Origin of the sequence: Bacteroides sp. HF-162, from assembly GCF_015679285.1 — a bacterium.
Taxonomy (GTDB): Bacteria; Bacteroidota; Bacteroidia; order Bacteroidales; family Bacteroidaceae; genus Bacteroides; species Bacteroides uniformis.
Genome location: NZ_CP064937.1, coordinates 4208284 through 4265954 on the forward strand (window position 1 = coordinate 4208284; position 57671 = coordinate 4265954).

The window sequence follows — 57671 nt, forward strand, 5'->3', positions numbered from 1 at the left end:
AGATCTACACAAGAAGTCAATGACCCCATGCATAATGCAAATGCGAAGATATATTTTTTAATTTTCATGTTGATATTCATTTAAAATTTAAGATTTGCTCCAATAGTAACTGTTTTATTTAAAGGATAGTTATATCCATAATTTCCTGACGGGAATTCAGGATCACAATATTTCAATCCGGTAATGGTAAACAAGTTATAACCGCTTAAATAAACACGCAGCCCTTGTACACCAATTTTAGTCAACCATGATTTAGGAAGACTATATCCCACTTCAATTGTTTTCAAACGCAGATAAGCAGCATTTTGCATATTGAATTCTGAATTCCGGTTCGGCAGTGAACCAGTGTAAGCATAATGACCGCTAATCCATTTAGTTGCCGGATCGTAAGGATCTGCATGACTATCAGCAGGACGCCAACGATCCATAAATTGATCCAAAGCATTTGTATTAGCCCACAATGGATTGTAAAGCAACTCATCATAAGAGATATGACGTTTGGCAGCTCCTTGCAACAACAGACTTACATCAAAACCTTTCCAACTTGCATTAAACGTCAAACCAAAATTTATCAAAGGACGGTCTCCCGTGTTCGTCAAAGGATGTTCGTCCAATTCATTAATCCAACCATCACCGTTCCAATCCTCATAGTTATAATCACCGAGTACAGAACCACGTCCTATATAAATAGAATTGTAATAAATTTGATCCCATGAAGTAAAACGTTCGCCGGCCCCATATCCCCACCAAAGATCTGTAAAACGATCGTTTGAATTTTGTTTCCAATTCAAATAAGAATTACCTTTCCGCGCACCTTCCACATGTTTATTTTCTGAACGGGCATACGCAAAATTTCCTTTTATCTCATAACTGAACTCATTGATGGTATTGCGGTGGCTTATTTCTATTTCATATCCACGGGTCATATCTCCATTCAGATTCTCTTGTGGCAATGCGGCTCCCACTACTCCCGGAAGACTCGCTGCCCGAGTGGTCAGTAATCCATCACGATCACGTCGGAAATAATCAACAGTCAATCCCAATAGGCCATCCCATGCTTCCAAATCAAAACCTATATCAAAAGTTTTAGCTTCAATCCATGAGATGCTTTGATTAGCCAATCCCTTTGTTGCAGAAGCATTGACAAATGAGCCATCAAAAATGGCACCACCCGGCATCGCATATGCTGCCCCACCTACCGGATACGTATAACCATTAAGGAACTGATACGCTAAAGCACCATCGTCACCCATCTTACCCCAAGAAGCACGTATTTTAAGGTTATTAATGAAATTCAAAGAAGATTCTTTCCAAAACTTTTCTTCAGAGACACGCCATCCCCCTGACACTGAAGGAAACATAGCCCAACGTGAATTTGCAGGGAATTTTGAAGAACCTTCATAACGGAAAGCAAATTCAATAAGATATTTGGACTTATAATCGTAAGCTACACGCCCTACCAATGCTTGATTGGCATTATCAAACAAGGCAGAAGCAGCAGTACTCTGTCCAAATTGCTGGTTATCAGCATTTCCGGCAAAAACTTGATCTATAGGAATAGAAAGTTCCTTTTTACCATTAAAGTTATCCCCCTTATAAGTCGATTCCTCAAATAGCAGCATCGCATCAATATTATGCCCATTAAACTCACGAGAGTAATTAGCTTGTACTTGCCATAAAGTATTATCTTTTGAATAGAATGTACGACCTACTTTAGGAGGATCATTACGTGTCCATACCTGATTATCTCGATATGATTTCCAAGTATTTTCAAACTCCTTATTATCATTCATTATATAATCGTAACTATATAACCCCTTTAGTTTCAATCCTTCTACCCAAGGTACATCATAACTCAATGAAAAACTTGACTGAAACCATTTGCTCTTATAAGTTTTATATCCTACAACATCCTTATCCATCATCGCCACCGGATTCATCAAAGTAGAGTTTGAAGGCTGGGTAAAACCGCCATTCTCCTGATAAATGGGATCCATCGGCTGCATCAACCAAAGACCACGAATAATATCATAAGCACCATAATGCGGTGTATTACGCTCATCCATCAAACCTGAAAGATTAACATCCAATTTCAGATTCTTAGTAATATTGGCAGAAAGATTACTACGCATTGTCCATTTATCGTAATTCATATCATCTGTCTGCAAGAAACTTTGTTGCGCTTGATAGCCAACACTCGCATAATAATTTACACGTTCCGTCCCACCTGAAATATTGATGGAATGTTGTGTCTGAGGCGCAGAACCACGTAATACTGCTGATTTCCAATCTGTAGTCTGTGCAGCGGCTATTTCTTCATCAGAATAAGAAGCTCCTCCACCATCTACATTATGACGTCCCTTTTCATTAGCCAATGTCATCCATTCTTGTGAAGTAACCAAATCTGGGAAATTGGAAGGCATTTGCCAAGTAAAGCTACCCGAATAATTAATTTCCGGTTTCCCTTGCGCACCTTTTTTGGTGGTAATAAGAATTACGCCATTGGCAGCACGTACACCATAGATAGAAGCAGAGGCATCCTTCAAAACAGAAATACTCTCAACATCTTCCGGATCAACGCGTGCCATATTATCGCGAGGAATACCATCAATTATCACCAGTGGATTCCCCAGTCCACGAATATCCATCGATGTATTGAAAGCTCCCGGCTCACTTGAATTTTGAACCACACGTAAACCGGCAATCTTACCAGTCAGCATATTCTGTAAACTTTCATTTTTTGTAGAAACAATGTCCTTCGTGTTTACGGCAGACACAGCACCGGTCAATGTCTGTTTCTTTTTCACTCCATAGCCTACCACTACCAGTTCATCAATCAAAACATTGTCACTTTGAAGGATGACATTATAAACCTTCTGTTCTGCCTTGATGGCAATCGTCTGTGACTTATATCCAATAAAACTTACTTTAATCGACGAATTTGGCGTCACCTCTAAAGAAAAGTTTCCATCAACGTCCGTCACACATCCATTTTTTGTCTTGGTATCAATGACAGTCGCGCCAATCACCAGCTCACCGGTGTTGTCCTTTACTGTACCCGATACCTTAAAAGAGTTCCCTTGTGCATACAACGTCACTGTCATGAACGACACCATTGCACACAACCAAACCTTTAAAAGATTCTGTACCACTAACTTTTTCATACTTATTAAATTTAAAATTGCAATTTGATGATTATTCTATTATTACTTTCAACATGATATATTCATAAGGCTTCATCCAAAACATCTCGTCATTAAAAGGTCTTAAGGCCTTCTGACGATAATCACATACACTTACTTCACGCGGCCTTATACTACCCCAAACAAATGATGAACAAACACTCTGCTTACCCATATTGTGCAGGCAGACAATATACCCCTTTCCATCGTCAGCAGGTTTGATACTGGATAATGCAATACGATGGCGTCCTTTCAACCGAAACAACTGCTCTATATTCTGAGAAGAACGACTGGCTACAGCCACCAATTCCATCTCACGTTCAGCTCCTCGCTGTTTCAATTTCAGGTCAAGCGGATTACAAGGCTGCAAAGAATAGCGAAACTTCGCTGTGCCTCCTTGTGATGCTTTATAATTAGTCCTCCATGTATTCGTCATTACCCATGAATAGACAATCGGCGATATCTTGGCAGACTGCCACCAGCCATATCCATGACGGGGATTCAGGCGATAATCAAGCCCTGAGGGCGAACCCAGTTCAACAAAAGGCGCATCAACGGTGGTCAGGCAGACTGCATGCTCCAAATCTCCCACAGCCAATCCGTTTTGCAATGAATAATAATGTTTGTTTACTCCCTCCAGTTGCTCACGCTCAGGATGAATTTCACTCATGGCAAGATCCATTGTAATTTCAGGTTGCTGAATATTGAATGGAAAAACAAAACGCACATTTTCAAAATCTAAAATATCCTGCTTATCCAACGTATTACAAATATCTACCCTATCTATCCCTTTGTAAACTGTCACATCACGCCATAAAGTATTACATCCTGGAGCTTTAGACTCTATACGCAGTGTAGCAGCAACCGCTCCATCATCCAACACTCTTATATTTAATATCTGTTCGATTCCCTGTGGGTCAGAAGCATATCTTCCAGTATATAAATAATCATTCAAACCGCTATTCGAAGCATATTCATAAGAGTCACCAACTCTTTTGAAAGAACTAATTGTACCTTTCACCTCATCAATTTCAACGCGTACAATTCCATTATTTAATATTTTATTCTCTGCAATCATGGAAACGAAACGTCTTGAACTCTTTTTCTTCGAGACGATTTGATATACCTCAGAAGAAAGTGCTGGTATATTTTCAGCAACAAAAGCCCAACGGCCATCATACAGACGCTGTGTCTCTACTTTTTCACCAGTCCTGGTTATCAATTCTTTTTCATTCAAATTGACCATTGAATCCAAAAACACTACATCCGTACGATTCCAAAGATTTGTATTCAGCACATGTACAAAATCCCCACCTTTGTCGACATGCAATGGGCTTAAAGCCTGTTTATATAATATTTGAGACTGATTACTTGCATTATCAGCATAAGCTTTTTTCCCTTCCCACAAATCTTTTGTAAATTTAGAATGCGGGTCAGTTCCACTAGCAGAAGCCCCCCAAGTGTGCTCAGAAAACAGTATCACATTTTTCCATGCTTCTTTAAAAGCTTTATCTGGGAAAGCGTCTGTTTTATGAAGCATACTCCAAATAGTTTCAGTCTGTGCCAAGCGTGCAGCAGTAGTACGATTCATTGCTGTCTCACAAGCAGTAGAAGCCGCTCCGTCTTCCCAAGTGGGAGTCATGTCACCAGCAAAGACGGGTAATTCAGCGCCATATTGTTCTTCGAATTTCATAAAGAACTCACGGGCAGTTGATATACGGAATTGAGGAAACTCATAACGTTCATTCCACTCACGGATTACATCAGACATTGATTGATCGGGAGGGCCGTTATCACCATGAACTGTATAACGTAAATAACAAGTTTGATATGGAAACTCCTCAGTTTCTAATTCTGTTAAATAGTCCCAGATTGGCTCAAGTCCACAAACTCCGATACGGTTAGCCAACCAGCCATGAAACCATGAGTAACCGCGCCCTGCCTGCCATACAAGTACTTTATCAGTACCTGATTGAGATTGCCAATAAAAAGGTCTATCACCCCATCTGACATGTAAAGCAGCAGCACGGTCATTTCCTATCCTCCCATAAAAAGGTACATAATTTGGTCCGGGTGAATAATATTTCACTCCATTCTTAGCCATTGCAGTGACCAATCCCCAAGCTTGCCCAGGCACATCACTCATCATTGCAGTATTCAGCTCTACTCCCACTTCATCACTAATCCAATGTGCATCATCAAAAATATGCATCAATTCTTCTTGTCGGCTAATCCCAGTCAAAATACTTCCCAAAGACATATCAACATTAATAATACCATCGCGAATGGCCTGCTTCAAACGTTCAGCCTTTTCAGTTGCTGCATATTTTTTCAAATATGCAGCAACTGCCCATGTAGCCTCCGTATTCCAACAGTAACGTGAACCTTCCGGATATTCTTTAGTACGCTCAGCTAAATCGAGTGCGCGTTCCAAATTACGCCATTGAAGTTTCATCACATCATCCTGGCGATGTGTATATCCGATATCCAAATGAGAATGCGGAAAAAAGCAAACAGTCCACTTTCTTGCTCCTGGCACTTCATATTTACGTTTCACACAACCTTGACGGCTATTCACCTTTATCTCCAAAGAAGAGGTCTCTTCCATATATCCAGCAGGGAAATATCCTTTGTACTCATCCACCCCAGTCTTTGAAGCCTCTATTTCAGCATTCCATATTTTATCACCTAATTGACACGTTAAGGTAGCCCCAGCATACAATGGAGTATTAAAACGTAATAAGAATTCTCGTTTAGGACCTTCAGCACTCTTTAGATAGCCTTGCCCAGCCACAAAAGAAATATCATCAAGCTTTCCCAATGATTGTACTGAAACCACTGTTTTTTTATAAAAACGAATTTCGCTCAAACCATAGTAATCCACATTCTGATGCATATCAGCAGCTTCCTGTATCACAACCGGATTCTTACGATCATAATGATTACCTTCTCCATCCAACGCAGCCGTAAAGCATATATAACGTGCTTTTATACCTTTAGTATCCAAAGAAAAATCCACGGATCCAGGATTACGTCCTACCGATTCAGGAATTAAATAATATTCCAAATAACCATTCTTTAGTAATTGCCATTTATTCCCATCCTCTGAGTACTCTATATATACCTTATTGAGTCCACGCCGAGTATGCTCATTCTGATTATAGTTCCATATCTGAATCAAATCTACTTCAGGACATTTTCTACTTTTACCAAAATCACACAACAACCAGACAACTCCTTCATGAGTAGACTTATTGTAACGAACTGGCTTTTTAGAAACTTCAGACAACCACATGCCATGTCCCAGGTTATTAGCCACATGATAGCACCCCTGCATTCCATCTCCATTAACTACGGAACAAATAGTTCCTTTATTCAATTCGCTGCTGGCAGATACTTTAATTAAGCTCTCATCCAACTGTTTATACACAACAATACGTTGTGCATATCCGGTAATGAACATCATTAATAACAAAATAACGGTAATGATTTTTTTCATTCCACAAAATATTAGTTTTTAATAAAACTGCTAAACATATAAAGTAGTCTCAACAAAAACAAACCTCATTATATGTATGAACATATAGATGCAGCAAATATATATAATAAATTCAAAAAGCAAAAGTAAAACAAAGTTTTTTTTATAAAAAAATGAGATGTAATAAATTAAAAGTCAAACTAAACTTAAATTAATTTATCACTAAATTATTTATAAAAGAATACGTATTAAAACTTAAACGACTAATAATTAACTAATTATTCTTAAAAACATCTTTAACTACAATATTAAAAAACAAACATTTCAAAGAATAACATCCCAGCAAAGCCCGTATTTATCAAAATGATTACACAACACACTTCAATGTTCATACATTAATTATAAGGTATAAAATTATATTTTCATTAAATCATCATACCAAAGAAACCATACAACACAAAAAAGCGTCTTCGTTTTCGAAGACGCTTAAAAAATAAAAATGATGATGTATTAATAGTATCAAAAAACGAATCACTTTACACAAGAAGTTACTTTTATACCAAAAGCGCAATACGTTAGATATAATACGCAGGCCAACGTCACCACAACACCACCGATAATACCTACAGTACCGATGGCAAAACCGACAACTGGAGTTACCACTCCCCCCCCCGGCAACAGCTGTAATCATTAGACCGGAAATCTGATTTGCCTTCTCCGGACACGCCTGCAAAGCCATTGAATAAATAATAGAGAAAACTGATGAAGCAAAAAAGCCTACTGCACCAATACAAACTATATTCACCACATCCTTTTCCACTCCTATTAAAACTAGCAGCGAAACAACACAAGCTACAATATTTATACGAAAGTACCTCATTTCTGCAATACGGGTCAATAAGAACGCCCCTAACAAAGCGCCAATCGTACGACTGAGGAAATAGACTTGAGGAGCAAATTTTACTTGCTCATCAGACCATCCAAAACGGATAGACATAAGTTTCGAACTAATAAAGTTTGTCGCCACATCCACGCCTACAATAAAGAAAATTCCTAAAAACAGTAATAGAATAGTCCGGTCTTTCAGCAAAGCAAACGTATTCCTCATGGAAAGATCACTGTTCGACACAACATTTCTTTCCCGTTCAATAGGGGTTGCAATCAGCCAAACTGTCGACAATAAAGTGATGAAGCCAAGAATGGGGAAGCAATAATACCATTTATCCATCCCCCAATAATGGACAGCCAGCAATACAATCTCCGGACCGACTAAAGAAGAAGCCGCTTTTATTACCTGCCCAACTGTCAAACTACTTGTCAGGAAAGCTTTGTTAGTTATAACATTATTAAGCAACGGATTTAAAGAAACTTGTAAAATAGCATTTCCTATACCCAACAAGGCATAAGCCACCATGCAAGTTACACCATCATACGCCAATAATGGCAGAATCATACCTACAATTGTAATCACCATACTAACAAGTACGGTATTCTTACGTCCCCATTTATTCATCCGATTACCTATCGGAATTCCTAAAAACAAGAACCAAACAAACACCATTGAAGGTACAAACCCGGTCATCATAGGTGACCAGTTAAAACTACGCTGAACATAGTCTGATGAAATACCGACAATATCACAGAAGCCCATCACAAAGAAACCGAAAAGTACCGGAAAGGCTGTCATTATAGAGTTTTGTTTTTTCATTTTCATGGATTTTTATATAAAATGTCTATTCTGTCACTCCCACGTCTTTACGCAGTTTTTCCAATTGAACAGTCAGTGCTTCCCGTACTTTTACATACTTCGGGTTATCATATACATTATTGACCTCCATCACATCTTTTTTCAAATCATACAATTCCCAAAAGTCAATAGCTTCATCATTCCCACTACCCTCTCCATGCCAATGAATCAATTTGTAGCGTTTAGTGCGAATGCCATCATGTTTGCGTACACTACCCACTGCCGGATAATCGTAAAAATGATAGTATAACTCATTTCGCCAATTTTCCGCCTTTCCATTTTTAAACAACGGTAATAAAGAGCGCCCAGACATCTCTTTCGGCACCTCCACTCCTGCAAGGCTCAGGAAAGTCGGTGCCAAATCAATATTCTGCACCAGCTCTTTGCATACCGAATGTTTCTTGACTAAAGAAGGGCACGAAATAATCAGAGGTGTACGGAAAGACTCCTCATACATAAAGCGCTTGTCATACAGTCCATGCTCTCCCAACAGAAAACCTTGATCAGAGGTATAAACTATCACTGTATTATCCAGAACTCCTTTTTCTTCCAAATAATCAAGCAAACGGCCCACTTGTTCATCTACCGAACGGATAGTCCGACAATACTCTTTTACATACCGTTGATATTTCCACCGAAGCAAATCCTTTCCAACCGGAGGATTTTTCAGGAATTCTTCATTTTTCTTGTCATAAATAGCTTCCCATGTAGCACGCTGTTCGCTATCCATCTCAGCCATTGCCATCAGCCAACTGTCTCTAATATATTGCAATGTAGGTTCGTTCTTCAATTCTCTCACCTTAAAATCGAACGCATATCCCATGTGCCGATCAATTGTCAGCTCCTGAGTTTTCATCTGCGGACCACGTGTCGTATAGTCATCAAATAGCGTTTCAGGTTCCGGAAAATCCACATCCTCAAATAAATGCATATTGGGAAAGTCAGGCATCCAATTACGATGAGGTGCCTTGTGATTTACAAGGACACAGAAAGGCTTCTCATCGGAGATGTTTTTCTCCAACCACTCTATGACATGATCGGTTATCAACGTGGTAGCATATCCTTTTTCTTTTATATATTCTCCGTTTGTATCAGGACGACGGAACTTGGGATTATAGTATTCACCCTGATCAAAAAGAATGTCATAATGGTCAAACCCCTTCGGCTCAACATTCAAATGCCACTTTCCAAAGACTGAAGTTACATATCCTTTTTTTTGTAGCAGCTCAGTAAACCATTGTTTCTGTGGATTCAAACAGCACCCCAACCTCGTCTGTCCGTGCTGATGACTATACAAGCCCGTTAAAAGGGTCGCCCGGCTTGGAGCTGAAATGGAATTCTCTACAAAAGATTGCGTAAAAAGCATGCCATTCCCAGCCAAACGATCAATGTTAGGTGTCGGAGCCAACTTTGAAATAGGATGTCCGTAAGCACTTATGGTCTGGAAAGCATGGTCATCCGTAAAAATACAAACAATATTCAACGGTTTATTGGACACTTTCTGGGCCCAAATAGGTTGTACTGCCGATATTATCGGCAGTACAACCATAGAAGTGGAAAACAGATTATTTTTCATAACATATTTCTCAGTGAGTCAATTCCTCATTAGGTGAAGCTCCCAAACCTAAAACCAATTTTCCTCCTTTTACGACCTCACTAAAGGGCAATTGTACAGTATCTTGCGGACGGTTGTTCAAAGATATATCCTGCAAATAACAATCACCTACCGCCTGCTTCTTAGCTTCGATTACAAATTTCTCTCCCGGATAATAATCTTTATTCAAACGGACAGTGACTTTGTCAAACAAAGGGGCACCTATCTGGAATTTCGGATCAATCTCCGTCAATCCCTTTACATCAAATAAGCCCAATGCAGACATTACGTACCAAGCCCCCAATTGTCCTTGATCCTCATCCTGTCCATAACCATAGCCATGTATACCTTCGAGGCCATAGAACTCATCCAAAATAGCACGTACCCACTTTTGAGACAGATATGGTTTACCCGAAAAGTTAAACAACCAAGAAATATGCAAATTAGGCTGATTACCATGATTATACACCGTCTTCAATCCGGCAAACGCATCCACTTCTTTCCCACCTCCAAAAATATTTTTCTGTGAAAGCAAAAAGATACTATCCAGACGATTATTAAACGTTTCTTGCCCTACCAAATCTACCAATTCGTCTATCTGGTGAGGGACATAAAATGTATATTGCACGGCATTTCCTTCTTGAAATCCCTTCCAAGGAGCCAATGGATTAAAATCTTCCAGAAAATTTCCTTTAGTATCCTTGGGACGAATCAAACGGGTCTCCGGATCATAAAGATTCTTCCAGCCATTCGACAAATTAGAGAGTAACTTATAGTCATCCTCTTTACCCAAATGTTTGGCAAATTGGGACACAGCAAAACTACTGAAACTGTATTCCATTGTATGTGAAGCACCAAACCCAGATCCTTCCTCACGAGTCACCATATCAAACCGTTTTTCATAAGGAGAATATCCACGTTCCACAAACTGACGTACATCCATCTTACCTGCACCTTCAAGTCTTCCACGCCATTCCACTTCATTCTTCAAAGCAGCTTCATATCCCTGCTTTACGTCAAAATCACGAATACCGCAATTATATGCAGCAGCAATAGCCAAGCTAGTAAAATTCGTCCCTACTCCAGACACATATTTACTGCATGCGATTCCATCACCCAACCAACCGGTATCCTGATAAACCAACAACTGACTTTTTATCCAATCAGAATAATATTCGGGATAAGCCAATGACCATAATTGCGTCAGATTCCAGAAACCACCCCAAATGGCATCCGTATTATAATGCTGATGTACCGGATTACCTTCTTCATCAAGAGCAATACGACCGACCGTTCCATTATTTTTAGGATAATATCCATTTGCATCACTAGCCAATCCACGTCCCAAAAGCGCATGGAACAATCCGGTGTAAAACTTCACTTTATCAGTTTCCTTCCCTCCTTCCACATAAATCCTGCTCAGAGATTCATTCCACACATCTGTTGCATTCTTCTTGGCTTGGTCAAAGGTAACATCCGCAGCCTCGGTTTCCCGGTTGAAACGAGCATTCTCTATGGAAGTATAGGATAGGCCCACTTTGACTTCCACAGCCTCTTGTTCTTCTGTAGAGAATGTCATGTAAAGACCCGCGCCTGGTCCTTTTTCCTGATGTTTACCCGGATTAACCACATCTTTTACAAAAGTACCTACCTGAACCGGCTTCTTATTAAGAACAGCCGAGAAATACATACGTACATCCGCCCCTTTCTGATAAATATTAACATATACGGGGGAAGTGATTACATAACCTTCCACCCGGCCATCTTCAAAATATTGTACTTCGGCATCTTTCACCTCACCACTTTCTCCTTGCTTGTTACCTATATCGAAGATAAGGTTTGCCTGTTCTGTTTTGGGATAGGTATAACGATGAAATCCCACTCGTTTCATAGCAGTCAATTCAGCCTTTACTCCATAGTCCTTCAACAAAACAGAATAGTACCCGGGAGCTGCCACTTCATCTTTCTTATCGAAACGTGAACGATAACCGCCATCCGGATTTTCCAACTCACCCGGTACTGTCTGCAATTCTCCGACAGTCGGTGCAAATACGACACCGCCTACCTGGAACTCGTGAAAATTGGCAAAGCCTTCGATGGAAGTATGACGAAAATCATACCCCACTGCTTGCCAACCACCGGGATTTCCCAAATGCGCATCGGTAGAAGGAGCCAGTTTTGCCATGCCAAACGGAATAGCAGCCGGTGTATAAAAGAACCAACGACAATGCGCAGTTCCAATGTTTGGGTCTACATAGTCCACCAAAGCTTTAGTGCTTGAAGTACTTGTTGAACACCCCATAATGATACTCATACATATCACCAAAAAACAAAGTCGTTTCATGATATTAATTTATTAAGACGGTAGACACTAACATTATTTATTTTCCGAGCATGGAGCAATCCCCCATGACTTATTCGGTTTATCACCCATTTCCAGTATCAATTCTCCACCTTTTAGCAATTCTGCAGCGGGGAAATAGAAACGTTCCAACTTCTCACCATTCAGAGTGGCACTCTGAACGTACTTATTTTTTCTGGATACATTTTTAGCCTCAATTGTAAATGTTTCACCACGATTATAGCGTTTGCCCAAATCAATAACCACTTTCTCATACAATGGACTGGCAATTTCATAAATAGGTTCGACACTGCAACCGCCATCAGTCTGAAACAGTCCCAAAGCCGCCATCACAAACCAAGCACTCATCTGGCCCTGATCTTCGTCACCCAAATAGGCATTGGCAACGCCACAACCATAATATCTATCAATAATGGAACGGGACCATTTTTGTGTCAGCCAAGGTTTATTGGCCCAATTGAACAAGAAAGCAAAATGCATGGACTGCTGGTTGCCCTGAACCACCGGATAATCCCAATATTGGTCATTGGGAGCATTGTATCTCCAAGGTTCACTTACTTCAAAACCCCAGTTCAGACGATCCACAAATGATTTTTCTCCCATTATGTCAATCAAGGCCGGTACATCCTGAGGCACAAAATAGCTAAGCTGCCAAGAATTACCTTCTACATAGTGGTGATTACGTCCGGTTTGAAATGCATCAAAATCAGGGATAAAGTTACCGACCGAATCACGCATGTGAGCATATCCATTTTCCGGATTAATAGCATTTTTCCACCAATATCCGCGATCATTGAATGTAGCATATTCCGAGAATTTACCTAATGCTTTCGCCATCTGTCCCACAGTCCAATCATCGTAAGAATACTCCAATGTATTAGAAAAACGTCCCAATTCAATAGGTACGTATTTATATTTCATATAAGACACCAAATCGCGATTACCGGCAAAACCACCTGCAACATGTGTAGCTGGAGTAGTCTGCATTTTTTTCATGGCTTCAAATGCCTTTTCCACATCATAATCACGAATACCCATCTGATAGGTAGATACCATCTGTGGAATTTCGTGTTCGGCCACCATTACCGGAATATATTCCATTCCGGCAGGACCTTTTGCCAACCACCCGTTTGCATCGTACAATGCCAACTGAGAGTTCACCCATTTGGAGCTCCATTCGGGTGTCACTAAATTCCAGAACTGATTCAAATTCCAGAAAGTGTTCCAAAAAGCATCACATCCTAAAGCTACATGTTCAGGATTTGTAAATTTACGTACCTTTTCGTCCGGAGACACCCATTCGCCATTCACATCACTCCACAAATTTCGGCAAAGTGCACGATACATATTAGTGTAAAAGCGCACCTTCTCCAGACGGTCATAGGTAGTTATATCCAGACGGTTGAAAATACCATTCCATACATCTTTCTGATTTTGCACTACCGCATCAAAATCCCAACCAAATCTATCAGAGATTTCCTTTTGCAGATTTTCAGAAGCATTTGAAATACTCACCAACGAAATACCGGCACGAGCCTGCACCACCGGATGCTTTTTCGTATCAAATTCGACATAAAGTCCTGCATCTTTCAAGTTCTTACCCAATATATGGCCTCCATCCAATATTTGCTTATTCTTCCAGCCACCTACTTTCTTAATCGGTGCATCAAACTCTATTACGAAGTTCACTACATATTCCTGATCAGCGTCATTACTCCACACATAAGGACGAGGAGAAATCTGATGAGAGCGTCCCTCAATTCTATAATCACTTACCTTCTTAATATCTACATCCAGCAGATTATAATCATATTCAGCTTGCACATGAAGGTCAATCATTACACGTCCATCTTTATCTTTCGGGAAGGTATATTTCTGGAAACTTGCTCTTTCTGTAGCTGTCACCTCCGCCCAGATTTCTGTATCGGTCAAGAAGACCTTATAATATCCTAACGGAGCTTCTTCTGTCCTCTTGTCAATACGCGAACGGTAACCTTCATCTGGACGGAACTGATCGCCAACCTGAGTAAACAACTTGCCGTTAGTAGGCATTAACCCTAATCCGCCCATTGTCCACTCATGGATATGACTGAAACAACCCAAAGTTTCAAAAGTTGGTTGATAACCGGCCTGCCAGCCCATATTTTGATTGTCCGGACTCAGCTTCACCATACTGAAAGGCATCCAAGGTCCCGGTGCAATCATCCATCGAGAATGTGCCGTACCTATTTTGGTATCTACATAGTCGGCAAATGTCTGTATCTTTTGCGGAGAACGTATAATAATACCCTTTTCCAGCAATTGTCCATCTACAAACACTTGATATTCACTCTTTCTACTTTTTTTCACAGCAGGCATAGGTACTTCAAATACATAACGTGCCGTGTCCAACTGCGCAGAAAAAACATCTATACCGTCTAATTTTACACTCAATTTCGGGTTACCGGATAGATGCTCTACATCAACCAATAAAGGCTGTATTTTTGCTCCATCCATTTCATATTCTGCCGGAGCCACATTGCGCAAGAAAGCATATTCATTATTCTTTTCCAGAACAAGTTCGTCAGCACCTTCCAAACGTATCTGATCGAAAACAATCCAGCCCCCTTCAAGAACAGAAACAGTGACCATATTTCCACCTTTTTTCAAATCATCGGCTGAAATTGGAAATTCAAGAATTTGTTCCTTGGCATCTTGAAGATTACCCTCCAGTACTCCTTTCGAATGCCCTTTAATTTCAAACTTCTTTTCGGCAGAATTCACCATAACTTTAACCACCGAACGGCTCGGATTGGCATCCACCAAGTCTACCACCAATTTCCATTTGCCATGTTTCGGCAATTTTTTAATGCCAAACAATATATTTGCATCATGAGTTCTCCAACCGGAAGTACTCCATGTACCTCCCCAAGTATCATCAGGCCCTGGCAACACATAAGGGAAATCATTTTTGTCAACAGAAGTCCCCACTAAAAAGTAACGATCTTCATAACCAAAATCATGAGCCAGGAACTTTTTATACTCAGAAGGGCCCAAAGCCAGTTCTGTTCCGGAATTATCCGCAACGCCAATTTGCCATACCACTTTTGCAGCAGTTGCACACATAGCGCAACAAGCAACGATAAAAAAAGATATTATTTTTTTCATATTCATAATGAGTCTTATTATTTTTTGTTATCCGTGAAAACAATCTTATCTACTTAAAAAGCAAACTAACCCTTATATCTTCTTGTCTATCTGTTGTAAAGCAAAAGCATATGCTCCCAGTGCAATAGCCTTGTTTGCTCCCAAAGTTGAAATCGCCACCCCTATACGTTTAGTACAATCATAGGATACTTTCTTGTCAGTAAAAGGTACCTCAACCCAAGAACTTGTATCTTCTAAAAACTTCTTATATTCGTCCGGCTCCATCAAATTACAAACTTCCATCTGCAGACAATCGAAATCCCGTCCGGAGAAAGTCGATATGGAACGACGCATTTCACGCATCATACCTGGCAGAATATATTTAGCTGCACCGGCAACTCCTCCTCCTATAACCACCATCCCATCTACAATATGAAGTGCACTGACAATGGCAGCACCCGCCATTTCACCTAATTCATCAAAACTCCGCACAGCCGCTTCACGATTCCCCGTGAGTATGCCCTCGGCAATGTCATATATATCCTTTGGAGTCAGATTATCAACCGCCTCACCGCTCAGTTCTCCGTACACACGGCGTACTGCACGGATACTGACACTTTCTTCGGCTATCAAGTCGGTATATTTTTTATTCCTCATAATCCAGACATCACCACCACAGCCGTTATCACCGGCCAGCAAACAATTATCAATCACCACTCCCGCTCCAAAACCGGTTCCCAACGTAATGCCTAACAAGTTTTTATAACGTTTAGGATTACCGGCAGCCTTAAGTTCCTCATTAATGGAAGGTAATATTCCGGCCAACGCTTCACCGTAAGCAAACAAGTTACCATCGTTATTTATATATACCGGAATACCAAATTCTTCTTCCAGAAAAGCTCCCAAAGCCACACCTCCACGAAAAACCGGAAAGTTCGGTAAATCGCCTATCACACCATTCTTATAGTCTGCTGGACCAGGAAATGCAAAACTGATAGCTACCGGCTCATTTTCCAATTGTCTTTTCACTGCAGAAAAGCCTTTTTTCAAAACAGTCAGACATCCATTCAAATTGTCCGAAACCGCTGGCAAACAAATAGTTTCCACAATATTCTGATTTCCCCGGATAGCTGAAAAAACGAAATTCGTGCCTCCTGCATCCAAGGTCATTACTGTACGTTGGTCATGTCTATACATATTATATCAGATTTAATTAATACCATTTTCCGGTTAAAACCTCACATAAGCCTTGATGGTTCCACACTCTTTTCCCACAGACTTGCCACAAGGAGTTATTGTATATTCACCCACACTTGCCGGAACTATGAAGGTTTCAGCATAATGTACCACAAATGGTTTAAAAGCGTTTGTCGGACTTTCAACAACCACTTCTTCACCTTCCACCAAATTCAGTACATTCACACTATTATTCGTATGATGTGTAACAGATTTGGAGAACCAGTGACGGCGTGTTTCAATGAATTCATTCGGGTGTAATCCAGTACGCTCCTCGCTCCATCCTTCTCCTTCGGCAATCTGAGTGAAATGATTTGCCAGATATTCTTTTACATATTCCGTATTACGTTTCCAGTCTATTACTTCTTTACCTCTTTCCACATTAATGGGGCGCGGTTTGCCATCCAACCCCAAACGTTGCCAATCCCAGAGTTTGAATGTAAACAAATTGGGTGTTGAGCTGATTTCCAATACAAGTGCCTCCGAACCTGAGCAATGCACCGTACCTCCCGGAATCAAATAATGATCATGTTTTTTAGCAGGCAGTTTATTTACATACTTTTCTGTATCGAAAACGATTTCACCTTTCTGAGCCTCACGCAAATCACGAATCATGTCATCTTTATTAATACCATTCTTCAAACCAAGATAGACCGAAGCTCCTTCTTTAGCATCCAGCAGATAATAGCTTTCGTCCTGAGTATAATACATACCAAAGTTTTCACGGATAAACTGTGTGGTAGGATGCACTTGTACACTCAAATTTCCACCACCTACCGTATCTAGAAAATCGAAACGAATCGGGAAATCCTTACCAAAACGCGCTTCTACCGGTTCACCTAAAAGCTCTCTAGATTTCAACAAAACCAAATCTACCGACGGCAATTCAAAACGTACACCGTTCACCTCAAAATAAAGACTATTCTCTTCGGGCACACAATCGAAACACCAACCATAATTTTCTTTTTCAGGATTTAATCCACACACTTCTTTCATCCATTGTCCGCCCCATGGTGCCGGGTCAAAGAAAGGCACTACGCGAAAAGGAGTCTTAATTGTTTCTTCTATTCCTTTAAAGAAAGTCTCCCTATCAATCATTCTCGGATCGTTTGCAATGTGCGTATCCAACCAGAAATCGGCTTTATCAAACAAGCCTTCCTTATACTTATCAAGAACTCTCCAATCATTAAAATACCCTCTCTTATATTGTAAAGACACAGCATCTTCACGATTATCCACTCCCAAAGCCTTTACTTCGTGAGCACGAAAACGCTGTTGTATCTCCCAACGGGCCATATCAACATACACCAGCGTTGCTTCTGCCTGAGCTATCATAGCAGCACCCGAACCGACCACAATCACTCTATCATTTGCCGCTACCTGCTTCCGGGCTACCTCCAGCTTACCTGCATCAAAGTAGTCTTTCAGAGATAGGTTCGTCACATAACCAAAAAGAACATCCTTTGTCATAAAACGTTTTGTCATTTCCTTAATCTCATTCTCCGGCTTCATTAAGTCACGTGTATTAATAAGTAAGGTAGGTGACAGCGATTTCAATTCATTTATAACTTCATCTTCACGCACTCCTGCATAGAGTTCAACAGCCAGTACCTTTCTACTCTTAAAGCACTCCATCAGTAAGGTATGAATATCATTCCATCCCCGAAGAATCGTTCCCGAAATCTTTGTAGAAGGGAACTTGTCGTAATTTACTTTTCTCATAATTATATATACTTGATTTTATTATATGTATGAACATACTGGTATTTTGTGCAAATATATACTCTTTAAAAATAAAATAAAAGAATCTTCTCATATTTTTTTGATAAAAAAAGAATTATCTTTGCAATATTAAAAAAATAACAGAAAAAGTATAACCATGAAATTAGACCCAAACTCAGAAAAACCTCTTCACATTCAAGCAGAAGAAGTGCTGAGAAAACTTATAGAATCAGAGGAATACAAAAATGGGAAACTTCTTCCCAATGAGGTTTTATTGTCTGAACAATTAAACATATCGAGAAATACACTTCGCCAAGCAATCAACAAACTGGTATTCGAGGGATTATTGGTCAGAAAAAAAGGGCATGGTACAAAGGCTGTAAAAAAAGGTATTATAGGAGGAGTAAAGAACTGGTTGAGCTTCTCACAAGAAATGAAAATGCTAGGTATCGAAATTAAAAACTTCGAATTGCATGTCAGTTTTAAGAAAGCATCCGAAGAAATATGTACCTTTTTCAATATAGACCCTGAAAAGGGAACAAAATGTATGGTATTGGAAAGAGTACGCGGTAATAAAGAATACCCTTTTGTCTCCTTCATCTCTTATTTCAATCCGAGTATACCACTGACCGGTGATGAGGACTTCACCCAACCTCTTTATGGAATACTTGAAAATAAATATGACATCATCGTAAAAACCAGTAAAGAGGAAGTATCCGCACGGTTGGCCGGAGAATATATCGCAGAAAAACTGGACATCAAATCCAGCGACCCTATATTAATAAGGAAAAGATTTGTTTATGATATCAATGGAACTCCCATTGAATACAATATAGGATACTATCGTGCAGACAGCTTTACCTACACCATAGAGGCAGAAAGATAAATATACAAGAAAGTTTAATCTATAACAGAAATGACTATGAATACAACAGAAATCCCCGTACTGCTGTTGACCGGTTATCTGGGTAGTGGCAAAACGACGTTGGTAAATCACATCCTTTCTAATAAACGTGGCATTAAGTTTGCCGTTATCGTCAATGACATAGGCGAGGTGAACATTGATGCAGACCTTATACAGAAAGGTGGCGTGGTGGGAAAGAAAGAGGAAAGTCTGGTAGCTCTACAGAATGGTTGTATCTGCTGTACGCTGAAGACAGACTTGATAGAGCAGATGTTCGAAATCATGAAGATGCAACGCTTCGACTACATAGTGATTGAGGCGAGTGGCATCTGTGAACCGGAGCCTATTGCCCAAACACTCTGCTCCATTCCTCATATGGGAGGAGCGTATACTAAATACGGTATTTGCCGCTTAGACTGCATTACCACCGTGGTGGACGCCTTACGTCTGCAAAGTGAATTTTCTTGCGGAGATGATTTGACACGCAAAGGCATTGATGAAGAAGATATAGAAAACCTCATCATTCAGCAGATTGAGTTCTGCAATATTATCCTGCTGAACAAAGCAGCAGAAGTACAGCCCGAAGAATTAAAACGTATCAAGCAGATTATCCGCACCTTGCAACCCGGTGCCGAAATTATAGAGTGCAACTATGCAGATGTAGACCTGGATAAGATTATCCATACCCACCTCTTTAACTTTGAGCGTGCCGCAACTTCTGCCGGATGGATTCGTGGCATAGAGCAACAAGTAAGCGAAGAGGAGGAAAAAGAGGCGCATTACCATCATGAAGAGGGTCATCATCACCATCACGAAGATGAACATCATCATGAAAGCGAACATCATCACGAGAAATGTCATCACCACCATCACGAAGGAGGTGAAGTAGAAGAATACGGTATTGGCACATTTGTCTACTACCGCCGTCCTGCATTCGACATTCATAAGTTCGACCACTATGTCGCTACCAAATGGCCCCGCAGCGTTATCCGCGCCAAGGGTGTCTGCTACTTCAGCCACAACCGCGACATGTCCTTCCTCTTTGAACAAGCAGGTATACAGAAGAAAATAACTGAAGCCGGACAATGGTATGCCACCGCTCCCGAAGAAGACATGATAGAACTGATGCGCCAAGAACCGGGATTGCTAAGAGACTGGGACGAACAATACGGCGACCGCATGCTGAAGATAGTATTCATCGGACAAAATATGGATAAAGAGCAAATCATCCGCGACTTGGACAAATGCCTTGAATAACTTCCTAAAAAAGTGCTCCCCGTCATTCCGATCTTAAGAACAACGGGGAGCATCGTCCCACGCGCGTAACTCTATTTTAAGAATCAGGAACCATATCAATTCTCCGTAAAACGGAACATTTTGAAATACACCTTCTGCTCTGTGTCGGATACATTCACCAACCTCATCTTCGCAACACTCAACTCCTTGAGAGATGCCTTCACCTGCGTTCTGTATCCCGGTTTCAAATCCACCGCCTGCCAGTTTGTGCCATCCGAAGTTACTTCCAGTTTAAACTTCGAATCAGTAACCTCCGCATCTCCCAAATCGATAAGCACCGAACTCAACTGGCGGGCATAATCCATCGAAATGGTCAGCACACCGCCTGCCTGCCAGTTGATGACTTCATTGGACGGAATAATTGTATTCACCTTTCCCTTCTGCTGAATAGGAAGCGAAGCCAACTGATTCACGTCGCTCTTCAACGTGTAGGGAGAATAAACAGCCTTTGTATCAAGCCCGGCATGGAACGCTGCATTATAGCCCGTTGTCGCCGCTTCGAACAAAGCATTGAAAGTAGGCATCAGATGCAGGCTGCCGCTCTTTATGCCCGCTTTATATTGGGCATCCGTCTCACCCATCAGCACCAGCAGGGCGCGGGCGTGTTCGTAGCTACTACCTATAAATGCATCCTTCTGCTGGCGCAGGCGTATCATGTTCAGCACCTCCGCACCATACTCTCCCACTTGTTTGAACTGAATGAGCCAAGGCCTTATTTCAGTTATCAACGGACGATTCTCATTTCCCGATGCAAGCAATCCATCAGCGGCAACGATTATCTTCCGGCATTCCTCAGCTACCTGCCGATAGGCATCTTCATCTATCTCGTTTTTCTCTTGATAAGCTTTCAACAAGGCAGAGAGAGCAGGCTGAATGGCAACGGACTCTTCACGGCGGAAACGATGTCCATTCTGTCCCGGGTCGGAATTATGAGCAGCGAAGATTTCCAAATATTCGGCATGAAGTGGCATAAGGTCTCTGACTGCATGTTTCCAAGAAGTTTCACTATCATAATTCTCCATATTCCAAGTATAATCAGCTACACTGTACAGAGAGATTTTGGAAGCCTCGGCATGTTCCATCGGATTGGAAACAAAAGCAGACATATCATCTTTTATATCAAGCCCGTTTCCATAAACCGGCCCTAGCAGCAAATGGTCTTGTACATAATCCGAAACGGGGAAATTCCACCAAATGTACGCCTTACGTTTCAGCAGCGGATTGACGAAGTCCAGCGTAGACTTATCTATAGTAGCAACTACCATATCACCGGTCCACATCACCTTGATACCCTCGTTCAACTTATCACCAAGCGTAGTGAGATAGCCTCCTTCTACATCGGTCCATGACTTGTTGTACTCTGTGGGACACAATATCAATGGTGCAACATCCCGCTTGACTTTTACAAAATGGTCGTCAATATAGTTCAACAGTTCAGCCTGCTTGTCCGCCTTTGTCCCTTCACCCGAAATATCATCAAAGAAAACGGCAAAACCACGCACACCCAACTGGTACATGCTTTCGAACTTCTGCAACAATAACGAGCGGTCTTCTTCATTCCAGCGAATATCCTGACCCGGATGAATGGCCCAATAGAAAATGACATTGTTCTCCTTCGCCCTATTTACCAATACCTTCAGTTGTTCTCCTTCTTGGGCAGGATAAGGCTTGCGCCAGTTGGGAGTCCGGTGATAAGGGTCGTCTTTCGGTCCATAGATATAGACATTCATTTTGTTCCGACCATAAAAATCAAGCTGGCGTATACGCGCCTCCTGACTCCAAGGAGCACCGTAAAACCCTTCCACCACACCCCGATAGGGAACATCGGGATAGTCCGTCACTTCAGCCAAAGGCAGCTTACCCAAAGCAAGCAACTGCGCAAGAGTCTGTACACCATAGTACGCTCCCCGCTCGTCAGCACCGGCTATGACGATGCAGTCTTTTTCTATTTTCAGGAAATAACCTTCGGATTTGCGTGGAATCCTATGTTGGTATTTCTTAATAATCTTATCTCCTTTCACTCCTATATATACACGGAAAGAAGCGCCAAGCACCTCTTCCGGCATCAATGAACGGAGTAAAGGCAACGCAGGTCCGTCCTGCACGGAATTGCCGGAAAGGATCTGGTATTGTTGGGGAATATCAACAGAATCTTTTTGCGTAATATATTCTTGGGGAGTAGGTTGCAAATGAAATTCTTGCGCACAAAGCGTCGCTGTCGTCAACATACCGAATGCTCCCAGTAATAGTAATTTTTTTCTCATAAGCGGATTATTAAATTAAGGAATATCTATGTATTAAGAAAACTCTTCCATGCATTCAAGGTTGATACGTTCAAAAATAAGAAATAAATATGAAAACACGTACAAATACAGACATTTATTTCAGTTTAAAGATTCATTTATTCTGCATCCGTTTGAGTTCATCGCACACTGCCGGATGCAGGAAGTAGCGTACATCTTTTCCCTCCTCCATGGCTCGACGGATAAAAGTGGAGCTGATTTCGAATACCGGAGAAGAAACAGTCCGTACATTCTGCGGTAAAGAGGCAGTCTCTACCGGATAGCCGGGACGAGGATAAACCAGAAGATGATTTTCGGCAATAATGCGTTCCGACTCGTACCAACGGTGGAACAGCTTCCAGTTGTCCGAACCAATGACAAGATGGAAAGTGTGTTGGGGATAAGTCCGTTTCAGCGCGTCCAACGTATGAACAGTATAAGAAGGCCGAGGCAGATGGAATTCAAAATCGGAAGCGCGAAACTTGGGATAACCCTCGGTGGCTAGCTGCACCAGCTTCAAACGTAACTTGTCATCCATCAGATCGTTTTCTTCCTTCAGCGGATTGTGGGGGGTGACCATAAACCACACTTCATCCAGGTCCCCGTATTCGCAAAGATAGTTGGCGAGGGCCAAATGTCCGATGTGTATCGGGTTGAATGAGCCGCTGAAGATTCCTATATCCACTATTCTATTAATTTAAACAAGAAAATCACAAAGGGTGTCCTTTCAACGCACGCCAGGCAGTCCATGAATTGACAGCCGTCACCACAGCAATAAGAAACATCGGAATGCTTGTCCGAGATTCCTGATAATGTATATACAAGATACCGACAACAAGGGCACAAAGAAATAAGATGCAGTTAATAATCAGCAATGCCCTATTGAGCTTCGGATTATTCTTCTTTTTCGGTGCCAACTGGTTATGCAGTCCTCCATTTTGCTTCATGAGTTCAAAAATTGAGTAATCACTTTCAAGGCTTCCGCTTTAGCTGTTTCCAAGTCATCATTCACAATCACCGTATCAAATCTCGATGCAAAGCCCAATTCATATTCGGCTTTCGCCACGCGACTCTCTATCACTTCGGGAGCATCTGTTCCGCGTCCTACCAGGCGCTTGCGCAATTCCTCCACCGAAGGCGGTTGAATGAAAACAGACAATGCACGTTCACCATAGAATTTCTTAATATTGCAACCACCCACTACATCCACATCGAACACAACATTCTGCCCGGCAGCCAATTGTTTTTCCACCTGCTCCTTCAGTGTCCCGTAAAAACGGTCCTGATACACCTCTTCATACTCCAAGAATTCATCATTGGCTATGCGGTGGCGGAATTCATCGGGAGTCAGAAAGAAATATTCCACTCCATCTTCCTCCGTTCCGCGAGGCGGGCGACTGGTTGCCGAGATGGAAAATGAGAGATTCAGATTCTGAGTCAGCAGATAGTTGATAATCGTCGACTTTCCGGAACCCGAAGGGGCTGAAAATATGATAAGTTTTGCCATGAAATTTAAATCACATTACATTCAATACTTGTTCCTTGATTTGCTCCAGTTCATCCTTCATCTGAACGACAATCTTCTGCATCTCCGCATGATTGGACTTACTGCCCAAGGTATTGATTTCACGTCCCATCTCCTGAGCGATGAACCCTAACTTCTTGCCTTGGCCGGTTCCGGTTTCCAGCGTATTGATAAAATATTTCAGATGATTGCCAAGACGCTGTTTTTCTTCGTTCACATCCAGCTTTTCGATGTAGTAGATGAGCTCCTGCTCCAGGCGGTTCTTGTCATAATCCACACTCAAGGTCTTTTCCAGTGCATCTGTAATACGTTCCTTCACTTTGGCTACACGCTCTTTCTCATAGGGAGCGATAGTCTCCAACAGATGGGAGATGTTGGAGATCTTCTCACGGAACTTCTTTTCAAGGGCAGCTCCTTCCTGCTTACGGAAGTCCACCAGCGCACCGACAGCCTTTTCCACAGCCGAATAAACCACAGCCCATTCTTCCTCACTCAGTTCCTGCGTTTCATTCTTGGTCATCACATCCGGCATGCGGAGCAACGTGGCAAACCAGTCCGTCGCATCCGGCACAGGTATTCCTAGATTTTCTGATATAGCACAAATCTGCTTGTAATATCCCTCCACCAATGTCTGGTTGATGGGAGTGGCGCTTTCCGCACTCTCTTTCTTTTCTATCCAAAGACTGAAATCCACCTTTCCGCGTTCCAGTTTCCGTGATATTTCATTACGGATTTCCATCTCCTTCTCACGATAAAGCGGAGCAATGCGGGCAGATAAGTCCATTGCCTTACTATTGAGCGACTTTATTTCAACGTTGATTTTCTTATCAGGCAGTTCGACGGTTGCTTTGCCGTAGCCTGTCATGGATTGTATCATAATGTTATAGTTTTGCGCAAAATTACACGATTATTTTAATTAGTGAAAATAATCACGTAAATTTGCCACAATAAAATCAAGAATAAAAGTTATGTCATGTATCTTGCATATTGAAACGTCCACTTCTACCTGCTCCGTAGCCGTGAGCGAGGACGGACAGAACGTTTTCAAGAAAGAGGACCTGAATGGCCCTTCACACGCCGTTTCATTGGGAGTCTTTGTGGACGAGGCGCTATCCTTTGCCGATAGCCATGCCATGCCGTTGGATGCAGTCGCCGTAAGCTGCGGCCCAGGTTCGTATACCGGGTTGCGTATCGGCGTGTCAATGGCAAAAGGTGTCTGCTATGGACGTAACCTGCCACTAATCGGACTGGAAACCCTGAAAGTTCAGTGTGTACCGGTATTACTCTACCACGATGAGCTACCCGACGACGCACTGCTCTGTCCCATGATTGACGCCCGCCGCATGGAAGTCTATGCTGCCATCTACGACCGTGCCTTGAAACCGGTGCGCGACATTGCAGCCGATATTGTGGACGAAAACTCCTACCTGGAATTCTTAGAGCGACATCCCGTCTATTTCTTCGGTGACGGTGCGGCCAAATGCAAAGAGAAAATCACGCATCCCAATGCACACTTCATCGACGGCATCCGCCCGCTTGCCAGCATGATGTTCCCGTTGGCAGAAAAGGCAACAGCCGAACAAGATTTCAAGGATGTGGCCTATTTCGAACCCTTCTATTTGAAGGAATTCGTAGCCGGCACGCCAAAGAAACTTATTTAGGGTTTAGCGATTAGGGATTAGGGATGAATACCATGCGGTATCACTACGTAGCCCATTAATCACTAACCACTAATCGCTAAACCCTAATCACTAATCATTGAACATTAATCACTAATTAAAGATGCAATATAACACCCAACAAAAACGGATGCCCCTGCCCGAATATGGCCGCAGCATCCAGAATATGGTAGACCACGCGCTGACAATCGAAGACCGCGCAGAACGCCAGCGCTGCGCAAATACAATCATCAACATCATGGGAAACATGTTTCCCCATTTGCGCGATGTGCCCGACTTCAAACATAAGCTGTGGGACCACCTTGCCATTATGGCCAACTTCCAACTGGATATAGATTATCCGTACGAGATTATCCGCAAGGACAATCTGAACACTAAGCCGAAGAGTATCCCCTACCCCAGTACCAAAATCCGTTACCGCCACTACGGCCGTACGCTGGAAGTACTGATAAAGAAAGCTATCGAATTCCCGGAAGGAGACGAGAAACAGAACTTGATAGCCCTCATCTGCAATCACATGAAGAAAGATTACATGGCATGGAATAAAGATACCGTCGATGACCGTAAAATTTCAGATGACCTCACCGAACTCTCTGACGGAAAACTGCAAATGACAGACAGCATCGTCCGACTCATGGCCGAACGTATTGACCAGAACTACCGTCCGAAGGTGAATAACCAAAATAACCGGAATAACAACCGGAACAATAAACGAAAATACTAAAATTGAATGATTAGCGATTAGTGGTTAGTGATGAATGTCATGTGGCATCACCATGCAGACCACTAATTACTAATCACTAACCCCTAATCACTAACTTCATGGCATCATTTGTAATCGAAGGAGGACACAGACTTTCCGGTGACATTTACCCCCAAGGAGCAAAAAACGAGGTGTTGCAAATTATCTGCGCCACATTGCTCACTGCCGAAGAGGTGACTGTGCACAATATCCCGGACATACTGGACGTCAACAACCTTATCCAATTGATGCGGGATATGGGAGTCAGCGTATCTAAAAAAGGCATTGACACTTACAGTTTTCAAGCTGCCGACATTGATTTTGCCTATCTGGAAAGTGACGCGTTCCTGAAAAAATGTTCCAGCCTGCGCGGTTCCGTCATGCTGGTGGGGCCGATGGTGGCACGTTTCGGCAAGGCCATGATTTCCAAGCCGGGCGGAGACAAGATAGGACGCCGCCGTCTGGATACACATTTTATTGGTATCCAAAATTTAGGAGCCAACTTCATCTATAATGAGAAACGTGGCATCTACGAAATATCAGCCAAACAACTGCATGGCAGTTATATGCTACTCGACGAGGCATCTGTAACGGGAACCGCCAATATTGTAATGGCAGCAGTCCTTGCCAGAGGCAAGACCACCATCTACAACGCCGCCTGCGAACCCTACGTGCAGCAACTTTGCAGAATGCTGAACCGGATGGGAGCTAAGATAGAAGGCATCGCCTCCAACCTCCTGACTATCGAAGGAGTGGACGAGCTGCACGGAACCGAGCATACCATCCTCCCCGACATGATTGAAGTGGGCAGTTTCATCGGCATGGCAGCCATGACCCGTAGCGAACTGACCATCAAGAATGTCTCCTACGAGAACTTGGGAATTATCCCCGACAGTTTCCGCCGCCTCGGCATCAAGATGGAGCAGCGAGGAGATGACATTTACGTGCCCTCACAAGAGACGTACCAGATAGAGTCCTTTATCGACGGCTCCATCATGACCATTGCCGACGCACCCTGGCCCGGACTGACACCAGACTTGCTCAGTGTGCTGCTGGTGGTTGCCACCCAGGCAAAAGGCAGTGTACTCATTCACCAGAAAATGTTCGAAAGCCGCTTGTTCTTTGTGGACAAGCTGATAGATATGGGAGCGCAAATTATCCTCTGCGACCCGCACCGCGCCGTTGTCATCGGTCACGACCACGGCTTTAAACTACGTGGCGGCAACATGACCTCGCCCGATATCCGTGCGGGCATCGCCCTGCTGATAGCTGCCATGAGTGCGGACGGCATCAGCCGCATCCACAACATAGAGCAGATAGACCGTGGCTATCAGAACATCGAAGGGCGACTGAATGCGCTCGGAGCAAGAATAACAAGAATAGAATAAGATGATAAAGAGAGAAGAAGTATATAAGATAGGTATATTCAACAAGCCCCACGGCATTCACGGAGAACTATCGTTCACTTTTACGGATGACATCTTCGACCGGGTGGAAGCCGAATACCTAATCTGCCTGCTGGATGGTATACTGGTGCCTTTCTTCTTGGAAGAATACCGTTTCCGCTCCGACACCACCGCCCTTGTCAAACTGGAAGGCGTGGACACGGCAGAACGCGCCCGCATGTTCACTAATATTGAGGTCTACTTCCCCGTAAAGCATGCAGAAGAGGCAGGACCAGGTGAACTGAGTTGGGACTTCTTCGTCGGTTTTCGTATGGAGGAAGTACATCACGGCACGCTGGGAGAAGTGACGGACGTGGACACATCGACCATCAACACACTGTTTGTGGTGGACTATCAGGGAGAAGAACTGCTGGTGCCGGCACAAGAAGAGTTTATCATAGACATTGACCAGAAGCACAAGGTCATCACCGTAGACCTGCCGGAAGGTTTGATAGCTTTGGACGAAACAGAAGAGGTATGAAAAAGAAACGAAGAAAAGCATTTTGGAGTAACATCAAGTTCAAGTACAGACTGACGATTACGAACGAGAATACCCTTGAGGATATCATCACGTTGCGCGTATCCAAGCTGAACGGACTGTCCGTATTGCTCTCCGTGCTGTTCGTATTGTTTCTCATCGCCTCCCTGATCGTAGCCTTCACCCCGCTGCGCAACTACCTGCCGGGATATATGAACAGTGAAATCCGTGCCCAGGTAGTGGAGAATGCCTTGCGCGTAGATTCCCTCCAGCAACTGGTGAACAGACAGAACCTCTATATCATGAATATCCAGGACATCTTCCAGGGCAAGATAAAGGCAGATACCATACATTCCATCGACTCGTTGACCCACCTGCGCGAAGATTCGCTCATGGAACGTACACAACGGGAAGCCGAATTCCGCAAACAGTACGAGGAGACAGAAAAGTACAACCTGACGAGCATCACCGCTCGCCCCGAAATAGACGGACTGATTTTCTACCGCCCCACACGCGGCATGATTTCATCTCCCTTCAATGCCGAAACAAAACACTTCGGCACGGACATTGCCGCCAATCCGGGCGAAAGCGTATTGGCCACCTTAGACGGTACCGTCATACTGAGTACCTATACTGCCGAGACGGGTTATCTGATAGAAATACAGCACAACCAGGACTTCGTGTCAGTCTACAAGCATTGCGGCTCTCTGCTGAAACGGGAAGGAGATGCGGTGAAAGGGGGTGAAGCCATCGCACTGGTAGGAAACACCGGCGAGCTGTCCACCGGTCCCCACCTTCACTTCGAGCTGTGGCATAAGGGCAGGGCCGTAAATCCCGAGCTTTACATCGTATTTTAGTCTCCAAATAGTAAATTGTAAATAGCATAATAGTAAATGAAACAGATTGCCATACTCGGTTCTACCGGTTCCATCGGTACACAAGCGTTGCAGGTCATCGAAGAACATCCCGACCAGTACGAAGCATACGTATTGACCGCCAATAACCGCGTAGAGGAACTCATAGCCCAGGCACGCAGATTCAAGCCTGAGGCAGTGGTAATAGCCAACGAATCGAAATACACGCAACTGAAAGAAGCGCTTGCCGACCTACCTATCAAGGTATATGCCGGCGCAGATGCCCTCTGCCAGATTGTGACCGAAAATCCCATTGATATGGTATTGACCGCCATGGTGGGATATGCAGGGCTGAAGCCCACCATGAATGCCATCCGAGCCCGTAAGCCGATAGCCCTTGCCAACAAAGAGACGCTGGTGGTGGCGGGAGAGCTCATCAATGACCTGGCACGCTTCAGCGGTGTCCCCATCCTACCCGTCGACTCCGAGCACTCCGCCGTTTTCCAGTGCCTGGCCGGTGAGATAGGCAACCAAATAGAAAAAGTGATACTGACTGCCTCCGGAGGTCCGTTCCGCACCTGCACTATGGAGCAACTAACAACCGTCACCAAAGCGCAAGCACTGAAACACCCCAACTGGGACATGGGCGCCAAAATCACGATAGACTCTGCTTCCATGATGAACAAAGGGTTCGAGGTAATCGAAGCCAAATGGCTGTTCGGTGTACGTCCCGACCAGATAGAAGTCGTGGTACACCCGCAATCCGTCATCCACTCCATGGTACAGTTTGAGGACGGTGCCGTGAAAGCACAACTGGGAATGCCGGACATGCGCCTGCCCATCCAATATGCCTTCTCCTATCCCGACCGGTTGAAAGCCTCTTTCCCGCGCCTGGACTTCAAGCTGTGCACGGAACTGACGTTCGAGCAACCGGACACCACCCGTTTCCGTAACCTCGCCCTGGCCTACGAAGCGCTACATCGTGCAGGCAATATGCCTTGCATTGTCAATGCCGCCAATGAAGTGGTGGTAGCTGCCTTCCTGCAGGACAAAATTTCGTTCCTTGGCATGAGTGAAGTAATAGAAAAGACCATGTCGCGCGTATCCTACTTACAGAAGCCCACCTATGAAGACTATGTGGCTACGGATGCCGAAGCCCGACGGATAGCAGAAGAGCTGATTTGATAGATACACCGGAATGAAAAGAATTATAAAAAACATCTACTCATTTGATACGTTAAATAAGAAAACGTACCTTTGCGAAAATTATAAAAATCGTAAAACAGCAAATAATTAGATGGAAACATTCTTGATTCGTGCCCTGCAACTCATTATGAGCCTCTCGTTGCTCGTTATTGTTCATGAGGGGGGGCACTTCCTTTTTGCGCGTCTGTTCAAGACGCGGGTAGAAAAGTTCTGCTTATTCTTTGACCCTTGGTTCACATTATTCAAGTTCAAGCCCAAACACAGTGACACAGAATATGGTATCGGGTGGCTACCCTTAGGTGGTTATGTAAAAATAGCAGGTATGATAGACGAATCTATGGATACCGAACAGATGAAGCAACCCATGCAGCCATGGGAGTTCCGTGCCAAGCCGGCATGGCAGCGCCTGCTAATTATGGTAGGCGGTGTATTGTTCAACTTCCTGCTCGCATTGTTCATCTATTCCATGATACTTTTTACTTGGGGCGACGAATATATACCAGTACAAAAAGCCCCATTGGGTATGGATTTTAACGAAACAGCCAAAGCCATAGGCTTCCGCGACGGCGATATCCTAATATCTGCCGACGGGGTACCATTCGAACGCTATGACGGCGACCTGCTGACCAGTATTGTCGATGCCCGCCAGGTAAGCGTATTGCGTGACGGGGAAGCTGCTTCAGTCTACATCCCCGAAGACATGATGAACCGCTTGCTGGCAGACAGCGTGCGTTTCGCCAGTTTCCGTTTCCCTTATGTAGTCGACAGCCTGATTGTAGGATACCCTGCCGCTTCCGCCGGTCTGCAAGTAGGTGACAGCATCACCCACTTGGATGGAAAGTCAATAGCCTACTACGACTTCAAAGAAGAGATGCTGAAGCGCAAGAAAGCCAACGCATCCCATGAGGTAACCTTGACATACGTCCGTAACGGTGTGACAGACACCTTGAGCATGATGACCAATGCCGACTATGAAATAGGCGTAGCAGCACGTACGGCAACCGACAAACTGCTGCCCGTTGTCCGCAAGGAATACAGTTTCCTTTCCTCTTTCCCTGCCGGCGTATCTTTGGGGGTAAAGACTCTGAAAGGCTACGTAGGCCAGATGAAATATCTTTTCTCCAAGGAAGGAGCCAAGCAACTCGGAGGTTTCGGAACCATCGGCAGTATTTTCCCCGCCACGTGGGACTGGCACCAGTTCTGGTACATGACGGCATTCCTCTCCATCATCCTTGCCTTTATGAATATTCTGCCCATCCCTGCACTGGACGGTGGACACGTGTTATTCCTCATTTACGAAATCATTGCACGCCGCAAGCCCAGCGACAAGTTTATGGAACGTGCGCAGATGGTGGGCATGTTCCTCTTATTCGGTTTGCTGATTTGGGCAAACTTCAATGATATACTGAGGTATTTCTTTTAAAGAACAAGACATAAAAAAACGCATCATCCATTCGCGGTAGAACGGATGATGCGTTTGCATCAAACAGATGATGTATTCGGGGCAAGCAGACGATGCGTTTGAACCAAACACATCATCTGTTTTTTTTGTGTCTTATACCAAATGGCCGATCCACTCTTCGCGGTCGCCCGGAAGCAGGTCTATTACCGGAACTTCAACCATTGTATAGCAACCAGGCTGCTGACGCATAGCGGCACGCGCCACACATACCAGCACTTGTGCCGTGAGGGCAGGATTGTTGATACGCATGTTGAACTCAAATAGCTGGTTCTGCGTCTTGCCAGACACACCTTTACGGGTCAGGTTTACCCCATGACCCATATCGAGCAGTGCGTCCACACTCGGAACCAATTTTACATGTGTTTCGTCATTCACGAAGTACGGGTCGGCTTTGATGGCTGCAGCCACCTTATCAAATTCGTAACCATCCTTCAACTCAATGTACACCATACGACGGTGAATGCCGGTTCCTGTAGGAATAGTCATGGAAAGAGCGGCTTTCACACCTTCGATGGCCTTTACAGCCACGGTGTGTCCCATGCTCATACCCGGACCAAAATTAGTATAGGTAATGCCTTTCGGAGCAATGGCTTCCAGCATAGTGCGGACAATGGAGTCACTACCCGGGTCCCAGCCGGCAGAAATGATGGATACCGTATTATGCTTTTTAGCCTCTGCATCCAGTGTGCGGCGCAAGGCAGTGATACCCGTATGGATATCGAAACTGTCCACAGTATGAATGCCTAAAGCAAGGATCTCCTTTGCATACTCTTCCACCTTGCGGGTAGGCGTACAAAGGATAGCAACATCCACGTCTTTCAGTTCCTTGATATTCTTCACAACGGGATATGCACTCAGTTCCGCAGGACAGTTTTCAGCTCCGGCACGGCGTACTACACCGGCAATTTCGAAATCGGGAGCTGCTTGCAGGGCTTCGAGCACATAATGCCCGATATTACCATAGCCAACGATGGCCGCTCTTACTTTTTTCATTCTTTTTATGAATTTATTTATCAGTTTTCTACTTTATCGGCGCAAAAGTAAGCATTTTAATTTATTATATCGGCAGAACTCCCTGCTGTTTCACACAGTTTTTCTTTTTTTAGTGAGTGAAAGTCCAATAATAATTCATACATTCGCAGATGATATGTATGCAAGGCGCATTTTGGGCCGACAAGTAAAAGAATTATGATAGAATACATCAGAGGCGGAATTGCCGAACTAAGTCCGGCAACCGCAATAATAGACTGCAACGGATTGGGATACGGCGTCAATATTTCATTGAACACGTATGCCGCCATCCAGGGCAAGAAAGAATGCAAACTATATATATACGAAGCTATCCGTGAAGACGCCTATGTCCTCTACGGATTCGCCGACAAGCAGGAACGCGAACTATTCCTGCTGCTCATCTCCGTTTCAGGCATCGGCGGAAATACAGCCCGCATGATTCTCTCGGCACTCTCGCCATCCGAACTGATAAATGTCATCAGCACGGAAAATGCCACTCTACTGAAAACAGTCAAGGGTATCGGGCTGAAAACAGCCCAACGGATAATTGTGGATTTAAAAGACAAAATCAAGACCGGCAGCGTTGTAGCCGGCAACGCAGGGACCATAGGTACACTGGTATCGACAGCCAACGCACAAGTACAAGAAGAAGCCGTAGCCGCCCTTACCATGCTGGGCTTTGCACAAGCCCCCTCACAAAAAGTAGTGCTTGCCATTTTGAAGGAAGAACCAAGTGCACCGGTGGAACAAGTCATCAAATTGGCATTAAAAAGACTATAACCTTTATCTAAAACAAATCATGACAACAATCAACATGCAATATTGGTTGGGGGCCAATGAACGCACCCGCGTACTGCCAACAGACAAATGGTACCTCGACTTCGCCACAAGCATCCTGCCCCTCGTCAAAGCCTCTCCTCTGTTCAACAAGGAAGAGCTGCGTACCCAAATTGACGCAGCCATCTCCCTCGGCATGTACTTTCAAGATGCCATTGCCCAAAGCGGAGGCTGGAAACTTTTCTCCGAAGCCTTTCAGGGAGTATACGGAACTTACCTGCCGTTCTATCCGCTGAGTGACGATTATACGCCCGATGAAATAAATCAGGAAGACATTGCATTCGTACTGTGGACATTGAAATCACAATTCAGCATTTTTGACAAGGAATACACCTTGTTCAGTCCTTATGACAAAGACCTGCTTGCATTAAGCCAAAGCGCCTATGAACTGATGGATGCACGTTTCGAAGAAGCTCCCATCAGCAAGGGAGAATCTTCCTTCCTTTGGGTAATGGGACTTGATTTACTGGATATACCCATTACTCCGCTGCCGGAAGTCACTCCGGAAACCAAACTGAGCAAAGATGCCGCCCACTGTCTGGAATACAGCCAGGGGAAACCGCTGCTATACTTCACCGATTACAAGGAGCTTTGCACTTTCTTTGTCAATGTCTTGGGATGGGAAAACAAACGGTCCGCATTATTGCCCGACCTGGAATACAAAAAAGAGTTCGTGATTTATGCCAACGCCAAAGGTATGCTCGTAGCCCACAACGTGGCCGCCTATTTCTGTGAAGAACATAACCCGATGTACGATGCCAAACGCGCTGCTGCAGAGGGTTACAAGATGTTCTGCCAACCTGGAGAGTGTCCGTTCGACCTGCTGAAATACGGAATGACCAAAGGAATTCTACCCGATGTGGAACTTCCCTTCTTGAAAGGAAAAGAAACACTGCATCAATATTGGGACTTTATAGCCCGCTACTACTTATGTGAATATTATGAAGGCGAGTAACCATTCCGGCATAAAGCCCAAACGGAGCAACAAGGCCAAGCCAACCGGAAAACGGATTGGTAAATCCAAACCTTCGAAAGCGAATAATCAGCTTAACAGAAGGGTAAAATAATTGAAAATGGATAATGGAAAAATAAACAGTGCAGCGTATTTATTGAAACCGCATGGCAATTTTCCATTATCCATTATCAATTTTCAAAGTTCCACAATCTCTTCCTTACACAACGTCAGTTTCTCCACTCCTTCCGCTGTTATAACCCAAGAGTTTTCGATACCAACGGGACCAATGCCCGGCAAAACAATTTTCGGCTCCAATGCAAAGACCATACCCGGCTCCAACTCCTGCTTCATACGCGGAGCCAATACCGGCATTTCATTGATTTCCAAACCGATGCCATGACCGATAAACTTGGCCTTTTGAGTGGCTCCCATAAAGTTGTCGGCAAAGCCTGCTTTGGTGACAATATCGATAGCGAGATTGTAAAGGTCCTCACAAACAGCACCCGGTTTCGCTTTTTCTACAACAGCCTCTTGTATGTCCAGGCAAACTTGATGGGCAACATATGCCTTTTCCGGCAGCTTTCCGATAGAGAATACACGGCTCATGTCTCCCATATAGCCATAGAAGTTACCCCCCATATCAACCATAAAGCTCTGACCGGGCTGCAACAGTGCACCGTTCACACTGATAGGCAGTGACGGGTCAAGTCCCTCGCCTCCCAGAGCAAAATCATAGGGGGCAGGCGCAGTGGCATTGTCTCCTGCCAGCAGACTTCCCATAAAAATCTCCATACTTTGTCCGAAGGTACGAAAAATACCCAGACAACCTTCCAGACGCATCAGGCGCTCTATTTCGATGGATAACTGGCGGTCTGTCATTCCTGGTCTATAAACCGAGGGTATTTGTTCGTAAGCTTTAGCATGTGCAATGCCGGAACGACGGAACATCTCAATCTCTATTTCAGTCTTGACACTTCGGGCCTTCCGGATAAGTGCCGTACCACAAGGAAGCACCTCCGTTTCAGGGAAACACGCAGCCAAACGGTTATATTCCGTAAAAGACAACTCATCCCCCTCCAGCATCAACCTCGCAGGTATGGGCAAACCACATTCCTTTAGTAAGTCAGGCAGTTGTTCCGGTTTACGGATAGGATGAATATGTTCCCCTTCAATATTGTTAGGACGTTTGATGAATAAACGGGCGGGAGCATTCAACGGCAGATACAAGTAACCGCTGACGACACGTCCGTACGTATAGATTAAGTTTACATTGCAAGCGATAAGAGCGGCATCAATCTCTTGTTGAGCCATGAGAGAGCGTATTTTATCACGTCTCAGTTTCAATTCAGGTAGTAACATCTCTTTGTCATTTATGGTTTCTCGGATACAAAGATACAACTTTTTTAATTGAGAATAAAAAAAGTACTGCCCGATACCTTCACAGGCATAGGGCAGCACAAACCACAAATACAAATACAACTAAACAAAGTTTCTCTCTTAGATAATTCCCTGACCCATCATGGCATGAGCCACCTTCATGAAGCCGGCGATATTCGCTCCCTTCACGTAGTTGATGTAGCCATCGGGTTCTGTCCCATATTTTACGCATTGAGCATGAATTCCGTGCATGATGGCGTGGAGTTTTTCATCCACTTCGGCTGCACTCCAGCTGAGATGCATGGCGTTCTGCGACATTTCCAGTCCGCTGGTAGCCACACCACCTGCATTGACAGCCTTGCCCGGTGCATACATAATCTTATTTTCAATGAAAAGATCGATAGCTTCGGGCGTACATCCCATATTGGAGATTTCGCCTACACATGTCACCTTGTTGTCAATGAGGTGTTGTGCATCTTCGCCGTTCAACTCGTTCTGGGTAGCGCAAGGCAGAGCGATGTCCGCTTTCACTTCCCACGGGCGTTTGCCTGCCACGAAAGTAGAGCCGGGGAATTCGTCGGCATACGGTGCCACAATATCGTTGCCCGATGACCGGAGTTCCAGCATATAATCTATCTTTTCGCCACTGATACCGTTCGGGTCGTAGATGTAACCGTCGGGACCGGAGATGGTAACAACCTTAGCACCCAATTCGGTAGCCTTAGTAGCAGCACCCCAAGCCACATTTCCAAAACCGGAGATGGCCACGGTCTTGCCCTTGATGTCAATGCCTTTTGTCTGTAACATTTGGTTTACAAAATACAAGCCACCAAATCCTGTTGCTTCGGGACGAATCAGCGAACCGCCAAATTCCAAGCCTTTACCAGTAAATGTGCCCGTAAATTCGCGAGTCAACTTCTTATACATACCGAACATATAGCCCACTTCGCGACCGCCTACACCGATATCACCGGCAGGAACATCCATATCCGGACCGAGGTGACGCCACAACTCCAGCATGAAGGCCTGACAGAAACGCATGATTTCAGCATCGCTCTTTCCGCGCGGAGAGAAGTCGGAACCACCCTTACCGCCACCCATAGGCAATGTAGTCAAGGCATTCTTGAAGGTCTGCTCAAATCCCAGGAATTTGAGGATAGAAAGATTTACGGAAGCATGGAAACGAATACCGCCTTTGTACGGGCCAATGGCATTGTTGAACTGCACACGATAGCCAAGGTTCGTCTGAACTTCACCTTTATCATCCACCCACGTTACGCGGAAAGTAAAGATACGGTCAGGTTCAACCAGACGTTCTATAATTTTCGCTTTCTCGAACTCGGGATGTTGATTATAGATATCTTCGATGGAAAGAAGAACTTCCTTTACGGCTTGAAGATACTCAGACTCGCCGGGGTGCTTTGCCTCTAAAGAGGTCATGATACGTTCGATATTCATAATATTACGTTTTAAAGGTTATTACCTTGTTGACTTTACGCTATTCAAACAAAATGTCAATGAATAACACCGCAAATATAAGAAAACTTTTCAAAACAGCTAAATTTTACGGTTATATTTTGATTAAAGAATGATAAAATGTCAAATCCCCGGCATTCTCTATTCATACCTAAATGGTCTATTCTTTTCCTATTCTGTCAACAATTCGCCATAACGGCATAAATATAGAAAAATTATAATAAAGAAAATAAGAAATGACGAATAATTTACGAAAAAAGACACAATCCTCACGGACTATGCCTTTCCAATTGCTAACTTTAATTCTTAAATGCTTGTATTAAATCCGCAACATAATAATTACTATGTACGGACAAGCTTCATAATTTCTTCAATCCTTTTACCTCTTCTTTTGTTGCTTCTCGAACACTGATAGCCACCCCTCCACTACTTGCCAAAGGTTGACGCAGCACACTCTTTGACGTTACTATGCCACGACGGATGTCATAGCTCTGCGGATTATCTTTCCAGTCTGCATCCCGACCATCTGCATAAACGGTAACAATATATTTCCTTCCTTCGGGTAAGAAAGAGAAAGGAATAGTTGCCGTACGAGGATGTTCGTCGGTAATAGCACCTACATACCACTCTTGTTTTCCTTTGGCTTGACGAGCCACTGTGATATAATCACCCGGTTCGGCTTCCAAATACCAAGAATTGCTCCAATCCACCGCTACATCCTTAATAAATTGAAACGCATCGGGAAAACGGCGATAATTATCCGGCAGGTCTGCTGCCATCTGTAACGGAGAGGGCATCGTTACATATAGAGCCAATTGTTTTACCAATGTAGTACCCGCCTGACCTTTAGGTTTCGAACTATTATAATACGAAAGTTTTGTCTGGAAAATACCAGGAGTGTAATCCATCGGACCACCCTTCAACCGAGTAAACGGCAAGATACAAGTATGATCCGGATCATTGCCCCCCATAGATTCAAACTCACCACCACGGGCAGATTCTTGCGCTACCCAGTTGGGCCAGGTCCGACACAAGCCGGTGGGACGAACAGCCTCGTGACTATCTACCATAATCTTATAATCAGCAGCACGCTTCACCACATGTATATAATGATTGTTCATCCATTGTGAGGAATGATATTCACTACGGGGAATGATTGAGCCCACATATCCTGTCTTTACAGAATTATAGCCATTATCTACCATAAATTGAAAGGCTACATCCAGCTGCCGCTCATAATCGGCAGCATTAGCAGCCGTCTCATGATGCATGATAATCTTTACCCCCTTTGATTTGGCATAGGCATGTAGTACCGCAACATCAAAGTCCGGATAAGGTTTGTCAAAAAGGAACTGACGATCCTTACGATAGGATGCCCAATCTTCCCAACCTTCATTCCAACCCTCAACCAATACCGCATCAATACCATTCTCCGCCGCAAAGTCTATGTACTCTTTCACATGTTCAGTATTGGCCGGATGATGTCCATTAGGAGTTAACTTTGAATAGTCGGTTATGCCGGGTTTAGCCTTATAATAGTCGCTATATGCCCATGTACCTCCTCCACCAGTAAACATCTCCCACCAGACACCGATAAATTTCTGTGGCTTAATCCAAGAAGTATCTTCCAGCTTACAAGGTTCATTCAGATTAAGAATCAACTGAGAAGCAAGGATGCTACGTGCATCGTCACTAACCATAATTGTACGCCACGGGGTATGCAACGGTAATTGCAGATATCCTTTCTTTCCTAATTTATCGGGAGTAAGATGAGCAGAAAAGTTAAACTCTTTATCATCCACATTCAGCAACATGGCAGAATAATCTACCAAGGCAGCTTCATGAATATTGATATAAAGTCCTTCGGTAGTCTTTATCATAAGGGGTGTTTGTACTGTGAATGAAGTCGCTTTAGCTTCATATCCTTTTTTACGTAGATTACGTTCCATAGCTTCGCGCACTTCGGAAATGGCCGCAGTAGTATAGGCAAACTCATTCGTATCATAATCACCGGGAATGCAATAGAGTGTATGATTACCGGTCAGATTGAATTCCGTCAGTTCGTCTTTTACCGTCAGATAATTCATGGTTTTCTGCTCCGGCAACTCATAACGGAATCCGAGTCCATCGTCAAACAATCGAAAACGTACAATCATCGTACGGTCGTGCTTTGCTGGTTGTGAGAAAGTGACAGTAAGTTCATTGTAATGGTTACGGACTTTTTCATACTCTCCCCATACAGGCATCCAAGTTTCATCAAAAGTAGAATTTGTTGCATCAAGAATCCGGAAGCCATTTGACAAATCCGCTTCTTCCATAAGTATTCCCAAGGCAGAAGGTTCTACAACCGGCTCTCCTTTGTAATATAAGCTATAGACCGGCCCCCCCTCGGAATCAAGCACAACATTGAGTTTCAGATTCCCATTGGGAGATAACAATTCGTGTGCCATCGCCACACAAGCAATTCCCAGAAATACAACTGTTAATAATACATGTTTCATATACATCCGTTATTGTTGATATATAAAATATTGATAAGGTTCCATCGTCATTACTGTAGGCAACTCCACATCCACACCGGCAATCACATCGGTCATGGTCTTGCCAGCATGCTCCATAGGTACTTTCACTTGTACAGACTCATTGGCGGTATTCACCATGACCAACATGCCATGACTGCCTGCTGCCCGATAAAATGAAGCGACATCTCCGGTAGTATAAACTTCCAGTTCACCACCACGTACACTGCTCGTAGCTTTATAGGCTCTGATGATTTCTGCCATCTCTTGCGCAAAGACTTCATTGGACTTCAAGTCTATAACTCCGTAATTGAAAAAGTTAAGTGACCGCGGATAGGCTACTTCCTGCGAACTATAAATAAGAGGTATCCCCTCGAGCATAGTCGTTAATACAAAAGCAGACATGGCACCACGCTCACCGCCATAACATTCTATCGGTGATACCTCACTTGCCTGGTCATGATTAGTAGAATAGCGTAACCGTAACGTACCCTTCGGCATTCCCTCCAATTCGGAAGTATTCATAGCATAAAGGTCAGTAAGTGAGCATTTACCGGCATAATAGTCTTTCAGTTTACTATGGAAGTTCCAGCCGTAGAGCAGATTGAAACCATTGTTCATTAAAGACGTTTTTCCGCCTTCGGCAAGCATCAGCAAATTATTGTCAAGTGTACGGAGCTCGGCGATTGCTTTCTTCCAGAAAGCATCTGGTACCCCCTCGGCATAATCACAACGGTATCCATCAATACCAATTTCTGTTACCCAATACTTCATGGCATCAATCATGGCTTGCTGCATGGTTTCGTTGTCAAAATTCAAGTCAGCAACATCCGCCCAAGGCTGTTCTTGAGGTTGTACCACATTGCCATTTGCATCCTGTGTATACCAATCCGGATGCTCAGTCACCCAAGCATTGTCCCACGAAGTATGGTTGGCAACCCAGTCAAGAATCACTTTCATTCCTTTGGCATGGGCAGCATCTACCAGTTCTTTCAAGTCTTTTTTTGTTCCGTAACGTGTATTCAGCTTTTTATAATCCTTTATACAATAAGGTGAATTCACACTTTTCAGTACTCCCGGCTCATTTACAGGCATCAGCCAAAGCACGGTAGTCCCCAGGCTTTGAATACGGTCAAGCTCTGCTTTGATGGCAGAGAACGCATTTTCTTCGGCAAAAATGCGGGGATTTGCCTCATAAATCACCATATCCGAAGCCATGTATTCTTCCTGTGGGACGGGAATCGGTTCCATGTCACTCTGACTATCACTACACCCCATACAAGAATGTAGCATCGTAAAGAGCAGTGTCGCAATTATTACTTTTTTCATATTTCTACTTTTTATCTATACTTATACTCATTGGCGGAACTGATATCTGCAAAAGGAGCATCCAAACTCTCCAGTAATGGGCATTGGCAGAAAAGATACTAAGCCTTAATACTAAAAATCCCGGAAGCCAATACTAAAAAACAAAAGAGCTAAGAGATAACTTCTTCCCAAGGCTTGGTTTTTCTATCCCAAGACTTGGGATAGAAAAACCAAGCCTTGGGACATATATCCGCAAGATTGAAAAGAGATATCCTATCCCCAATCTCATTCCACCAATAGGTCATTTAACATCTTCATTACTATACAAAACTCATTTCAAGAAATTATTCTGATTAGAAACAAAAGCCGCTTCAGATTCCGGTTCAGAGTCTCCGTCCGGATTGTTAGGGTCAATCTCCTCACCAGCTATGTCCGTAATACGGAAATAATAATCTCGATCAAGCGTCACTGCTGCGAGGTCAAATTGTGAGCCTCCATTGTTATTATTCATTATCAGATTGTAAGTCAATCCCTTATTTGCTTCACCTGTATCGTAATAATTATACGTGACACCTTTTATCTCAACACTACCGGTTGGTAATATTCCTGGCCAACTGCCAAAGAGTTCCGGTATATCATTTCCCCACGCATATATGGTTGTTTCTGCCCATCCGGACTGGTCTTCAATAAAAATGGTATAACCATCATGGATGACCACTGCATCCGGATCTATTTCCGTCCAACCGCTTTCTGTGATTTCCAAATATATGTCACGGTCAAGAGTAAAGTTCTGTGGTCCATCAAATTGTGAACCTACTCCATTATCGTTAAATATCAAATTGTAAACCAATCCCTTATTTGCTTCACCTGTATCGAAGTATTTATAGGTAATTCCTTTTATCTCAACGCTACCAGTAGGTGAAATACCGGGCCAACCTCCAAAAAGTTCCGGCAAATCATTTCCCCACGCATAAAGTGTCAGTGCATCCCAACCTGTATTGTCCATCACGAACACAGCATAACCGTCGTGGGTCACTTCACTTGGGTCTTCCGGCTCCTCAAAATAAGCATTCCAGCGGGTTACCGTTATATCAGTGCGAGTACCTACCTTAGCCGAAATTTGATGTAAAGCATCCCCATTCTGCAAAGTACGCTCTATACCTTGTGTCTTAGAAACGAAATAAAAGCCATCGGCAAGTGTCTTTCCATTAACAAAATCTTCCGGATAGAGGTATATGCCCCATTTAACATCATTGTTTGCAGCTTTCTCCATCTGCCACTTAAGGTCTCCGGAAGCAGCATCCTGACCTCCATTGAAATCGCCTGCAATATAAATTATTTCATCGGCACCAGTTCCTTGGGGCATAATCACCTCCAGCAAGATAGCATCGCTACGAAGTTCAAATTGCGGCAACTCATGGTCAAACACAATTTCCTCCTTGTCACAACTACTGATGAAAGCTACAAAAAGCAACAAAAGCCATAGCGGATTACATATATATTTTTTCATTGTTACTATTATTATAGGATGATTAATAATTAGGATTCTGTACCAGTCCCGGATTTACCATAAGGGCAGACTGGGGCAAGGGATACCACTCGTATTTGCGGTCACGTTTAGCCGGATAGCTTAAACCGTCGTCCGTGGCACGGCCAAAGAACCACCATTGCCCTTGCGTAAACTTATCGAAACGACGCAAGTCTGTACGACGACGACGCCCCTCTCCCAAGAATTCAAGTCCCCATTCACTCAACATCCAATCCATATCAAAGGATGTAAAACCAGGACCGGGCTGTTCGAGAGCCGATTTATCTGTAAAATAGCGTGTTTTAACTCTATATACCAGCTCTTTAGCACCTTCCGTATCACCTGCACGCATTTTACATTCAGCAAGAGTATAGACCACTTCACTCAAACGGAATTCCACCTCATCGATGTTTTGGAAATCAATGCCTGCACTCTCCGGATAAACCGGATATCTTACCAAACGGACACCTGAATTCGTTTCACCCCAGCGAGGTGACATGACAGTCTCCAGATTACGTCCTAAATTAAGGAATGTACCCACTTGATCCACATAAACCAAATCCTGACCGTCACGGTCGGCATCTGCTTTCAAAGCCGCACCCTTACCATAGTTGGCTTTAATAGCCCCTTTCAAAAAAATGCCTTGATAGTTTCCTGTTGTTTCATTATACACATAGTTCTGCTTACGGATATCTTTATCGTGGAAACGTTCATAAACTGCTCCTAACTTATCACCGTAGTCGGTAAGAAAGCTCTTAGGATTGTCAGTACCACCATACGGCTGTACATTTCCAGAATTATCCCATGAAGGTGCCAAGCATACACAATTCCATCCGCTCTGGCTGTATGTACCTCCAAAGTAATCCCAACAATTGTAAGGCATGAAAGGCATGTTACGCATCCAACCGGTATTGACCTGACCGACTTCCATCGCCAATGCCATTACAACTTCCGGACATTCTACATTGTTTATCGAATAAATATCACGATAGTCATCGGTAATGCTGTAAGTACCATAATCACCATTCAGAATTTTTTGGCAAAGAGTGGCACACTCATTATAACTGTTTTGTTTGATAAACACCTCAGAATTCAGCAACAAGCGCATCTTAATCATACGATTGGCAGCTTGGTTCATGCGGTTGCGAGTCTTTCCAGAACCATCTTCTTTCATAAGATCTGTAACTGACTCATCTAATTCCTGACTGATAAAATCGTAGATAATCTTGCACCCCTTATCAAAATCAGTATCTGCAGAACCAGGGATTTCCGCACCCGAAGAAATGTTCAAGGGAAGTGCTCCACCCCAAATCTCAAAGATATTGTAGTATGCCCAAGCACGCAGGGTACGTACTTCGGCAATATAACTATTCAAAGCATCCTCAGTCATGCGTATAGATGCGGGGCTGATTGCCTGCAAATCTGTAATAAGCGTATTGCAAAGCCCAATAGTGGTCCACGCATTCTCCCAAGTTTGGCGAATAATGGTTGATTCTGACGTCCAGGTATGTGAAGACAAAGCAAACTTCAATGCCTCATCCCATCCCCAAAGTCCACCGTTCCAACTGCGCCATGCCACCTGGTCGGCAGAAAACTCCTGCAAATACCAGAAGTATTCCAAATAACTATATGCAGCTTTCGAATAGATGGCTGCCACTGCCCCCTGAACACTCGTCTCATCTTGATAATAAATTCCGGCATCCACACGATCGAACACTTCCTCGTCCAAATTAGTACAAGAGAAAAGTGAACATGACATAATCATCGCCAATAACCAACGACATTTTATATATTTCATATCTTTCATATTTTTAATAATTTGTTTCTCATTTATTTGAAGCGAAGAGTCACACCTAAACTCAATTGAGTTGCTGTAGGATAAGCACTATTACTATCTACTCCCGGCTGGATACCATTCACGTCTATAATTGAAGGGTCATTACCAGAATATCCGGTCAAGGTAAACAGATTCTTGGCAGACAGATATATGCGCATATTATCCAGTAACTTACGGTTCTTAGGAGTAAAATTATATCCCAAGGTTACATTTTCCAGTTTTATGAAGCTACCATCCTCCAGGAAATAGGAAGATATTACTCCACCACCGGTACGGATATTCTTATCTTCCAGATACGCAGAGCGAAGAACATTATCTGTACCACATCCCTGAAGCCCCATACCATATTTACGCATATTGAATACATCAAAACCGAATGTACCGCGGAAGAATACACTCAAATCAAAATTTCTCCAAGTCAGGTTGTTACTCCAAGACAAGAAGTGCTTGGGAGCACCATTGCCAATATAACGTTTATACTTGGCATCAGCCTGAGAAATCGGTATTTGCTCATCTTTATCATTCAAAATAAGCATATTGCCATTTTCGTCAACACCTGCATATTCATAACCGTAGAACTGCCCTATCTCTCCCCCTTCCTGCACACGGAAGAAATATTCGCTGGAACCAGTACCCGGTTTTAAGTAAAGGTCGAGATAAGATGCCTTGTAAATATCGTTAGAAAGTTTGGTCAACTTAGTCTTCCCATAAGAATAATTGATTCCGCTCGTCCACTTCACTGCTGTTTTAGTAAGGATATCACCATCCAAAGATACTTCTATACCGGTATTTTTCGTTGTTCCAACGTTAACCAAAATAGTGGAATAGACAAAAGGCGGTTGAGGTGCCGTGTACGTATAAAGCAAGTCTTTAGAACTACGGTCAAAATACTCCACTGAACCACGTAAACGATTCCATAGAACAAAATCAACACCCAGATTAATCGCAACGCTCTTTTCCCAAGCCAAATCCGGATTAGCATTACTAGAGGGAGCATAACCCGTTACCCAACGCCCGTCAAAGAGATAACTACCATTGGTATTATAAGTAGAAAGTGATTTATAAGCATCAAAATCCGAACGACCGGTAATACCGAAAGAAACACGTGGTTTCAAACTGGTCAACACTTTCCGGGTATTCTTCATAAAGCCCATCTCCATCATTTCCCAAGCCAAAGAAGCTGCTGGGAAGTACCCCCACTTTTGGTTAGCACCAAATTTGGAAGAGCCTTCATAGCGCAACGAAGCCGATGCAAAAAGCATATCCTTCCAATTATAGTTCAACCGACCAAAGAAGCCAATAAGTGTCGATTCAGAGCGACCGCTATATAAACTTGCCAAACCATCCTTCAGATAAGAGCCACTACCCAAATCCCAATATTTCGTATTATCAAAAGAGAAGTCGTTGTTACTACCACCAATCTGTTCCCAGATAGACTTCTCATAAGTATAGCCCACTACAGCCTTAATATTGTGGTCGCCCAAGTTCAGTGCATAATTTCCCAACCACTCCAATCGATTGGTGTACCATTTCTGATACTTCATTTCCGCACGTCCTTTATAACCATTCCAATAGGACTCCGAACCGGCAGACGAAGCATAATATTGTTGCTTCATGTCATTGTAATGCAATGAGTAACTTAATGTTGTATTCAACAAATGCTTTTCTGTCTGCAAAATATTCAGTTTAGCCTCAGCCGTACCCAACAAATACATACGCTGGCCGTTGTTATCTCTCAAAGCAAGCTCCGCAACCGGATTGGTTGCACCCGTAGGAGAAGTAGGCTGATAATACGAACCGTCTGCATTATATACCGGCATTGTAGGATTCATTGTGAGTGCCCTATCGAAGAAACCATCATTTCCCCAGGTTTCATTTACACGACGTGCACTCAACGAACCGTTGAATTGTAAGCGATTCTCCAGTACACGCTGTTCCATAGAAAAACGACCTCCAAATTCTTCACGACCACTCACGATGTCAAGTCCATTGGCACTTTTGTAATTGAAGGAAGCACCATAGAAACCATTCTTTGTGCTACCATCAATAGATATATATTGGTTTGTGTCGTATGCTACATCACGAGTAATCAATCCATACCAGTCAGTGTCGGCTCCATAGTCTGTACCTCGTCTCGAACGACGGAATTCATCAGCCGACAGAATATCCGGAGAGGGCTTGGCTACATTAAAAGCGATGTAACTGTCATATGTAACTACCGTTTTTCCTGCTTCACCCGAGCCACGTTTCGTTGTAACCAAAATCACACCATTAGCACCTCGCGTTCCGTAAATAGCAGCTGAACCCGCATCTTTCAATACCGTAATAGATTCAATATCCTGTGCAGCGATGTTACGGATATCGCCACCTGCCACACCATCTATGACAACCAAAGGACTATTACTTGCAGAAACAGATGTTGCACCACGTACTTGTAATGAAGAACTGGAGTTAGGATTGGCAGCTGCCTGCGTATTGACATTCAAGCCCGCGACTTTTCCCGATACCATTTCCATCGGGTTATTCATAGCCCCCAAATTAAAATTTTTCTTATCCACTTGTACAATGGAACTGGAAACTTCTTTTTTACTCAATGAGCCGTAACCCACTACTACAACTTCTTCCAACACCTGCTGGTCATCATGCAAGACAACATCAATCTTATTTCTACCGGATACGTTCAGTTCCTGCGTTTGGTAACCTACATAAGAAAAAATAAGTATTGCATCAGGATTGACATTCGATAACACATAGTTACCGTCAATGTCAGTTATCACCCCCGAAGTTGTACCCTTTACCAATACACTTGCACCGATAAGACCTTCACCCGTAGCATCGGTCACCTTTCCTTGTACCTGAAGTTGTTGTGCAACAACAACACCAGTCATCATAAGAAAACCCAGCAAAAGGATCATGCGCTTTTTAAGGCATCTCTTTAGACTTTTCTTTTTCATCTTATTAGAAATTAGTTAAACAATAAATAGATTGATGCAAATGTATTATCAAAACAAACGCACGATTTGGGCTGAGATAAAAATCTAAAGTCCTGCAACAGGCAATCAACTATAAAACAACGCATTACAAAAATGCTATTGCTACTAATTTCTAAATCATTTCTAAACTTTTTAAGGCAGAAGAAAGCCTCAAAAGGAGGATAAAATCAAAAAGAAGTTATTTTCATCACTCGTTCTTCAAAGTCCTCTTTACAAAGAGACTTGTTTTTTAGCTTGGAACGATAAGTATAGATGGTAGTTATGGAATAACGCAAAAATTCTGCAATACGCGCACTGTCTGTAATACCTAAACGAATCAGTGCAAATATGCGCAGTTCGGTAACAAGCAATTCTTCATTTTTAGGATGCAATTGTTCTTCAACTGGCAACAAACGATTAAATTCTTCTACAAAGTTAGGGAATATCTTAAGAAAAGATACATCGAAATTGTGATAGAACTCTTTCAACTCTTGATTTATGAAACGGTCGGACTTCAATGTACGATATAACTCCTCAAGTTTACCGGCAGCAGCCTGCTTGTTCAATATGCGGCGATATTCTTCCATCTTACTTATATAAGAGGAACTTAAACTGAGGAAACGTCCCAAATACTCTTCCTTAATATGATTGGCTTCCGTAAGAGTCTGATTAGTATGCAATAATCGTTCATTAGCCTCATGTTGAGACTTGTTCAGCTTCTTCAATTCACTATTCAATATACTCAATTGGGAATTGGCAGCAACAACTTTTTTACGGGCATAAGACAATTTTTTCATTTGCCATAGCACACACAGTACTGTCAATAGAAGGAAAACAGAAAGGATACATATGCCTGTAATAAACATTCTCTGCCGCTGTTGCTGTATTTCCTTTTCTTGCTGATAAGCACGATCTATGAGCGGAAGCATCTTGGAATTCTGCGAACTACGCAACCGAGTAGTATAATAATTAGCATCTTCCATACTAATCTTGATATAGTGATTAGCACGTTCCAAATCGCCCATTCCATAAAGTAATTCCGCTAATGCGCACAAAGAATAATTTTCTTTCACCACTGCCCTAATGTCAGCAATGGCACTGCTAATACGTGCTTCCATTTCTTTTTGCTTGTTCCCCACGACATGATAAGCAAAAGCCAGAATTGAAGTAGCTACTGCATACTCACGCGTATTGGATTTCAACCGAGGTAAAAAATTCTTCAATAAACATATAGCCTCCTGACTTTTTCCCTGGTCAATGAGCTGAGGTGCATGCACGACTACATATCTATAAGTATCTTCCGGTACTAGGCTGATTATAGAATCCCTATACAAATTTGCTATCCGAAGATAATTGTTCACGTAGTTCCGATCAGTGGCGTACTCTGCCTGATAGAGATATAGGTTTTCAAAACATACATAATAGTCCACTATATTTTCACCCTCCAACGTGTTACGAGGAAGCGATTTCAGCAATTCCATTGCTTCAACAAAAAGGCCCGAAGTATTTAGAATATGTACTTTATTTAATATAGAACTATTTATCCATTGCCTATTATTTAGCCGTGTGGCAATAAGAATATTTTCATTTATATAATGTAATGCAGAATCACTAATATAAGAATTATATTCGGCAAAAAGACGATTTTGTATCAGATAACGCTCCATGTCAGTAAGCCTCCCTTGCTTCAACTCATCCTTTATCAAAGAAATATACCGTTCTTTTTCTTCCTCGTATTGTCTACGCATTACGATAGTCTTATCCAGAACAGACAAAAGGCTATCTATTGCAGATGCATACATACCAAGCGAACATGGCAACAGCATTATTATTAAAATCAAGATACGCATCATAGGTTAACATTGTGACATAACTTCGCAAAGTTACAATTTTCTTCTGTTATGAAAATACGATTTTAGTATTTTCTTTGGCATTATAAGTCGTACATCATAGGGATTATACATCTACCGAAATTCATATTTCCTCTACTTCGGATAGCTTTTAAAGCTTTTATGGCAGTTTTCAAACCTCCTTCTGCCTAATAATGGCTAACATTGCAACCGAAACCAAAGGTTGACATCAACATGAGAAAGACATTATTATTTTTATACCTTTTATCTCTCGGCAGTATTGCCGCATACGGTCAGACACGTCTGACCCAAGACCCCAAACTGGAACGACAACTCCACGAAAGCGGACTGATACATCAACCCCTCCCCCTGGATATTGAAAACTCTTTCGAAACCAACGGATGGAAAAAGGAGGTCTTGCAAAGCGCTCCTCTCACCCGCTCGGCAGGTACAGAGGGATGGAGTCATTCCGGCGCAGGAAGCATGTCCTTCTGTACGGAAAAGACCGTTTCCGGCAAAGGCAGCATCAAACTGCAATTCCCCACATTCACCGGGAAAAGGGCGACCGGCTCTCCTTCCGACCCAGACTATGCCACCTACGGAAACAGCAGTGTTACCTATCATCTAGACGGCGCCAATCTGGAGAAGTACAACCGCATCGTATTCTCCATCTATCCCGATTGCGACGGCGCGCGCATCGTCAACATGAACCTCACGTTTCGCAATGCAGATACTCCTGCCAAGAAAGGATATAATCAGCCTTCGGGTTCACACCTCATTAACCTTATTAATAAGGAGTGGAACCAATGCTTCCTCGAAATAGACGAGTATCAGCGCGACAAGGTGATGTCCATCACCTTCAGCACAGCCCTCAAAGGCAAAGACCGGACTACAGGAGATTCAGCTATCTACTACCTGGACAATCTACAACTGCAAACGGTGAAAGCCCCTGAGAAAGTCAGCGGATGGATACCTGCCGATGGAAAAATCTCCTACTCGACAACCGGCTATGCCGTCAACCACCCCAAAACCGCCCTCATCAACACAAACCTCACCATAGACGCCGGAAAGCGCTTCCAACTGCTTACCCCAACCGGAGAAATAGCTTACGAAGGAGACATCCGAAAAGAGAAAACCACTCTCGGAGAATTTGGCCTTATTGATTTCACCTCCTTCAATAATCCCGGAGAGTATCAGCTGAAGGTCGGAACATCGCTAACTCCCACCTTCCGGATTGGAGAAAGACTTTGGGAAGATTCACAATGGAAAGTGCTGAACTTCATCTTCTGCCAGCGCTGTGGACATCCGGTTCCCGGCAAGCATTCCACCTGCCACGTAGACCTCATGTCCCGACATGACGGACGCAGCATCTCCTACTCCGGCGGATGGCACGATGCAGGAGACTTGTCCCAGCAAACCTTGCAGACGGGAGACGTGACCTTTGCTCTGCTCGAAGCCTATAATAAACAAAGAAATATCAACCCAGCCCTCGCCGCCCGCCTGCGTGAAGAGGCGGAATGGGGAGTAGAGTTCATCCTAAAGAACCGCTACGGCGATGGTTACCGCGCCAGCAGCATGGGATTGCTTATCTGGCAAGACGGTGTGTTCAATACATTGGACGACATATCTTCCGTACGTGTACAGAACATGGCATTTGACAACTTTCTCTATGCCGGATACGAAGCTTACGCCTCCATGACGCTGGACAACGACCCGATGCTGCAGGAATACCTATTGCGCGTGGCCGAAGAAGATTTCGCTTTTGCTATGGAGAAGTTCAAAAAAGATGGCTTCGACCAGTTCGTCCAGCCTTACGAACACAGTTACAACACTTCGAAAAGTCAGTATATGGCTACCATCTCCTGGTCGGCAAGCCAATTATACAAGCTGACCGGAAAACCTTCTTATGCGGACATCGCCGCTGAATACATCCGCTACACCCTCGACTGCCAGCGCACGGAACCGCTGAAAGACAAAGACGGGACACGCGGATTCTTCTACCGGGACAAATCCCGCAAATCCATCGTACATTACATACACCAGTCGCGCGAGCAGGTCTATATGCAGGCCATGGTGATGCTTTGCGAAACCCAGAAGGAGCACCCCGATTATCCTAAATGGGTGAATTCCATACAACTATATGGAGAGTATCTGAAAGGAATGATGAAGTATACCCATCCCTACGGTATGATTCCAAGCGGTGTTTACCATGCAGAGGAATATAAGGATACCACCAACTTCTACGCCCTCCATCTGTTTCCCCCTGCCAATGCCAAGGAACTGTACACGGAACAGATTAAACGAGGAGTACAACTGGACAAAGAGCACTACATGAAACGTTTCCCCGTGTGGTTCAACATTTTCAACGGCAATACCGCCATCCATCTTTCCAACGGAAAGTCCGCCGCCATCTGCGGAAACTTCCTGAAGGACAAGGAACTGCTCAACATCGGTCTGGAACAGTTGTACTGGACCGTAGGCAAGAATCCTTTCGGACAATCCTTGATTTATGGAGAAGGACACAACTATCCGCAACTGAATACCTTCTCTTCGGGAGAAATGACAGGAGAGATGCCCGTTGGTATCCGTACCCTGGGTAACGACGATGTCCCCTATTGGCCGCAAACCAACAATGCCTGTTATAAAGAGGTATGGATTACCTCGGCAGGCAAATGGCTGTCTCTGATTGCGGAATATTAGATAATGGAGAATTAATAACTTATAAATTATAAATTACAAATTATGAAACATCTGTTTATTTTATTGTTTACGGCTTGCACCCTGCTGACGTACGCACAAGTCCCCGAAGGTTATCCGGCAAACTATGCCAAAGCTCCTCGCTTCAAGGCCTTGATTTATTACACGCAACATGCGGAAGAAGCACACGTACAATTTGCAGAACAAGCAACCACTTTCTTCAAGAAGCTCAATTACGGTGACGGCTTTGTTCTGGATATTACTACCGATTTTTCAAAATACCCATACGAGAAACTGAAAGAATACAATGTCATTATCATGCTTAACACATCCCCCAACACCAAGGCCGAACGCGATGCTTTTGAGCAATACATGGAAAACGGAGGCGGTTGGGTAGGTTTCCACGCAGCTGCCTACAACGACAAAAACACGCATTGGCCCTGGTTCGTTAAGTTTCTTGGTGGTGGGGTGTTCTATTGCAACAACTGGCCTCCCCAGCCGGTATTGGTCGAAGTCGACAACGAAGAACATCCCGTTACCAAGAATCTGCCTGCATCATTCGTGGCTCCCGCCAGCGAATGGTACCAATGGACTCCCAGCCCCCGCCAGAACAAGGACGTAGAAGTACTCTTGTCCCTATCTCCCAAGAACTATCCACTGGGTATCAAGGATGTAGTGAATTTTGGCGACTTCCCCATCGTATGGTCCAACAAGAATTACAGAATGATTTACCTGAATATGGGACATGGTGACGAAGAGTTTATCGACGGTACACAGAACCTGCTATTGGTTAATGCTTTCCGCTGGGTAGTGAGCAAAGACAAGAACGGTGACCCGTTCCTCAAATGAAACAACTCCCATAACAGTAATCAAAAGAATAAAATAGGATAGTATTCTTCAAATCTTCTCCAAAATACAACACTTTTATGCCGAAACAGATACTTTTCGAAGGAAAAGGTATCTGTTTCGGTTGTTTCATATAGATACCCTTGCTGGTCCCGACAAGTTGGAATGATAGTTTCCTATAGTCGAAACCAAGAGTTTTAACCTTTGAAACGAATGGTTTTATCGAAAGAAACTTTTGGTTTTGCTTGTTGAAACCAATAGTCTTACTTGTCGAAACTTTTCGTATTTAGTCTTGAAACTAAAAGTTTCATGCTGAGAACTAAGATTATAACTATTTCAACGACCCACGAAACAAGTATGCATACCATCTTTTACAAAAATTGGAAAGCGTGATGGATGGTTGTAATGTTTTTTATCTATCACAGGTATCCATCACATTTTAATTAACTTATAATCAAAAGAATAATCTCTTCGCGTGACAGCATGACAGATGTTTTGCCGAAATAAACTTTAGTGAGAGATACCGCCACTGCCTACACATAAAAATCCCCAGTATTTCAAAAGGAAATACCGGGGACTCTTCAGAAAGAAAACCAATCTAAACTTATAACCAGCCAGGGTTCTGTGTCAAGCCACCTTTAGCTCTATCCATTTCCGACTGGTCAATCGGGAAGTACCTAAACTTCTCCGTCCAACCTTTGTTACCTAAAATCTCTGTTCCTTTATCGAAACGCAGAATGTCAAACCAACGCTGCATTTCATCCATAAACTCATACCCACGCTCTTCAAAAAGAATATCCAACAACTCCTGCTTGCTCTTTCCCGCCAAGTTGATACGGTGCTCTTTGTCTTTGAAAGCGCGGTCTCTGACCTGGTCGAACCAGCCTTGCGCATCGGCACTGGCAGTTCCGTTGATGCGTACATCAAGTTCCACAGCCAGCAGTAAAACATCGGCATAACGGTAAATACGCCAAGAGTTATAATAGTTATCCGTAGGATTCACCGTAGACGTCGTCTCCTTTCTCGGATGAATCTTATAGTGCCCCAGACCTTCGTAATTTTCCTGTTGGTCACTGACTTGGAAAGCACTTCCTGCCGGTAGTTCGCCTTTGGCCACCATTTCTGCCACTTTCTTAGCCTCGTCCGCATAGACAATGACTGTTCCCTCGCGACGCGTATCGCCTTCCTTAAACATGTTGTAAACAGTACTCGGCATGGTGTTCTGCCCATAACCTTCGCCCAATCCGCCCTGCTCGGCACTTCTCGGATCAACAATGTTACGACCACCCAAAGAACGTGCAAGACCAAACCCTTCACCGGAGTTATTGCCGGCATAACATACCTCAAAGATAGATTCCGCACACCATTCTCCGTCTTTCACCCATAAGTTCTGATAATCAGGGTTCAACTGGTATCTTCCACTGGTGATTATTTCTTTCATGTCATTCAATGCCACCTGATATTTAGTCTCATCACGATGGAACAAAATAATTTTGGCACGAAGCAGCTTGGCAGCATCCCGGCAAACGCGTCCCTGCCGTGTAGCACTGCGCTGGGGCAGATACTTAGTCACTTCGTCATCCAAATCACCCATCATAAACTCATAAATCTCTTCACGGGTTCCTTTGGCAACGCTATACATTTCACTGGCTGCCAGATAATGTTTGATAAGCGGGAATTGCTCATACCCCATAAACAGATGGTAATAGAAAATGGCACGGTAAAAGCGCGCTTCGGCAGAAATGGAATTGACAAAGTCTGCATTGAGGTTGCACCCGGCCAATTTGTCAATCAACAGATTGGCAGCAATGACTCCATTGAACAAGCCGAAATCCCACTCATTCCACCAAGAACCATAGCCCCATGCACCGAAACAAGAAGTCGCGTCATAGGTAAAAGTATCCCATTTCGTCTTGTAAGATCCCTCACCGATACCACCACCGGTTTCAGACTCATCGCCCAGCAAAGAAGAGTAAGACCAAACCTCCGGCATGCGGGTCTGCATTTCATTTATCACGGCATACAAGCCCTTCATCATATCGTCTTCCGTCTTATAGAATTCGGTTTCCGATACCTGAGTTCTCGGATTCACTTCCAGAAAATCTGAACAAGCTATGGTCGACAAAGCCATCGCACCCAAAGCCAATACTTTTAATATCTTATTCATTGTATCTAATTTTTAGATTAATCAAAATGTTATGTTTGCACCGATGGTATAAGTACGTGCTTGCGGATATGTTCCCCCGTCAAATCCATCACGTGTTCCCACTTCCGGATCATAACCGCTATAATTGGTGATTGTAAACAGATTCTCGCCCTGCACAAAGAAACGCAGCCCCTTGATACCGACACGCTGCAACATCTGACCGGGTAGACTGTAACCTATCTGCAACACTTTCAAACGCATATACGAACCATCTTCCACAAAAAAGTTTGAAACCTGATAGTTATTGTTGTCACCATCTATCACACGTGGTACCCAATTGGAAGTTCCTTCACCGTGCCAACGGTTCAACCAGGATTTGTCGTAGTTACCAAAAGTCACGTTGGAACGTCTGTACAGTTTATAAATGTCGTTTCCGATACTTCCTTGAAAGAATGCACTGAAATCCAGCCCCTTCCAATCGGCAGAGAGCGTAAATCCATACGTCCAGTCGGGATTCGGCTTACCTATCATAGTACGGTCATCGCCATTAAGACCATTTTTACCATCCAAATCTTTAAAACGGATATCTCCGGGCTTGGCATTCGGTTGTATCAAATGAGTCTTTCCGTTAGAATCTACGTAGGTATAGTTGTCTATCTCCTGCTGATTCTGAAAAATGCCATCATGCAAGTAACCGTAGAAGAAGCCGTACGGACGCCCGTTCTCTCTCCAACTGACCTGGCCGCCCATACCACCACCGATATTATTGAGACCGACGCGGTCGGGACCTTGGTCTGTTACAGTATTCTTCACATAAGAAGCATTTCCATTGATACCCAGATTCACTTCACCCACCTTAAAGCGATAGGACGCTTCGAACTCGATACCTTCGTTCTTCACTGTACCCGAATTGACCGTCATACTGCCATAACTGGTATAAAGAGGAATCGGCATGGAAAGCAGCATGTCCTTCGTCTTCTTCACGAAATAGTCGGCAGAGAATGTCAATGCACTGTTGAAGAAACGCAAGTCAATACCCAAGTCGGTCTGTTCGGAGGTCTCCCATTTCAAGTCTGCATTGGCATAGCCACTGGGCAGCATACCTGTATATACCTTTCCATTTATGACTGCATTCTTACCCTGGCTCATCATACTTGTATAGGCAAAGGAGCCGATGCGTTCATTACCGTTCTGTCCCCAGCTCAGACGTATCTTGGCAAAATCCAACCAGGAAGGTCTGTTCTCCATGAACTTCTCCCGGGTCAACACCCAACCCAAAGAAACCGAAGGGAATGTAGCATACTGGTGTTCGCGACTGAAGTTTGACGAACCGTCCCGTCTCACTACCGCTTCGAACAAATACTTTTCATCATAATTATAGTTGATACGTCCGAATACGGATGCAATGCGGTGATCTTCCGCCCCACCCCATACTTTGGACTGTTCTTCGGGCGCTGTGGCCGTGTCTATATATCCCTTGTCTATATCCACCACCAGCAGATTATAATCTTCCGCTTCCAAATTGGAGTAATGGTAGGAAGACATACTCGTACCGAACAGTGCACCTATATTATGACGGCCGAAAGACTTCGTATACGACAGCACATTTTCCCACTGCCAGTAGGAAGACTCCCTTTTCTTATCCTCTACTTTGGAAGTAGCATTCTTACTGGTAGCATTCAGCTCGTAGACCGGAGTTACATTCTTGATGGAATTGAATACCCATTCCGCACCATAGGTAGTCTTGAACTTCAAGCCCGGCAACAAGTCGACATCAAGGTTAAAGTTCGCACCGAAATTCTGCGGCATAGTCCTCTGGTTGTGGTTGACCTGCATGGCAGCCAGGGGATTGTTTATTTCACGCATCTCAATGATATTGTATGCCAAGCCGTTGGGAGCAATGACATGATTTGGATAAGTTACGGCATATTGCTCCAGTATAGCAGGGTCGGTCTGATAAACCGGCTCGGTAGGAGGCAACATATTCATGGA

General features: G+C 43.5%; 37 protein-coding genes and 1 pseudogene (2 of these 38 only partly in view). 13 read left to right on the top strand and 25 right to left on the bottom strand.

The genetic code is table 11. The annotated features are described in order from the left end of the window. The 9 genes and pseudogenes from ITJ87_RS17850 to ITJ87_RS17890 form a co-directional block, all read right to left on the bottom strand. A protein-coding gene (locus ITJ87_RS17850) for a RagB/SusD family nutrient uptake outer membrane protein (protein ID WP_226791211.1) crosses the window boundary here: on the bottom strand, positions 1–68 show its 5' end (the start). It extends 1891 nt beyond the left edge of the window; the window shows 68 of its 1959 coding nt (coding positions 1–68); its start codon is at positions 66–68; the stop codon falls past the left edge of the window. Positions 69–80: 12 nt separating this feature from the next. Then, complete coding sequence (locus tag ITJ87_RS17855; RefSeq protein ID WP_117600491.1) at positions 81–3164, bottom strand: TonB-dependent receptor; 3084 nt, start codon at positions 3162–3164, stop codon at positions 81–83. Positions 3165–3195: 31 nt separating this feature from the next. Beyond that, positions 3196–6681, bottom strand: coding sequence for a glycoside hydrolase family 38 C-terminal domain-containing protein (locus ITJ87_RS17860; RefSeq protein WP_117974317.1), 3486 nt, complete (start codon positions 6679–6681; stop codon positions 3196–3198). A 510-nt stretch (positions 6682–7191) separates the two neighbouring features. Then, positions 7192–8368 (bottom strand): annotated as a pseudogene (locus ITJ87_RS17865) (sugar MFS transporter). Positions 8369–8393: 25 nt separating this feature from the next. Further along, complete coding sequence (locus ITJ87_RS17870) at positions 8394–9983, bottom strand: sulfatase (RefSeq protein WP_117600493.1); 1590 nt, start codon at positions 9981–9983, stop codon at positions 8394–8396. 10 nt (positions 9984–9993) lie between these two features. Beyond that, positions 9994–12345: a GH92 family glycosyl hydrolase gene (locus ITJ87_RS17875; protein WP_117600494.1), complete on the bottom strand. Its 2352-nt coding sequence runs from the start codon at positions 12343–12345 to the stop codon at positions 9994–9996. Between the two features lie 33 nt (positions 12346–12378). Further along, positions 12379–15510, bottom strand: coding sequence for a GH92 family glycosyl hydrolase (locus ITJ87_RS17880; protein ID WP_229135056.1), 3132 nt, complete (start codon positions 15508–15510; stop codon positions 12379–12381). Positions 15511–15582: 72 nt separating this feature from the next. Further along, the gene (locus tag ITJ87_RS17885) at positions 15583–16686 is read right to left on the bottom strand and encodes an ROK family protein (RefSeq protein ID WP_117600496.1); all 1104 of its coding nucleotides are present in this window, start codon (positions 16684–16686) and stop codon (positions 15583–15585) included. A gap of 33 nt (positions 16687–16719) precedes the next feature. Continuing rightward, positions 16720–18447 (bottom strand): class I mannose-6-phosphate isomerase, encoded by a 1728-nt coding sequence (locus ITJ87_RS17890; protein WP_117964146.1) that lies wholly within the window; start codon positions 18445–18447, stop codon positions 16720–16722. 157 nt (positions 18448–18604) lie between these two features. Between ITJ87_RS17890 and ITJ87_RS17895 the strand changes: the two genes are divergently transcribed. Together ITJ87_RS17895 and ITJ87_RS17900 are read left to right on the top strand one after the other, a co-directional pair. Then, on the top strand, positions 18605–19333 hold the full coding sequence (locus ITJ87_RS17895; RefSeq protein ID WP_117600498.1) for a GntR family transcriptional regulator: 729 nt from the start codon (positions 18605–18607) through the stop codon (positions 19331–19333). Positions 19334–19369: 36 nt separating this feature from the next. Next, a complete protein-coding gene (locus tag ITJ87_RS17900) occupies positions 19370–20608 on the top strand; it encodes a GTP-binding protein (protein ID WP_117600499.1) in 1239 nt (412 codons plus the stop codon). A gap of 95 nt (positions 20609–20703) precedes the next feature. On the opposite strand, the gene ITJ87_RS17905 is transcribed toward ITJ87_RS17900, so the two are convergent. From ITJ87_RS17905 to ITJ87_RS17925, 5 genes are all read right to left on the bottom strand, one after another. Then, the gene (locus ITJ87_RS17905; RefSeq protein WP_117964145.1) at positions 20704–22911 is read right to left on the bottom strand and encodes a beta-N-acetylglucosaminidase; all 2208 of its coding nucleotides are present in this window, start codon (positions 22909–22911) and stop codon (positions 20704–20706) included. 133 nt (positions 22912–23044) lie between these two features. After that, complete coding sequence (gene nadD / locus ITJ87_RS17910) at positions 23045–23614, bottom strand: nicotinate (nicotinamide) nucleotide adenylyltransferase (RefSeq protein ID WP_117964144.1); 570 nt, start codon at positions 23612–23614, stop codon at positions 23045–23047. 25 nt (positions 23615–23639) lie between these two features. Beyond that, positions 23640–23876, bottom strand: a complete 237-nt coding sequence (locus ITJ87_RS17915; RefSeq protein ID WP_117600501.1) for a hypothetical protein — start codon at positions 23874–23876, stop codon at positions 23640–23642. Continuing rightward, on the bottom strand, positions 23873–24436 hold the full coding sequence (gmk, locus tag ITJ87_RS17920) for a guanylate kinase (RefSeq protein ID WP_117600502.1): 564 nt from the start codon (positions 24434–24436) through the stop codon (positions 23873–23875). Before gmk ends, ITJ87_RS17915 begins: the two co-directional genes overlap by 4 nt. A 10-nt stretch (positions 24437–24446) precedes the next feature. Continuing rightward, a complete protein-coding gene (locus ITJ87_RS17925; RefSeq protein ID WP_057281641.1) occupies positions 24447–25331 on the bottom strand; it encodes a YicC/YloC family endoribonuclease in 885 nt (294 codons plus the stop codon). A 91-nt stretch (positions 25332–25422) separates the two neighbouring features. Here ITJ87_RS17925 and tsaB point away from each other — a divergent pair, with 91 nt between their 5' ends. From tsaB to rseP, 7 genes are all read left to right on the top strand, one after another. Then, the gene (tsaB, locus tag ITJ87_RS17930; RefSeq protein ID WP_117600503.1) at positions 25423–26115 is read left to right on the top strand and encodes a tRNA (adenosine(37)-N6)-threonylcarbamoyltransferase complex dimerization subunit type 1 TsaB; all 693 of its coding nucleotides are present in this window, start codon (positions 25423–25425) and stop codon (positions 26113–26115) included. Positions 26116–26236: 121 nt separating this feature from the next. Further along, a complete protein-coding gene (locus ITJ87_RS17935) occupies positions 26237–26857 on the top strand; it encodes a DUF4290 domain-containing protein (RefSeq protein WP_117964143.1) in 621 nt (206 codons plus the stop codon). A gap of 98 nt (positions 26858–26955) precedes the next feature. After that, complete coding sequence (gene murA / locus ITJ87_RS17940; RefSeq protein ID WP_117600505.1) at positions 26956–28263, top strand: UDP-N-acetylglucosamine 1-carboxyvinyltransferase; 1308 nt, start codon at positions 26956–26958, stop codon at positions 28261–28263. A 1-nt stretch (position 28264) separates the two neighbouring features. Continuing rightward, a complete protein-coding gene (gene rimM / locus ITJ87_RS17945; RefSeq protein WP_005826980.1) occupies positions 28265–28801 on the top strand; it encodes a ribosome maturation factor RimM in 537 nt (178 codons plus the stop codon). Further along, positions 28798–29655, top strand: a complete 858-nt coding sequence (locus ITJ87_RS17950; RefSeq protein ID WP_005826982.1) for a M23 family metallopeptidase — start codon at positions 28798–28800, stop codon at positions 29653–29655. Before rimM ends, ITJ87_RS17950 begins: the two co-directional genes overlap by 4 nt. Positions 29656–29691: 36 nt before the next feature. Further along, positions 29692–30837: a 1-deoxy-D-xylulose-5-phosphate reductoisomerase gene (locus ITJ87_RS17955; RefSeq protein WP_005826984.1), complete on the top strand. Its 1146-nt coding sequence runs from the start codon at positions 29692–29694 to the stop codon at positions 30835–30837. Positions 30838–30949: 112 nt separating this feature from the next. Then, entirely contained in the window at positions 30950–32281 is a 1332-nt protein-coding gene (gene rseP / locus ITJ87_RS17960; protein WP_005826988.1) for an RIP metalloprotease RseP, read from the top strand. A 132-nt stretch (positions 32282–32413) separates the two neighbouring features. Here the strand turns inward: rseP and ITJ87_RS17965 are convergent, their stop codons facing one another. Then, positions 32414–33313 (bottom strand): diaminopimelate dehydrogenase, encoded by a 900-nt coding sequence (locus ITJ87_RS17965; protein WP_044467617.1) that lies wholly within the window; start codon positions 33311–33313, stop codon positions 32414–32416. Between the two features lie 195 nt (positions 33314–33508). Here ITJ87_RS17965 and ruvA point away from each other — a divergent pair, with 195 nt between their 5' ends. After that, positions 33509–34111 carry a Holliday junction branch migration protein RuvA gene (ruvA, locus tag ITJ87_RS17970; RefSeq protein WP_117964142.1) on the top strand — a complete coding sequence of 201 codons (603 nt, stop codon included), beginning with the start codon at positions 33509–33511 and terminating at the stop codon, positions 34109–34111. A 19-nt stretch (positions 34112–34130) separates the two neighbouring features. Beyond that, the gene (locus ITJ87_RS17975) at positions 34131–35123 is read left to right on the top strand and encodes a DUF3843 family protein (RefSeq protein WP_009038001.1); all 993 of its coding nucleotides are present in this window, start codon (positions 34131–34133) and stop codon (positions 35121–35123) included. Positions 35124–35318: 195 nt separating this feature from the next. On the opposite strand, the gene ITJ87_RS17980 is transcribed toward ITJ87_RS17975, so the two are convergent. The 8 genes from ITJ87_RS17980 to ITJ87_RS18015 form a co-directional block, all read right to left on the bottom strand. After that, a complete protein-coding gene (locus ITJ87_RS17980; RefSeq protein ID WP_117964235.1) occupies positions 35319–36482 on the bottom strand; it encodes a Xaa-Pro peptidase family protein in 1164 nt (387 codons plus the stop codon). A 138-nt stretch (positions 36483–36620) separates the two neighbouring features. After that, positions 36621–37958: an NADP-specific glutamate dehydrogenase gene (gdhA, locus tag ITJ87_RS17985; RefSeq protein WP_098031949.1), complete on the bottom strand. Its 1338-nt coding sequence runs from the start codon at positions 37956–37958 to the stop codon at positions 36621–36623. A 377-nt stretch (positions 37959–38335) separates the two neighbouring features. After that, the gene (locus tag ITJ87_RS17990; RefSeq protein ID WP_016272962.1) at positions 38336–40483 is read right to left on the bottom strand and encodes a glycoside hydrolase family 97 protein; all 2148 of its coding nucleotides are present in this window, start codon (positions 40481–40483) and stop codon (positions 38336–38338) included. 3 nt (positions 40484–40486) lie between these two features. Continuing rightward, positions 40487–41824: an alpha-amylase family glycosyl hydrolase gene (locus tag ITJ87_RS17995; protein WP_117964140.1), complete on the bottom strand. Its 1338-nt coding sequence runs from the start codon at positions 41822–41824 to the stop codon at positions 40487–40489. A gap of 310 nt (positions 41825–42134) precedes the next feature. Continuing rightward, the gene (locus ITJ87_RS18000; RefSeq protein ID WP_005833032.1) at positions 42135–43313 is read right to left on the bottom strand and encodes a hypothetical protein; all 1179 of its coding nucleotides are present in this window, start codon (positions 43311–43313) and stop codon (positions 42135–42137) included. A gap of 22 nt (positions 43314–43335) precedes the next feature. After that, on the bottom strand, positions 43336–45129 hold the full coding sequence (locus ITJ87_RS18005) for a RagB/SusD family nutrient uptake outer membrane protein (protein WP_005833034.1): 1794 nt from the start codon (positions 45127–45129) through the stop codon (positions 43336–43338). 32 nt (positions 45130–45161) lie between these two features. Then, complete coding sequence (locus ITJ87_RS18010) at positions 45162–48122, bottom strand: SusC/RagA family TonB-linked outer membrane protein (protein WP_117964139.1); 2961 nt, start codon at positions 48120–48122, stop codon at positions 45162–45164. 206 nt (positions 48123–48328) lie between these two features. Next, a complete protein-coding gene (locus ITJ87_RS18015; protein WP_005827019.1) occupies positions 48329–49993 on the bottom strand; it encodes a DUF6377 domain-containing protein in 1665 nt (554 codons plus the stop codon). Positions 49994–50224: 231 nt separating this feature from the next. On the opposite strand from ITJ87_RS18015, the gene ITJ87_RS18020 reads away from it, so the two are divergent. Both ITJ87_RS18020 and ITJ87_RS18025 read left to right on the top strand, forming a co-directional pair. After that, the gene (locus ITJ87_RS18020) at positions 50225–52690 is read left to right on the top strand and encodes a glycoside hydrolase family 9 protein (protein WP_117964138.1); all 2466 of its coding nucleotides are present in this window, start codon (positions 50225–50227) and stop codon (positions 52688–52690) included. 42 nt (positions 52691–52732) lie between these two features. Continuing rightward, on the top strand, positions 52733–53536 hold the full coding sequence (locus ITJ87_RS18025; protein WP_022401156.1) for a ThuA domain-containing protein: 804 nt from the start codon (positions 52733–52735) through the stop codon (positions 53534–53536). Positions 53537–54137: 601 nt separating this feature from the next. Here ITJ87_RS18025 and ITJ87_RS18030 read toward each other — a convergent pair. Together ITJ87_RS18030 and ITJ87_RS18035 are read right to left on the bottom strand one after the other, a co-directional pair. Further along, complete coding sequence (locus ITJ87_RS18030) at positions 54138–55700, bottom strand: RagB/SusD family nutrient uptake outer membrane protein (RefSeq protein WP_117964137.1); 1563 nt, start codon at positions 55698–55700, stop codon at positions 54138–54140. A gap of 21 nt (positions 55701–55721) precedes the next feature. Further along, a protein-coding gene (locus tag ITJ87_RS18035; RefSeq protein ID WP_117964136.1) for a TonB-dependent receptor crosses the window boundary here: on the bottom strand, positions 55722–57671 show its 3' portion. The gene runs 1161 nt beyond the window's last position; the window shows 1950 of its 3111 coding nt (coding positions 1162–3111); its start codon lies beyond the right edge, outside the window — the gene reads right to left on this strand; the stop codon is at positions 55722–55724.

Excerpts from the sequence above, each read along its gene's own strand:
- ITJ87_RS17875 (WP_117600494.1), bottom strand. The coding sequence starts at position 12,345 with ATGAAACGACTTTGTTTTTTGGTGATATGTATGAGTATCATTATGGGG.
- ITJ87_RS17885 (WP_117600496.1), bottom strand. The coding sequence starts at position 16,686 with ATGTATAGACATGACCAACGTACAGTAATGACCTTGGATGCAGGAGGC.
- ITJ87_RS18030 (WP_117964137.1), bottom strand. The coding sequence starts at position 55,700 with ATGAATAAGATATTAAAAGTATTGGCTTTGGGTGCGATGGCTTTGTCG.
- ITJ87_RS18015 (WP_005827019.1), bottom strand. The coding sequence starts at position 49,993 with ATGATGCGTATCTTGATTTTAATAATAATGCTGTTGCCATGTTCGCTT.
- ITJ87_RS17990 (WP_016272962.1), bottom strand. The coding sequence starts at position 40,483 with ATGTATATGAAACATGTATTATTAACAGTTGTATTTCTGGGAATTGCT.
- ruvA (WP_117964142.1), top strand. The coding sequence starts at position 33,509 with ATGATAGAATACATCAGAGGCGGAATTGCCGAACTAAGTCCGGCAACC.
- ITJ87_RS18005 (WP_005833034.1), bottom strand. The coding sequence starts at position 45,129 with ATGAAATATATAAAATGTCGTTGGTTATTGGCGATGATTATGTCATGT.
- ITJ87_RS18025 (WP_022401156.1), top strand. The coding sequence starts at position 52,733 with ATGAAACATCTGTTTATTTTATTGTTTACGGCTTGCACCCTGCTGACG.
- ITJ87_RS17900 (WP_117600499.1), top strand. The coding sequence starts at position 19,370 with ATGAATACAACAGAAATCCCCGTACTGCTGTTGACCGGTTATCTGGGT.
- ITJ87_RS18000 (WP_005833032.1), bottom strand. The coding sequence starts at position 43,313 with ATGAAAAAATATATATGTAATCCGCTATGGCTTTTGTTGCTTTTTGTA.
- ITJ87_RS17975 (WP_009038001.1), top strand. The coding sequence starts at position 34,131 with ATGACAACAATCAACATGCAATATTGGTTGGGGGCCAATGAACGCACC.
- ITJ87_RS17860 (WP_117974317.1), bottom strand. The coding sequence starts at position 6,681 with ATGAAAAAAATCATTACCGTTATTTTGTTATTAATGATGTTCATTACC.
- ITJ87_RS17915 (WP_117600501.1), bottom strand. The coding sequence starts at position 23,876 with ATGAAGCAAAATGGAGGACTGCATAACCAGTTGGCACCGAAAAAGAAG.
- ITJ87_RS18020 (WP_117964138.1), top strand. The coding sequence starts at position 50,225 with ATGAGAAAGACATTATTATTTTTATACCTTTTATCTCTCGGCAGTATT.
- ITJ87_RS17880 (WP_229135056.1), bottom strand. The coding sequence starts at position 15,510 with ATGAAAAAAATAATATCTTTTTTTATCGTTGCTTGTTGCGCTATGTGT.
- ITJ87_RS18010 (WP_117964139.1), bottom strand. The coding sequence starts at position 48,122 with ATGAAAAAGAAAAGTCTAAAGAGATGCCTTAAAAAGCGCATGATCCTT.
- ITJ87_RS17890 (WP_117964146.1), bottom strand. The coding sequence starts at position 18,447 with ATGAGAAAAGTAAATTACGACAAGTTCCCTTCTACAAAGATTTCGGGA.
- ITJ87_RS17925 (WP_057281641.1), bottom strand. The coding sequence starts at position 25,331 with ATGATACAATCCATGACAGGCTACGGCAAAGCAACCGTCGAACTGCCT.
- rimM (WP_005826980.1), top strand. The coding sequence starts at position 28,265 with ATGATAAAGAGAGAAGAAGTATATAAGATAGGTATATTCAACAAGCCC.
- ITJ87_RS17870 (WP_117600493.1), bottom strand. The coding sequence starts at position 9,983 with ATGAAAAATAATCTGTTTTCCACTTCTATGGTTGTACTGCCGATAATA.
- ITJ87_RS17950 (WP_005826982.1), top strand. The coding sequence starts at position 28,798 with ATGAAAAAGAAACGAAGAAAAGCATTTTGGAGTAACATCAAGTTCAAG.
- ITJ87_RS17995 (WP_117964140.1), bottom strand. The coding sequence starts at position 41,824 with ATGAAAAAAGTAATAATTGCGACACTGCTCTTTACGATGCTACATTCT.
- gmk (WP_117600502.1), bottom strand. The coding sequence starts at position 24,436 with ATGGCAAAACTTATCATATTTTCAGCCCCTTCGGGTTCCGGAAAGTCG.
- ITJ87_RS17965 (WP_044467617.1), bottom strand. The coding sequence starts at position 33,313 with ATGAAAAAAGTAAGAGCGGCCATCGTTGGCTATGGTAATATCGGGCAT.
- ITJ87_RS17955 (WP_005826984.1), top strand. The coding sequence starts at position 29,692 with ATGAAACAGATTGCCATACTCGGTTCTACCGGTTCCATCGGTACACAA.
- ITJ87_RS17935 (WP_117964143.1), top strand. The coding sequence starts at position 26,237 with ATGCAATATAACACCCAACAAAAACGGATGCCCCTGCCCGAATATGGC.
- ITJ87_RS17905 (WP_117964145.1), bottom strand. The coding sequence starts at position 22,911 with ATGAGAAAAAAATTACTATTACTGGGAGCATTCGGTATGTTGACGACA.
- ITJ87_RS17855 (WP_117600491.1), bottom strand. The coding sequence starts at position 3,164 with ATGAAAAAGTTAGTGGTACAGAATCTTTTAAAGGTTTGGTTGTGTGCA.
- ITJ87_RS17895 (WP_117600498.1), top strand. The coding sequence starts at position 18,605 with ATGAAATTAGACCCAAACTCAGAAAAACCTCTTCACATTCAAGCAGAA.
- ITJ87_RS17980 (WP_117964235.1), bottom strand. The coding sequence starts at position 36,482 with ATGTTACTACCTGAATTGAAACTGAGACGTGATAAAATACGCTCTCTC.
- tsaB (WP_117600503.1), top strand. The coding sequence starts at position 25,423 with ATGTCATGTATCTTGCATATTGAAACGTCCACTTCTACCTGCTCCGTA.
- rseP (WP_005826988.1), top strand. The coding sequence starts at position 30,950 with ATGGAAACATTCTTGATTCGTGCCCTGCAACTCATTATGAGCCTCTCG.
- murA (WP_117600505.1), top strand. The coding sequence starts at position 26,956 with ATGGCATCATTTGTAATCGAAGGAGGACACAGACTTTCCGGTGACATT.
- gdhA (WP_098031949.1), bottom strand. The coding sequence starts at position 37,958 with ATGAATATCGAACGTATCATGACCTCTTTAGAGGCAAAGCACCCCGGC.